55 protein-coding genes and 1 riboswitch (2 of these 56 running past the window's edge) are annotated in these 57671 nt (G+C 43.8%); of the genes, 43 read left to right on the top strand and 12 right to left on the bottom strand.

Features of this window, described 5'->3' with window-relative positions; translation table 11 throughout:
- The 22 genes from GC098_RS15875 to GC098_RS15770 form a co-directional block, all read left to right on the top strand.
- On the top strand, nt 1-595 hold the 3' portion of the coding sequence (locus tag GC098_RS15875) for a uroporphyrinogen-III synthase (RefSeq protein WP_171644099.1). Its footprint begins 212 nt before the window's first position; 595 of the gene's 807 nt are visible here — the last part of the coding sequence; the start codon falls outside the window, past its left edge; its stop codon occupies nt 593-595.
- Between the two features lie 434 nt (nt 596-1029).
- A complete protein-coding gene (locus GC098_RS15870) occupies nt 1030-1716 on the top strand; it encodes a class I SAM-dependent methyltransferase (RefSeq protein WP_171644098.1) in 687 nt (228 codons plus the stop codon).
- A gap of 117 nt (nt 1717-1833) precedes the next feature.
- Nucleotides 1834-2211 (top strand): Rid family detoxifying hydrolase, encoded by a 378-nt coding sequence (locus tag GC098_RS15865; protein ID WP_171644097.1) that lies wholly within the window; start codon nt 1834-1836, stop codon nt 2209-2211.
- Nucleotides 2212-2771: 560 nt separating this feature from the next.
- A complete protein-coding gene (locus GC098_RS15860; RefSeq protein ID WP_171644096.1) occupies nt 2772-4247 on the top strand; it encodes a phospholipase D-like domain-containing protein in 1476 nt (491 codons plus the stop codon).
- 132 nt (nt 4248-4379) lie between these two features.
- A complete protein-coding gene (locus GC098_RS15855) occupies nt 4380-4937 on the top strand; it encodes a MarR family winged helix-turn-helix transcriptional regulator (RefSeq protein ID WP_246358628.1) in 558 nt (185 codons plus the stop codon).
- 47 nt (nt 4938-4984) lie between these two features.
- Nucleotides 4985-6160, top strand: coding sequence for an ArsA family ATPase (locus GC098_RS15850; protein WP_171644095.1), 1176 nt, complete (start codon nt 4985-4987; stop codon nt 6158-6160).
- A gap of 21 nt (nt 6161-6181) precedes the next feature.
- The gene (locus tag GC098_RS15845; RefSeq protein WP_171644094.1) at nt 6182-6427 is read left to right on the top strand and encodes a hypothetical protein; all 246 of its coding nucleotides are present in this window, start codon (nt 6182-6184) and stop codon (nt 6425-6427) included.
- 54 nt (nt 6428-6481) lie between these two features.
- Nucleotides 6482-6835, top strand: coding sequence for a DUF6463 family protein (locus GC098_RS15840; protein ID WP_171644093.1), 354 nt, complete (start codon nt 6482-6484; stop codon nt 6833-6835).
- Nucleotides 6836-6917: 82 nt separating this feature from the next.
- On the top strand, nt 6918-7463 hold the full coding sequence (locus GC098_RS15835; protein WP_171644141.1) for a DinB family protein: 546 nt from the start codon (nt 6918-6920) through the stop codon (nt 7461-7463).
- 167 nt (nt 7464-7630) lie between these two features.
- Nucleotides 7631-7912, top strand: coding sequence for a late competence development ComFB family protein (locus tag GC098_RS15830; RefSeq protein WP_171644092.1), 282 nt, complete (start codon nt 7631-7633; stop codon nt 7910-7912).
- Between the two features lie 141 nt (nt 7913-8053).
- Nucleotides 8054-9424 (top strand): ABC transporter substrate-binding protein, encoded by a 1371-nt coding sequence (locus GC098_RS15825; RefSeq protein ID WP_171644091.1) that lies wholly within the window; start codon nt 8054-8056, stop codon nt 9422-9424.
- 65 nt (nt 9425-9489) lie between these two features.
- Nucleotides 9490-10371: a carbohydrate ABC transporter permease gene (locus GC098_RS15820; protein WP_171644090.1), complete on the top strand. Its 882-nt coding sequence runs from the start codon at nt 9490-9492 to the stop codon at nt 10369-10371.
- Complete coding sequence (locus GC098_RS15815; RefSeq protein WP_171644089.1) at nt 10372-11202, top strand: carbohydrate ABC transporter permease; 831 nt, start codon at nt 10372-10374, stop codon at nt 11200-11202.
- Nucleotides 11202-12410: a trans-sulfuration enzyme family protein gene (locus GC098_RS15810; RefSeq protein WP_171644088.1), complete on the top strand. Its 1209-nt coding sequence runs from the start codon at nt 11202-11204 to the stop codon at nt 12408-12410. Before GC098_RS15815 ends, GC098_RS15810 begins: the two co-directional genes overlap by 1 nt.
- Nucleotides 12376-13563: a GntR family transcriptional regulator gene (locus GC098_RS15805; RefSeq protein WP_246358627.1), complete on the top strand. Its 1188-nt coding sequence runs from the start codon at nt 12376-12378 to the stop codon at nt 13561-13563. The genes GC098_RS15810 and GC098_RS15805 overlap by 35 nt, the downstream gene beginning before the upstream one ends.
- Before the next feature lie 30 nt (nt 13564-13593).
- Nucleotides 13594-14376 (top strand): phytanoyl-CoA dioxygenase family protein, encoded by a 783-nt coding sequence (locus tag GC098_RS15800; RefSeq protein ID WP_171644087.1) that lies wholly within the window; start codon nt 13594-13596, stop codon nt 14374-14376.
- Between the two features lie 219 nt (nt 14377-14595).
- Nucleotides 14596-15354, top strand: a complete 759-nt coding sequence (locus GC098_RS15795; RefSeq protein ID WP_171644086.1) for a class I SAM-dependent methyltransferase — start codon at nt 14596-14598, stop codon at nt 15352-15354.
- A 72-nt stretch (nt 15355-15426) separates the two neighbouring features.
- On the top strand, nt 15427-16617 hold the full coding sequence (locus GC098_RS15790; protein ID WP_171644085.1) for an alanyl-tRNA editing protein: 1191 nt from the start codon (nt 15427-15429) through the stop codon (nt 16615-16617).
- Nucleotides 16618-16787: 170 nt separating this feature from the next.
- A riboswitch (cyclic di-GMP riboswitch) is annotated at nt 16788-16868 on the top strand.
- A 123-nt stretch (nt 16869-16991) separates the two neighbouring features.
- Nucleotides 16992-17075 carry a putative holin-like toxin gene (locus GC098_RS41605; RefSeq protein ID WP_367618672.1) on the top strand — a complete coding sequence of 28 codons (84 nt, stop codon included), beginning with the start codon at nt 16992-16994 and terminating at the stop codon, nt 17073-17075.
- Nucleotides 17076-17320: 245 nt separating this feature from the next.
- On the top strand, nt 17321-18283 hold the full coding sequence (locus GC098_RS15780) for a S8 family peptidase (protein ID WP_171644084.1): 963 nt from the start codon (nt 17321-17323) through the stop codon (nt 18281-18283).
- Between the two features lie 95 nt (nt 18284-18378).
- A complete protein-coding gene (locus GC098_RS15775) occupies nt 18379-18543 on the top strand; it encodes a YozQ family protein (RefSeq protein ID WP_171644083.1) in 165 nt (54 codons plus the stop codon).
- A gap of 90 nt (nt 18544-18633) precedes the next feature.
- Nucleotides 18634-19320 (top strand): DUF7002 family protein, encoded by a 687-nt coding sequence (locus GC098_RS15770; protein ID WP_171644082.1) that lies wholly within the window; start codon nt 18634-18636, stop codon nt 19318-19320.
- A gap of 22 nt (nt 19321-19342) precedes the next feature.
- On the opposite strand, the gene GC098_RS15765 is transcribed toward GC098_RS15770, so the two are convergent.
- Nucleotides 19343-19909 carry a CGNR zinc finger domain-containing protein gene (locus GC098_RS15765; RefSeq protein ID WP_171644081.1) on the bottom strand — a complete coding sequence of 189 codons (567 nt, stop codon included), beginning with the start codon at nt 19907-19909 and terminating at the stop codon, nt 19343-19345.
- A 156-nt stretch (nt 19910-20065) separates the two neighbouring features.
- Here GC098_RS15765 and GC098_RS15760 point away from each other — a divergent pair, with 156 nt between their 5' ends.
- Nucleotides 20066-20563: a DinB family protein gene (locus GC098_RS15760; protein WP_171644080.1), complete on the top strand. Its 498-nt coding sequence runs from the start codon at nt 20066-20068 to the stop codon at nt 20561-20563.
- A 131-nt stretch (nt 20564-20694) separates the two neighbouring features.
- Here the strand turns inward: GC098_RS15760 and GC098_RS15755 are convergent, their stop codons facing one another.
- A complete protein-coding gene (locus tag GC098_RS15755; RefSeq protein ID WP_171644079.1) occupies nt 20695-21951 on the bottom strand; it encodes an ATP-binding protein in 1257 nt (418 codons plus the stop codon).
- A gap of 225 nt (nt 21952-22176) precedes the next feature.
- Between GC098_RS15755 and GC098_RS15750 the strand changes: the two genes are divergently transcribed.
- Genes GC098_RS15750 through GC098_RS41600 form a run of 4 tightly spaced genes read left to right on the top strand, consistent with a single transcriptional unit; the run spans nt 22177 to nt 26420 of the window.
- Entirely contained in the window at nt 22177-23889 is a 1713-nt protein-coding gene (locus GC098_RS15750; protein ID WP_376773886.1) for a spore germination protein, read from the top strand.
- Nucleotides 23837-24958 carry a GerAB/ArcD/ProY family transporter gene (locus GC098_RS15745; protein WP_171644078.1) on the top strand — a complete coding sequence of 374 codons (1122 nt, stop codon included), beginning with the start codon at nt 23837-23839 and terminating at the stop codon, nt 24956-24958. The genes GC098_RS15750 and GC098_RS15745 overlap by 53 nt, the downstream gene beginning before the upstream one ends.
- Nucleotides 24930-26153, top strand: a complete 1224-nt coding sequence (locus GC098_RS15740; RefSeq protein WP_312880149.1) for a Ger(x)C family spore germination protein — start codon at nt 24930-24932, stop codon at nt 26151-26153. The genes GC098_RS15745 and GC098_RS15740 overlap by 29 nt, the downstream gene beginning before the upstream one ends.
- 24 nt (nt 26154-26177) lie before the next feature.
- A complete protein-coding gene (locus GC098_RS41600; RefSeq protein WP_376773885.1) occupies nt 26178-26420 on the top strand; it encodes a CLC_0170 family protein in 243 nt (80 codons plus the stop codon).
- A gap of 93 nt (nt 26421-26513) precedes the next feature.
- On the opposite strand, the gene fabF is transcribed toward GC098_RS41600, so the two are convergent.
- The gene (fabF, locus tag GC098_RS15735) at nt 26514-27749 is read right to left on the bottom strand and encodes a beta-ketoacyl-ACP synthase II (RefSeq protein ID WP_171644077.1); all 1236 of its coding nucleotides are present in this window, start codon (nt 27747-27749) and stop codon (nt 26514-26516) included.
- A gap of 118 nt (nt 27750-27867) precedes the next feature.
- On the opposite strand from fabF, the gene GC098_RS15730 reads away from it, so the two are divergent.
- The 4 genes from GC098_RS15730 to GC098_RS15715 all read left to right on the top strand — a co-directional run bounded on the left by GC098_RS15730 (nt 27868) and on the right by GC098_RS15715 (nt 31904).
- Complete coding sequence (locus GC098_RS15730) at nt 27868-28722, top strand: helix-turn-helix transcriptional regulator (RefSeq protein ID WP_171644076.1); 855 nt, start codon at nt 27868-27870, stop codon at nt 28720-28722.
- Between the two features lie 316 nt (nt 28723-29038).
- Nucleotides 29039-30094: a Delta(5) desaturase DesA gene (gene desA / locus GC098_RS15725; protein WP_171644075.1), complete on the top strand. Its 1056-nt coding sequence runs from the start codon at nt 29039-29041 to the stop codon at nt 30092-30094.
- Nucleotides 30095-30171: 77 nt separating this feature from the next.
- Entirely contained in the window at nt 30172-31308 is a 1137-nt protein-coding gene (locus GC098_RS15720) for a sensor histidine kinase (RefSeq protein WP_171644074.1), read from the top strand.
- Nucleotides 31305-31904 (top strand): response regulator transcription factor, encoded by a 600-nt coding sequence (locus GC098_RS15715; RefSeq protein WP_029197103.1) that lies wholly within the window; start codon nt 31305-31307, stop codon nt 31902-31904. The genes GC098_RS15720 and GC098_RS15715 overlap by 4 nt, the downstream gene beginning before the upstream one ends.
- Before the next feature lie 81 nt (nt 31905-31985).
- On the opposite strand, the gene GC098_RS15710 is transcribed toward GC098_RS15715, so the two are convergent.
- Together GC098_RS15710 and GC098_RS15705 are read right to left on the bottom strand one after the other, a co-directional pair.
- Nucleotides 31986-32528: an NADPH-dependent FMN reductase gene (locus tag GC098_RS15710; RefSeq protein WP_171644073.1), complete on the bottom strand. Its 543-nt coding sequence runs from the start codon at nt 32526-32528 to the stop codon at nt 31986-31988.
- 136 nt (nt 32529-32664) lie between these two features.
- Entirely contained in the window at nt 32665-33045 is a 381-nt protein-coding gene (locus GC098_RS15705) for a hypothetical protein (protein WP_216625289.1), read from the bottom strand.
- A 153-nt stretch (nt 33046-33198) separates the two neighbouring features.
- On the opposite strand from GC098_RS15705, the gene GC098_RS15700 reads away from it, so the two are divergent.
- Both GC098_RS15700 and GC098_RS15695 read left to right on the top strand, forming a co-directional pair.
- Complete coding sequence (locus GC098_RS15700) at nt 33199-33540, top strand: zinc ribbon domain-containing protein YjdM (protein ID WP_171644136.1); 342 nt, start codon at nt 33199-33201, stop codon at nt 33538-33540.
- A 234-nt stretch (nt 33541-33774) separates the two neighbouring features.
- On the top strand, nt 33775-34755 hold the full coding sequence (locus tag GC098_RS15695) for an aldo/keto reductase (protein WP_171644072.1): 981 nt from the start codon (nt 33775-33777) through the stop codon (nt 34753-34755).
- Between the two features lie 68 nt (nt 34756-34823).
- On the opposite strand, the gene GC098_RS15690 is transcribed toward GC098_RS15695, so the two are convergent.
- Both GC098_RS15690 and GC098_RS15685 read right to left on the bottom strand, forming a co-directional pair.
- Nucleotides 34824-36341: a response regulator transcription factor gene (locus tag GC098_RS15690; RefSeq protein WP_171644071.1), complete on the bottom strand. Its 1518-nt coding sequence runs from the start codon at nt 36339-36341 to the stop codon at nt 34824-34826.
- Nucleotides 36338-38065: a sensor histidine kinase gene (locus tag GC098_RS15685; protein ID WP_246358636.1), complete on the bottom strand. Its 1728-nt coding sequence runs from the start codon at nt 38063-38065 to the stop codon at nt 36338-36340. Before GC098_RS15685 ends, GC098_RS15690 begins: the two co-directional genes overlap by 4 nt.
- A 183-nt stretch (nt 38066-38248) precedes the next feature.
- Here GC098_RS15685 and GC098_RS15680 point away from each other — a divergent pair, with 183 nt between their 5' ends.
- The 4 genes from GC098_RS15680 to GC098_RS15665 all read left to right on the top strand — a co-directional run bounded on the left by GC098_RS15680 (nt 38249) and on the right by GC098_RS15665 (nt 42875).
- Entirely contained in the window at nt 38249-39154 is a 906-nt protein-coding gene (locus GC098_RS15680) for an ABC transporter permease (protein WP_171644069.1), read from the top strand.
- Between the two features lie 12 nt (nt 39155-39166).
- Nucleotides 39167-40102: a carbohydrate ABC transporter permease gene (locus tag GC098_RS15675; protein WP_171644068.1), complete on the top strand. Its 936-nt coding sequence runs from the start codon at nt 39167-39169 to the stop codon at nt 40100-40102.
- Between the two features lie 97 nt (nt 40103-40199).
- A complete protein-coding gene (locus GC098_RS15670) occupies nt 40200-41906 on the top strand; it encodes an ABC transporter substrate-binding protein (RefSeq protein WP_171644067.1) in 1707 nt (568 codons plus the stop codon).
- 102 nt (nt 41907-42008) lie between these two features.
- Entirely contained in the window at nt 42009-42875 is an 867-nt protein-coding gene (locus tag GC098_RS15665) for a phytanoyl-CoA dioxygenase family protein (protein WP_171644066.1), read from the top strand.
- Between the two features lie 67 nt (nt 42876-42942).
- On the opposite strand, the gene GC098_RS15660 is transcribed toward GC098_RS15665, so the two are convergent.
- Both GC098_RS15660 and GC098_RS15655 read right to left on the bottom strand, forming a co-directional pair.
- On the bottom strand, nt 42943-43332 hold the full coding sequence (locus tag GC098_RS15660) for a PaaI family thioesterase (protein ID WP_246358635.1): 390 nt from the start codon (nt 43330-43332) through the stop codon (nt 42943-42945).
- A 256-nt stretch (nt 43333-43588) separates the two neighbouring features.
- A complete protein-coding gene (locus tag GC098_RS15655) occupies nt 43589-44629 on the bottom strand; it encodes an LLM class flavin-dependent oxidoreductase (protein ID WP_171644134.1) in 1041 nt (346 codons plus the stop codon).
- Nucleotides 44630-44822: 193 nt separating this feature from the next.
- Here GC098_RS15655 and GC098_RS15650 point away from each other — a divergent pair, with 193 nt between their 5' ends.
- Nucleotides 44823-45197, top strand: a complete 375-nt coding sequence (locus GC098_RS15650; protein WP_171644133.1) for a winged helix-turn-helix transcriptional regulator — start codon at nt 44823-44825, stop codon at nt 45195-45197.
- Nucleotides 45198-45254: 57 nt separating this feature from the next.
- On the opposite strand, the gene GC098_RS15645 is transcribed toward GC098_RS15650, so the two are convergent.
- Both GC098_RS15645 and GC098_RS15640 read right to left on the bottom strand, forming a co-directional pair.
- Nucleotides 45255-46325 (bottom strand): SDR family oxidoreductase, encoded by a 1071-nt coding sequence (locus GC098_RS15645; RefSeq protein WP_171644065.1) that lies wholly within the window; start codon nt 46323-46325, stop codon nt 45255-45257.
- Nucleotides 46326-46589: 264 nt separating this feature from the next.
- Complete coding sequence (locus GC098_RS15640; protein ID WP_171644064.1) at nt 46590-47147, bottom strand: NADPH-dependent FMN reductase; 558 nt, start codon at nt 47145-47147, stop codon at nt 46590-46592.
- Between the two features lie 757 nt (nt 47148-47904).
- Between GC098_RS15640 and GC098_RS15635 the strand changes: the two genes are divergently transcribed.
- Nucleotides 47905-51603 carry an FIMAH domain-containing protein gene (locus tag GC098_RS15635; protein ID WP_171644063.1) on the top strand — a complete coding sequence of 1233 codons (3699 nt, stop codon included), beginning with the start codon at nt 47905-47907 and terminating at the stop codon, nt 51601-51603.
- A 276-nt stretch (nt 51604-51879) separates the two neighbouring features.
- Here the strand turns inward: GC098_RS15635 and GC098_RS15630 are convergent, their stop codons facing one another.
- On the bottom strand, nt 51880-52899 hold the full coding sequence (locus tag GC098_RS15630; protein ID WP_171644132.1) for a LacI family DNA-binding transcriptional regulator: 1020 nt from the start codon (nt 52897-52899) through the stop codon (nt 51880-51882).
- 203 nt (nt 52900-53102) lie between these two features.
- On the opposite strand from GC098_RS15630, the gene GC098_RS15625 reads away from it, so the two are divergent.
- The 4 genes from GC098_RS15625 to GC098_RS15610 form a co-directional block, all read left to right on the top strand.
- Complete coding sequence (locus tag GC098_RS15625; protein ID WP_171644062.1) at nt 53103-55418, top strand: helix-turn-helix domain-containing protein; 2316 nt, start codon at nt 53103-53105, stop codon at nt 55416-55418.
- 166 nt (nt 55419-55584) lie between these two features.
- The gene (locus GC098_RS15620; protein ID WP_171644061.1) at nt 55585-56508 is read left to right on the top strand and encodes an ABC transporter permease; all 924 of its coding nucleotides are present in this window, start codon (nt 55585-55587) and stop codon (nt 56506-56508) included.
- 54 nt (nt 56509-56562) lie between these two features.
- On the top strand, nt 56563-57453 hold the full coding sequence (locus GC098_RS15615) for a carbohydrate ABC transporter permease (RefSeq protein WP_171644060.1): 891 nt from the start codon (nt 56563-56565) through the stop codon (nt 57451-57453).
- A gap of 57 nt (nt 57454-57510) precedes the next feature.
- Nucleotides 57511-57671 carry the start of an extracellular solute-binding protein gene (locus GC098_RS15610; RefSeq protein WP_171644059.1) on the top strand. It continues 1417 nt past the right edge of the window, so 161 of the gene's 1578 nt are visible here — the first part of the coding sequence; it begins with the start codon at nt 57511-57513; its stop codon lies off the right edge, out of view.

The raw sequence follows: 57671 nt of genomic DNA, 5'->3' as shown, positions 1-57671 counted from the left end.
TACGCTGCTGGGTGCTGCGGAACGGTTAGAAATTCATACAACTCTGATTCAAAAAATGAAAGAAGCGAACGTAGCGGCACGCGGATATAAAACGTATGCTTTGCTTAAGAAATTGGACATAAAACCTGAAATTGTCGATGAGGATGGAACGACTCAAGGTTTAATTCGAAGTATGGACCTTTGCGATTTCTCGGGCAAAAAAGTAGTTGTCCAGTTACATGGTGAACCTCAGCCTGATTTGATCCAATTCTTAGAGAATCGAGGGGCGAATGTTATTCAACTGCTGCCATATCGACATGTAGAACCGGAATCATCCACTTTGGAGACGTTGTGTCATGAGTTTTCAACGAAATCGATAGACGCTGTTTGTTTTACTACCGCGGTACAGGTGCGATATCTGTTTGAATATGCTAAACGTCAAGGGATCGTGGATACAGTTCGAGAATCGTTCAAGACACAAGTAAAAGCAGTAGCGGTCGGCAAAGTAACGGAAGAAGCTTTGAGAGCAGAAGGGTTGGACCACGTCATTGTACCTGAAAGCGAACGGATGGGGGCTATGGTTATTGAATTAGTCAAGTATTATGAAAATCAATAGTTACTTTGATTCGGTCCACCCGTAACGACCAAACCAAGGCCTGACCAAACGGAAATTATTAACATTAGGTAAGCCGGCATGAGCTGCTATTTTGTGGCGCTCATGCTGGCTTATTGTTTTATAGTGTTTGTGACGTAGGTCTCACAATCAATTCATTGAGAGATACATATGCTGGCTGTTATATGGCAAATAGCACTGAGTTCGCAATATCTATCAAACCAAGCAGTTGGTTGCACGCCGCCCGGGGAGATTAAAGTTGTATGAATGTTTTGCTATGGTTTTAATTCCATCCACATTCCTACAGTAAGAGCGTAGTGTGTTAATTAAGCACAAATTACGAGAAGATGCAGGAAATTTTTGGAATTTATCGAATTAATCAACGGGTGGCTAAATGATTAAAGTAATTATTCAGTCTTGAGGATGGAGGTAAATGTTTGGGGATTGAGTGGTATGACATGATCGCCAGAAAAAATGGTGGGTATAAAAGCACTGCCATTTATACAATTGAAGGAATTTCAGCTGAAGAGATTTTTGAACAGAGATTAACAAGCATGCTGCCAATGTTTAATTCTGTCTTAGATGCAGGCTGCGGTCATGGGGAATTTACTAGGAAGATGGGGAGAATTGGAGCGGCTATTACTGGTTTTGATAACTCATTAGAAATGATAAACATTGCTAAATCAAGTTTAGAGGAAGCTCTCTGCGATAACGTTAAATTTGTTTATTGTTCTACCAAGGGGGAACTGGAACTGCCTTTTAATAATGATCAATTTAATTTGATCTACAATCGAAGAGGCCCAACTTCAATATTAAATCATAGCAGAATCCTAAAAAGCGGAGGTACGATATTCGGTATTCATTCTGGTGCGCTTGAGAAAGTAAAGGAACGATTACTCTTTAATGGATTTATAAATATTGAGATAGAAGAATTTCAGAACGCTATCTATTATTTTCCCAACGAGAGGGAATTCGCTAAGTTTTTAACGGATACACCCGGTAACCCAGATTATACAACGCCAACAATGAGTAACGAGCTTCAACAAAAGGTCAAAGAACATATCTTTAATGGAAATATAGGTTTTAGAGAATATAAATACATAAGGAGAGCTACTAAACCATAAATGTTTGGGTTAAATCGAGAAGATGGCAGCTGTACCCAAAATCTTTCAACAATGCGCTCCGCGGCGAATCACATGAGAAAAGATCCTTGGTCTGAATTATGAAACTGGAGGTTTACGATGAAAGAAGTTATTTTTACAGAGAAGGCACAAAACCCAGAGGGAATGCCCTATTCGCAGGCAATTAAAGTAGGTAATACGGTATATGTAGCTGGACAAGGACCTTTTGATCCTGAAACTGGTAGGGTAGTAGGAAATACTTTGGAAGAACAAGCGAGAAGGGCATTAGAAAACCTCAAAGCAATTTTAGAAGCATCAGGCGCAGCTTTGAAAGATGTTGTTAAAGTAACTGTCTTCCTTGGAGAAGGAGCAAGCTTCGATGAATTTAATTTGATTTACAAAGAATACTTCTCAAAACCATATCCAGCTCGTACAATAGGGCCGGCAAATATGGGTTTTATGGTTCAGATTGATGCAATAGCTGTGGTTGAATATTAGAGCAAGGAAAGAATGTGTCCATGAACAAAAAGTTACTACAGACTTTAGCATGCTTGTGTTGTTCGCCGTTGATATTTGGAGCCATGTATTATGATTATTATTATAAAATTACATATTTCTATTTCATAGCTATAGTAGTTCCATTCATATTTATTAGAAATTATAAACACCTAATAATAGTTTTCATTTTATCATGCGTAGTTTCTATTTTACTGGTAAATATGTATATCCCAAAAACAGAAACCTTCTTTAAACCATTTGATCAAACCCTAGAGTTGTTGGTAGTTCTAGAAGCAATTATTTTCGGAATCATACAGTTATTGTTATTATTGTTGATTAACTTTCTTAGAAAAGCTAGAAAACAAAGATTTTGATACGGATACCGCTTAATTCCTTAAACAGGAAATGAGCGGTTTTTTATTCTTCAGTAAAACTACTTTCCAATAGTTAGTATGCAATTCGTTGCCTTTGTGAATCATAAGAAAAAGCTTTGTTGTGAAAGTTTTTGGATGTTTATTACTATATGTTGTGGCTTGAATATAACTTTGGGGGGCTATTTCATGGGGTTTATTGGACTTTATGTTTTGAATACAATCTTTATGTTAATCGTAGCGATCCGTGAAGTACGTCGTCCGGAAAAAGCTTTGAACTGGCTAGCTATAGGTCTGATATTTCCTGTTCTTGGATTCGTCATATATCGCATCATTGCCAACCCAATTCATTTTCGTAAAGAGAGACTCACTTCTCCGAACAATGTGTCAGATCCATTGCCTGATTCGTTCAGTCCTGCTTCCTCCATCATCGCTCAATCTGTAAGTCAGCTGACGGTGCATGGACTTAGGAGTGGCCGAGTTCAATTGCTTACGAACGGCATAGAAACCTATTATAAACTTATCGCATCCCTACAGAATGCGCAAAGCACCGTGGAAGTGGAGTATTACACATATCGGGATGACCAGATTGGCAAACGAATTACGGATATCCTGATTGAACGAGCCGAAGCAGGGGTGAAGATCCGTTTCATTAGAGACGGATGGGGGAGTAAACAATTTCCAAAACATGTGATCAATCGGATGATGGATGCCGGAATTGATTGCCGGACGATATTTCCATTGAGTTTTCCTTGGATACCCACTTTGACTTATCGGGATCATTGTAAGATTGTCGTCATCGATGGAATCGAAGCTTTCACAGGAGGTATCAATGTAGGGGATGAGTATACAGGATTAAAGCCGGACGTAGGCTTTTGGCGTGATACTCATATGCGATTAGTCGGAGAAGTTGCAAATGATCTGCGGAAAATATTCGATGTCCATTGGCATATTGCTTCGAAGGAAAAGATTCCGCAAAAGGCTAAACAGGGTATAAGAAATAGGTCAAAGCAAATCATTCCAACTGCCAAAGTTTCACTTTCCGGATGGTCGGAAGAATGGGGTGCGGAATTGGATGCGGGCGTTGATCCCGTTTCTGGCACAGAGTCGCTGCACTATGCATACATGCAAACGTTAGAGAGTAATCCTGGAATTCCTACTGAAGTCATCCGGCAGGCTTACTTCATTTGTCTGACACAAGCGACTAAGTCCATAGATATTACCACGCCTTACTTTGTGCCCGAATCAGATATCATTATGGCGTTGAAGACAGCCGTGGCACGCGGTGTGCGTGTACGATTGCTGGTTCCACGTCATGTTACTCCCAAAATCGTGGGACCTGCGAGCCGTACATATTATGGTGAATTGATTGAAGCAGGAGTTCAAATTTATATGTATGAGAAAGACATTCTTCACGCAAAGGTAATGATCATTGATGAAGAAATGGCTGGCGTAGGTTCGGCGAATTACGATATGCGAAGTTTTCGTTTAAATTTCGAGGTCATTGAACTCTTATACAGTGCCGATGTGGGACGCGAACTCACTGAGCAATTCGAGCGTGATCTACTTGATTCCGTACCATTGCAAATGGAAGAATTGCTACAGCGTTCCTATCCTCAGCGCATAATCGAGCAGACAGCACGCCTATTTTCCCCATTGTTATAAAACGTATTTTCGAAAACACACCAACGAGCAGGACGCCATGGCGATCTGCTTTTTTGATCTGTTCAATGTATTTGTTCTATGTGTAACGCAATGAAGGTTCCAATTGATCAAAAATAATTTTAACAAGAACAGTTGACATTACTACGATTACGTAGTAATTTAACGATAGGAATTAATTACGATATCGTAGTTTATTGTAAGAAGAAAGGAATGTTCATGCAGCAGCTGTTTGAGCTTATTTTCAAAAATGGACTTCGTCCACTTAGTATGTTTCCTGATACGACCTACCTGGAACTGCAGCTCACGAGTTCTGATTTTTCAACATTGTTGTTGCTGAAATTTCATGGGCAGCTGACAATGTCCCAAATGGCAGATCACTTGGGTGCGCCTCTTAGCACAGTGACCAGTATTGCCAAGCGGCTTGTTCGAAAAGGCTACATCTATAGAGAGAAATCGCAGCAAGACCAGCGAATTATTGTTAATCGATTGACGGAAGATGGGGAACTGATAGCCGAAGAGGCTCTAGGTACGATGAATGTCATGTTTGGGCGTATTGAAAATGCCTTGACAGCTGAGGAGCTTCAGCAATTTATTCATCTGTCGTTGAAAGTGGCTAAAGCTTTACAACAAAACGCAGAGTCTGCCGGACCTTCGAAATCGACGCAGACGAGAACGATTGAAATCGATTAATTTTTTTATGCAATTAGTACGAAATCGTACTAATGGAGGTGCTAAGCTTGCGCATTATTATTTACACAGGTAAAGGCGGAGTGGGAAAAACCAGTATCGCCGCAGCAACAGCTTACCGAATGGCAGCCGAAGGTAAGCGAACAATCGTTATAAGTACGGATGCTGCCCACAGCTTATCGGATTCGCTCGGTATTCCGCTGCAGCATGAACCCATATTAATTCAAGAGCGATTGTGGGCGCAAGAAATCGATAGCTTAAGGGAAACACAGCGGTATTGGGGGAGTGTTCGCAATTGGTTCTCGAACTTTATGCAGTGGGCCAACCTGGATGATATCGGATCTGAAGAGCTGATGGTGTTTCCAGGGTTTGAAGAATTATTTAGTCTCCTGAGAATTAAAGAGCATGCCGAAAGTGGACTGTATGATGCAATCATTGTGGATTGTGCACCGACTGGAGAAACACTTCGCTTGCTTAGCTATCCCCAGCTACTTCGTTGGTGGGTGAGAAATATATTTCCTTTCGAGCGTAAAATTCTCAAGGTAGCACGCCCGATTTTGAAAGTGACCAAGGGTTTGGAACTGCCCAACGACGATGTCATGGACAGCTTCAGTCAAGTTGTCGATCAATTGGAAAAGCTGCAGCAGGTAATCGCCGATCCCGAAATTACTAGTATTCGCCTTGTTGTTAATCCGGAGAAAATGGTTATTTCCGAAGCGCGAAGAGCCTTTACAAACCTCAACTTATACGGGTTTCACACCGATGCGGTCATTGTTAATAAAGTGCTTTCCGAGGAAGCATCTGAAGGGTACTTCGCGCAGTGGAAACAAATTCAAAACAAGTACGAAGAAGAAATTGTCCAATGCTTTAGTCCTCTGCCGATCTTGAAAGTACCTCTAATGCCTCTTGAGGTTGTTGGTAAGGAGATGCTTGAGCGCGTAGCAGCAGCGGCTTTCCACGAACGGGAATGCGGAGCAATTCTACACAGAGGAATTATAGAGGAAGTGAAGAAAACAGAAGCAGGATATGAACTCCGCATCTCGCTGCCTTTTACCGAAAAGAAACAACTCCAATTAAATCAAAAAGGCGATGAATTGACACTGCAGGTTGGCAGCTATCGACGGATCGTTGCACTGCCGAGGGTCTTGCTGGGGCGAAGGGTGGAAGCGGCACGTCTTGCGGACGGCATACTGACCATACATTTCGGTCTGAACGAAGAAGCGTAAATTGGAAGGAGGAGATGGTTCATGAGCATCCGTACAAACCTACAGGATTTAGAAAACATTGCGCTCCTCTTCGAGGATATTAAAAACATCGCTGTGGCAAGACTCGTTCCAGAGGCAGCAAGAGCACATTTTCGTCAAGCGGAAAAAGAAGCCTTATTAGGAGTCAAATCTCTGCTTGATGCGGCTATTGTCCGGTTGGAAGAAGATGATTCCATGAAACAAGAGAACGAAAGTAATCATTTGAAACAGATTCCTGTTGAGGATTAAAGCTATGTCTACGTTAGATAGTTTTACTACAACGGAACTCTAAGGAGGTGCGGCATGGCCATACAGAAGCACAGCGGATGGATGATGGAGTGGACTTCTTATATTCATAATGCTGTCGGTTTGATATTATGTTGGAAACCGCTCAGCGAGATGGTGAAAGCGGGTGTGTGGAATTCCGTTGATCAGTCTTTCGACAGGATGACAGCTATCTGGTTTTTATTTTTTGGTGTTTTGTTGTGGATTATTGGACGAATGATGCGTTGGATTACCAAAGAGAAAGGCCTTGCGATACCTCGCTTTGTAGGCTGGCATATACTCATTTTGTCTATCATAGGGGCAATAATAATGCCTATATCGGGTTTCTGGCTCGTCATTCCGCAAGGGCTTTATCTCATACGAAATTCTTAAACGCATAAACGCTACTGACATACAGCTGTCAGTAGCGTTATGTATACTTAAGGTACAAGATTCGAGAGGAGCTAATAATATGATGAAAACAGCCGAAACTTTGAAACGAATTGAGGAACTTACCCACCAATACTTAGATGAATTAAATCCTCTGAGCATAGAGCAACTGAAACTTCAGTCAAATGAGAATGAATGGTCGCTTGGACAATTGTACCTCCATCTCATCAAAACAGCTCTCTACATGCAGATTGGCAATATTGAGAAATGTCGAAGTCAGAGTGCAGATGCAGTCGATCCTGTTGGAGAAAAAACGGAAGCGGGAGCAGCAGTCTTTGCGCTAGGCGGTTTTCCACCTGAACGTATTAGGGTTCCAGCATCTCCTCAATATACGCCCGAGCAGCCAGCTAGTAAGCAGCAGATCATCGATGGCATGCATGCCGTGCTCCAAAAAATGAAAGAAATCGAGCCTTTGCTTGAGGGCATATCTCCGAGATGTACCTCGTTGCATCCAAGATTAGGCGCACTTAACGCGAAAGAATGGTTTGCACTCATTGAGATGCATTATCGCCATCATCTTCTTCAGTTAGAGCGTTTGAAAGCATTCTTAAACAGCACGGAAACCGTATAATATCAGCAAAACGAGGGAGTTCCTTATAAGACTCTCTTATTTTTTTATTTTGAGAAAAGATGAAGTGCAATAAGGGTTCCATTTATGTCAGCCTAACACTTACTAAACATATTCATGATTGAATAGGAACGTGAGATAAATGCTGGTATAGAGGAGTCTGATCAAGTATGGGATTAGTTAATGCAGTAGAAGCAATCGTTAGCAATTTGTATGAAGAGTTTCAAAAAAGCTATGATATCAAATGCGGTTGTCAACATTGCAAAGAGGATATTCTTGCTCTAGTTTTAAATCGTATACCTCCCAAATACACATCGAGTGAAAAAGGTCAGCTGTACATCAAAACCCTCTATTTAAATCCGCAACTGCAATCCGATGTCATGAGAGAGCTCATGCGAGCTGCTCTTGTCGTTGAGCATAAACAAAACCATGTTGCTATTGAAGGGGTATAAAATAAAAGAAAATAAAACGCTGATGACATATAAGTGTCATTAGCGTTTTTTTATTTATTAAACAAAGCGGCAGCATTAAGACATATCTATTTAATTAAGACAATATAGTTGAATATGACTAAATTGAGGAGGGCGTTAGATATGGGGGCAGCTGTGGTCAAAGGATGGACAACTTTGTTTGCAGGCGTTATGTTATTGAGTTCCTTAGCAGGGTGTAGTGGGAGTGGAAGCTCCGAGAATACGGCAACTCCAAGCGGAAATACGGCAGCGCCCAGTGAGAGCGTGAAGAGCACTGAGCCTCCAGCCAAGCAAGTAACGCTTCATATGATTGAAAGTTTAACGAGTCCGGAACGCACCAAACTGCTTCAAGATGCCATAGCTCGGTTTCAAAAAGACAATCCGAATATTAAAGTGGAGCTCATATCACCGCCATTTGATCAAGCGGACAATAAAATCAGAACAATGCTAGCCGCTAAGCAGGAACTCGATATTCTCGAGGTACGGGATCTGAACATTGCCGAGTATGTGAATAATGGTTATTTGGAACCATTGGATACCTACGCATCGAGTTGGGCGGATAGTAAAACTCTCTCCGGTACATCCAAAGTTGTTGGCTCGAATAATGGCAAACTCTATTTTATCGCGAACGCTCTATATCAAAGACAAGTTTTTTACCGGAAAGATTGGTTCGACGCCAAGGGGCTTAGTGCACCGAAGACATGGGAAGAGCTGGTCGATTCTGCCAAAAAGCTTACCGATCCGAAACAAAATCGGTACGGTTTCTCGTTCCGCGGAGGTCCGGGAGCTAACGGCAACTTTGACCATATGATTTATGATTATAACGATAAAGTGATGAATCTCGACGATGCACCGTTTACGAAGGACGGTAAGACGGTGTACAGCACACCTGAAGCTAAGCAGGCATTGGAGCTGTATAAGAAGCTTTATAAAGAGGCATCGCCGCCGGACTCGATCAACTGGGGATTCCAGGATCAGGTTCAAGCTTTTACATCTGGGGTAACCGGCATTTTACTCCAGGATCCAGACGTTATCAAGGTGCTTCAGGATAAAATGGACCCCAAAACATTAGAAACGGCAGCGATGCCACTCGGTCCTAACGGCAAATCACTGGTCAGTACAGGAGCTGCAGGATGGGGCGTAACAGCGAATTCCAAAAGTAAGAACGAAGCTTGGAAATTAATTTCTTATCTCTCGAGCCCGAAAGAAAATACGGAATTTTCTAAGCAAATTGGCACGATACCGATTCATACTTCGGCGACTGCCGATACGTTCTTCCAAACAGGTCCTTACAAGACACTGCTAGATATGACTGCAAAAGCAGATGTTTTCGTCAACTTTACACCGCCGTTTAAATATCCTGGCAACGGAAGCTGGGGAGAGCTGAGCATGAAAGGGCAGCAATCTTATTTACTCGATAAGAAATCGACTGACGATACCCTTAAGGAATGGGATAAATTTTGGTTAGATCAGAAAGCGGGAATGAAAAAATAAAGGAAGTAGTTGGAAGCGGCGGGCGGTCATCGCTTGCCGCTTTTTTCTTACCGGGGGGTGTTCATGTGAGTTCTCGGCAAAAATTCATTCTCTCCAGCTTGCTGCCCGCACTGCTGCTTGTATTGATTTTTACATACTATCCCTTCTTCAAGGGAGTGGTGATGGCTTTTCAAAATTACAAGCTGTTCAATCTGAAACAGGTGCATTTTGTCGGTATACAAAACTTCGTTGATGCGTTTCGAGACCATCAATTTCTTGCAGCACTGAAAAACAGTGCCTACTGGGTGTTTTTCTCCTTAATTTTGCAATTTCTATTAGGGTTTATCCTGGCGCTGTTTTTGAACAAGAAATTCTGGGGACGAGGATTGTACCAAGCCTTTATTTTTTATCCATGGGCATTATCGGGATTTCTGATCGGCCTTATTTGGAAGTGGCTGTTTAACTCACAAATCGGCGTCATCAACGATCTCTTATTGCGTCTTGGTATTATTGAAGATCGCATCGGGTTCTTGTCGGATCCCAAATGGGCGATGTCATCCGTTATCGTCGCCAACGTATGGTACGGGATAGCCTTTTTTACCATTATGCTGCTGGCTGCACTGCAATCTATACCTTCGGAGCTGTACGAAGCAGCGAGTATCGACGGAGCGAACGGTTATCGAAAGCTGCTTTATGTGACGATTCCGTACATCATGCCGACCATCATCGCCACAACGCTGCTGCGGGTCATATGGATCTTCAACGATCCTACGCTCATTTACGGTATGACGAATGGCGGACCGGGAGGGGCGACACACATTTTGTCCTCTTTGATGCTCAATAAAATTATTTATGACGGCGATTATGGGGCTGCATCAGCAATCGGGGTCATTATGATCGTCATGTTGTTTTTGTACACTTTGTTTTATTTGATGGTTACTAGGTCGGAGAAAGTAGGTGACTTCTAAATGAAACGAAATTACGGGTATCGGATCATAAAAGTTGCCTTTCTTTTCGTGTACTTAGTCATTATGGTGTTTCCATTATACTGGATCGTCATCACCTCGTTAAAGCCGCAAAAGGAAATATTCAGTTATCCCGTCCATTACTGGCCAGAGCAATTCACACTTCAAAATTACGTCAACATCTTCAAAGTATCTAAGTTTAACGTATATATTGCCAACAGCCTTCTCGTTTCAATTTCTTCTGCTCTGATCGTAATCGTGATCGCCATATGCAGTGCTTATGTACTCGCTCGATTTCGGTTTCGCGGCCACAAGCAAATCATGCTCGCTTTCTTCGTAACTCAGATGCTCCCAGGCTTCATTGCTCTGGCTCCGCTTTACATGATGATGTCAAACTTGCATCTGCTTAATCAGCGAATCTCATTGATCCTCATGTATACGGTCATCTTGATCCCGTTCTCCACGATTATGCTGCGAGGCTTTTTCCAGCGAATTCCTGCCAATCTGGAGGAAGCAGCGATGATCGACGGCTGTTCCCAGCTGTCTGCCCTCATGCGAGTCATTATCCCGATCATGATGCCAGGCATTTCCTCGATGTTCATCTTTGCTTTCGTTCAGAACTGGAACGAGCTTTTCTTGGCCGTCATGTTTATCGATAACGAATCGTTAAAGACACTGCCGGTAGCGATGAATTCTTTTATCCTTAAATTTAATGTGGATTGGGGTTCTATGTCCGCCGGAACTGTGCTGTCTGTACTCCCGACGATACTTTTGTTTGCCCTAGCACAGCGATTTATTGTAGAAGGATTAACCCAAGGGGCGGTGAAAGGGTAGTGAGCGCAAAGGAGAAGCTTTATTCTATTGTGGCGCATGATGCGCACGATGATCGTCATCATGGCGCCATCAGTGTTCCCATTTATCAGACGAGTTTATTTTCGTTCGATAAGTACGAGCAATTCAACTTGGCAAGACTCGATGAGCAAGAAAACTTCGTGTATTCCAGAGGCAATAATCCTACAGTGAGGTACCTGGAGGACAAGCTCGCCCAGTTAGAGCAAGGGGAAAGAGCCAAGTGCTTTGCGTCCGGAATGGCGGCGATTTCGGCAGCGATTATGTCTATAATCAAGCAAGGTGATCACGTCATTTGCACTCATCAGGCGTACGGACCGACACGAGAATTTCTAGGCGTCTACTTGCAAAAGTTTGGAATCGAAACGACCTTTGTCGATGGCAGCTCATTGGAAAACTGGAAACGTGCGGTTCGACCGAATACCAAATTGCTGTATTTGGAGAGTCCGACTAGTATGATGTTCCAGCTCCAAGATATACGAAGTTGTGCGGCGTTGGCACAAAGTATAGGAGCAGAAACGATTCTCGATAATTCGTGGGCGACGCCTTGTCATCAAAATCCGCTCACGAAGGGGGTTAGCCTCGTCGTCCATTCGATCACGAAGTACATTTCCGGGCATAGCGATTGCGTGGGGGGCGTTGTGGTTGGCTCCCATAGATTAATGGACCCACTGATGTCGACGGAATATATGTTGTTCGGCGGCATCATGACGCCACAGACAGCGGGTTTGGTTACGCGGGGGCTTCGCACACTGCCAATGCGGATGCAGCGTCATGAAACGAGTGGGCTGAAGGTCGCCGAATATTTAGGCAGGCAAAATTATGTGAGGAAAGTAAACCATCCGGGGTTAACAAACCATCCTCAGTATGAGCTGGCTCGTACGCAAATGTCAGGGTACAGCAGTTTATTTTCGTTCGAATCCCTTGAGTCGGTTGCCAAATTAAGGGCTTGGGCGGACCGTCTTCAGTATTTCCGGATTGGAGCCAGCTGGGGTGGATTCGAAAGTTTAATCAACGTAAATGCCTTAAATAACAATGATCAGCAAACAGGTTCGCTTGTTCGACTCTATATAGGTTCCGAGGATCCGGACGATTTAATTCGGGATATGGAAGAAGCATGGCGATGTGTCACACAAAGCCCTTCTGAGGGGGAGATATATGAGCAGAATGCGGGTATCAGCCAGGACGGATGAACGACAACCGCTATACTTGCAGATCCAAGAGCATTTTAAACAGTTGATCCAATTAGGCGCTATGGAGGAAAATGACAAATTTCCAACGGAAAAGCAGTTGATGGAGCAATTCGGAGTCAGTCGGATGACGGTTTCAAATGCGCTTACGCAGCTGGCGAAAGACGGATGGATTTACCGGATTCCAGGGAGAGGAAGCTTCGTTAGTCCAGAGTCCCGCTCGGAAGTAGCTGAGAGCCTAGAGAACATTCAGCTTGACGCTACGGATGTGAAAGAGCATGATGAGCGTGCTTCCTCCCGCAAAATGATCGGCTTCGTTCTACCCTTACTTGAGGATTTCTTTGCTATTCGACTTTTAAAAGGAATCAATTCCGTGTTAGAGAACACCGATTATTATGTGTCGATTGTGCTAACTCACAATAACAAGGAGCGGGAGAAGGAAGCCATTCAGGAACTGATTAAGAATGGGGCCGTCGGACTTATTATTTTTCCGATTGATGCGGAAACGTACAACGAAGAAATCTTGGTACTGAAACTGCGGAAATTTCCTTTCGTGCTCATTGATCGCTACTTGCCAGGCTTTGATACCCATTGTGTCTGTTCGGATAATTGGATGAGCGCTCAGTTGGCGGTTAACCATCTGTGGGAGTTAGGACATCGGGACATCGCTATTTGCTCCGATATTCCGATCAGCACGGTGACAGTCGACGAACGGATTCGCGGCTATATGGAAGCACTGAAACAAAAAGGTTCGATGATTAACCCAGCTTTAATTGTGACAGATTTTCAAGTGACGGATACGATCCCAACTGAAAAGCACCCGTTATATCATTATCTCAAATATCGCACAGCAACCGCGTTCATTACATTGAATTTGAAGTTGGGCTTGAATATAGCTAGTATGGTTAAAAAACTGGGAATGAATGTACCGAGCGACCTCTCTATTATAATGTACGATAATCCCTCATCCGAGCTAGATGGAAACCCTACATTCACTCATATAGACCAGCATGAGCAGGAAATTGGTGCTAAATCGGCTGAACTTCTGCTTAAACTACTGAATAGCCAGGAGAGTGTGACAGAGTCCACTAAAGTGATCGTAAAATCGACCTTAGTGTTAGGAGAATCCACTAGAGAACTATGGGTTAAGAAATAATCATTTGTTTAAAAAAGGAGGAGCTTTACTATGAATCCTATTTCTAATCTAGGAGAATTTACGGAGCTCGATCAGTTTATGTTTGAATCATGGGGCTATCTGATTATTCCTAACGTACTCTCCGAAGATGAGGTGAAGGAATGCCTGGAAGCATCCATCCGCTTACACGAGTCAGAGGGCGCAAAAGGTTGGGCACAGGTGGGAAAAGGCTATGAAACGGAATCCGCTTTGGAGCGATTGATTGATCATCCCGCTGTATTGCCTAAAGTTAGGGCGCTTTACGGAGATCGCTTCATTTTACAGTCAGCATGGTGTACCAAACAGCCAGCTTTCGGCGGAGTGGGGGGTTGGCATCAGGATGGGTCAGGGGCTTATGAATTTAGTAAACTCGGATATCCGATTCCGCTGATTCAGCTTCGAGCTTCTTTCTTATTGACGGACCAATCCATTCCTAGAACGGGGAATATGGAGATGATCCCAGGCAGCCATAGAAGCCAAGTGCAGCTTCCGGGTGCGATTAGAACTGCTAAGGATGATGTTCCGATCGGTCATGTCATCTGTGCACCGGCGGGATCGGTACTATTTTTTCATAATGCCGTCTGGCATCGGACTTTCGCTCATGATGGTGATTACGACCGATATACGATGCACTATATTTATAGTCCGCCTTGGGTTCGATGCTCAGATCGTTTCGAGAATAATCAAGAGTTCTTAGACCGCACAACTTCGACACGTCGTTATTTAATGGGACAATTTGCAAGACCGGATGCACCCTTTGGAGCTAGCTATCCTGCCGAATTCGAGAAGGGTTGAAGTTGTGGAAAATGTTGAATGGCCGCGAATGTAGCGGTCGTTTTTTTGTGTTTTAGTGCTGTGTATTTGTTATGGACTTTTGTCAAATAATTGAATATGATATAGATGTATATTATGAAACGTTGTTTCATCAAGTGAAACAAAAGTAGTTTCTTAACACATCAACAGTTGGCCGCTTTGTTAGTAGAAGGATATTTTATCTGATGGGAGAGGTATGAGATGAATAATCATAAAGAACGTTTTTCAAATCGAGTTGATACCTATGTGAAATTCCGCCCGAGTTATCCGAAAGAGGCTATTGATTATTTGTATGACGTCGTTGGTCTGCATGCAAATGCAGTAATTGCAGACATCGGCGCAGGGACAGGTATTTTTTCAAAGCTGCTCTTACAAAGAGGGAGCCAAGTAACCGCTGTTGAACCGAATCAAGCGATGCGGGAAGCCGCTGAGCAAATGTTAAGCGGAGATGCAAATTTTCGTATTGTAACGGGATCTGCTGAAGCGACTGGTCTACCGAATGAGTCTGTCGATTATATCGTTTGTGCCCAAGCGTTTCACTGGTTTGATCGCACGGCCGCGCAAGCCGAATTCCATCGGATTCTGAAGCCTGGCGGGAAGGTGTTATTGATCTGGAACTCGCGTCTGGAACATGGCAATGCATTTAGAGAAGAGTACGACTTATTGCTTCGTACATTTGGAAGCGATTATGAAAAAGTTACTCATAAAAATATTTCGCAGGAAACGCTGGCGTCATTCTTCAAGAACGATAGTATGCAGCTAGAACGATTCGCTATTACTCAGGTTTTCGATTTTGAAGGTTTGAAGGGGAGGTTGATGTCATCTTCCTACATTCCCGTACCTGAGCACGCCAATTTTGCGCCGATGATGACAGAACTGCACCATATATTTGAACGGCATGAGCAAGATGGAAATGTGTTTTTCGACTATGAAACCGAGGTATATTGGGGAGAGGTTTAGTAAAATCGAATAGAGGAATATAAAGATACGCTGCGCGAAAAGCCGGTGCTAGCAAGCAGAAAGGAAATCATCATGTCCATAAAACTATATTACAATTCCGCTAACGTAACCGAATGGCAAACAGACATACACCAAACTCTTGAAAGAGAAGATGGGTATTATGTCATCCTGAAGGAGACGGCTTTCTACCCACATGGGGGCGGACAGCCCTGCGATTTTGGGCATATTAACGGAATTCCTGTGCTTGATGTGATCAATGAAGAAGATGAAGTGCTGCACAAGCTGGCACGACTGCCGGATGAGAGCAAGGTGACTTGCCAGATCGATTGGAATAGAAGATTTGACCATATGCAGCAGCATAGTGGGCAGCATCTGCTCTCTGCGGTTTGCCGCGATCTCTATCAGGCCATGACGGTAAGCTTTCATCTGGGTAACGATTATGCCACCATCGACGTGGAGCAGCCAGAACTGACATTGAACCAGCTTGCTGCTATTGAGAACGAAGTAAACCGGCAAATTTACCTGAACAACAGTATTGTTAGTTATTTTATTACCGAAGAAGAATTAGCTCATCTGCAGCTAGTTAAACAGCCCAAAGTGACGGATCATATTCGAATTGTCGAGATAAAAGGTGTTGAATACAACGCTTGCGGTGGGACACATGTCTCATCAACGGGCGAAATTGGCATGATTAAGCTACTGAAAGCAGAAAAACAAAAGGGAAACATTCGGATTTACTTCTTGTGCGGGTACCGCGCCTTGAAGGAATTTAATGAAAACCAGCGGATTTTGGGTGTCTTGTCCTCCAAATTCAACACCGGTAAAGACGAGATTATCGACCGGATTGAGAAGTGGGAAAATGAACAGAAGCAGCTGCAAGCTGAACTGGTTGCTCTCAAAGAGAGAAACAATGCTTATGTTACGCGGGAGCTATTATCAAGCAGCGATGACAAACTGATAACAAGTGTTTTTGATGACAAGACGCTTAAAGATTTGCAAAGTCTGGCGGTGAAGCTAGCTTCAGAAAGTGATACTCCAGTATTACTTGCTACTTCTGCGGAAAACAAAGTTATTCTTGCTAACAACAGTAGTTCTCCACTTTCTTGCGGAGCCTTCTTCAAAGAATATGTAGGAAAATACAATGGGAAAGGCGGAGGTAGCGATATCATCGCGCAGGCGGGATTCCAGACCTGGGAGGAAGCCTTTGCTTTCTTTGAGTTCACAAGACAGCAAGTTAATGAGAACTTAAGGGCGGAGATATAGCATACATTGCTTTCGAACTAGTCGAATGACGATTTTCTATGATCCGGTGTATTTCTTGATTAAGTTCGACAAATTAGTTGTATGCACTTACAATCCATAATGTGTCTAACTCCCTATATTCTTATATAATAATTAGGCATATAATAGATTTACAGTATATAGAAGTCTACCCACGATAATGGCAAAACCGTTTAAAGGCGGTGACGCAAAGCTAGAGGGGCTAAGGGAAACTATGCCAGCCAGCTATTAAATGAGGGTAGGCTTTTTCTGTCCAAAATGACTCTTTATTGATTATTGACACTTTTGTTAGATACTAGGCCACCCGGATCTCCCTTTCGTAAGGAAGGAGGAGGGTAAAGGTGAAACCAGATGAAATGATAAAGTTGATTCTACAATTTGGGAGTTTCCTCTTGGCATTGTTAACTTTTATAGCCTTAATTATTGTTAGAATACACTAAAAAACCTACCCCTTCGCCGCTAAACGATCAGGTAGGTGTGTATGAACCATTAGCCCCAGGAGGTCCCAAAAGCCAATGTATCTAAAAAACAGGAGTGTTGGTAGCACTCTTGTTTTTTTTAACAAAATACAACGATAAGTTAAAAATGTTCCCCCAAATAATAGCATAGAGATAACCCGTCGATCAACATCAAATTTGAATGAATCAAGCATTATTATTTTAATCCTAATTAGGAGGGAATAAAAATGGAGCGACAAGTTCATGTGATTCCGTTTCGAGTTCTTGAGAAGATTGAACAGGTCAATGAAATTCCAACTGGAGTGGAAATGATTCAGGCCCCCAAAATCTGGGATCAAACGAAAGGGAAGGGGATAACAGTTGCCATACTGGATACCGGCTGTGATATCACTCACCCTGATCTAAAAGAACGTATCGTCGGTGGCATTAATTTTACGAATGATGATGGCGGCAAGACGGATGCGTACATGGATTACAATGGTCATGGAACACATGTTGCCGGGACAATCGCTGCGACCAAAAACAATAATGGTGTTGTCGGTGTAGCTCCTGAGGCTAATCTGCTTATTATTAAAGTTCTGGATAAACATGGTTCTGGTCAATATGATTGGATAATTAATGGCATTAACTATGCGGTCGAACAAAAAGCGGATATCATCTCCATGTCCCTTGGCGGTCCAGAAAATCTGCCTGCATTACACGAAGCCATTCAAAAAGCCGTAGCCGCTAACATTTTGGTGATTTGTGCGGCAGGTAATGAAGGCGATGGTGTTGATTCGACAGATGAGTTTGACTATCCAGGTTGTTATAACGAAGTCATTAGTGTAGGTGCGATTGACTTAGAGAGACACTCTTCCAATTTTTCGAATTCGAACAATGAAGTCGATCTAGTGGGCCCTGGAGAGAAAATTTTATCAACCTATTTAAACGGAACCTATGCGACATTAAGCGGAACTTCTATGGCAACACCACATGTCGCCGGAGCAATGGCGTTAATAAAAGTACTTGTGAATGCAAGCTTCGAGCGAAATCTCACAGAGCGTGAGCTGTATGCTCAATTAATAAAAAGAACCGTACCCTTAGGGAATTCTCCAAAACTTGAAGGAAATGGGCTTGTCTATTTAAATGTAATGGACGAGCTATCCGAAGTATTTAATCCCAAATTCGTCGCTAAATTACTGAGCCTATGATGAATAGCCTAGAATTATTGACAGCAGAACTTGAATAGATTCAGCCTGAAAGTACAAACTATATTGGATATAGCAGGCAAATGGAGGTGAGTGCGGTGAAAAATGAGAAGGAATCTCGTGACAAACAATTAGAAGGCAGTTCACTTACGCATGAACAACTATCGGATGTGTATGCAGCTGGAACGAGTGACGGTATACACCAGCTTGCAGAGGGGAAGGTCAAAATAACGGACGAGCCTTTTGATTCCGGGCAAAAATAACAAGAAGCCTTAACCGCTTGCCGGTTAAGGCTTTTTAAAATGAAAAAAAGTAGGGGCGAACAACATGGTGAATGTTAGAGGAGCAAAACGATGAGTGATGATGTTGTAAGTACAATAACAAAATCAAAAAGCAGAAAGCACTTATTCCATTTTACAAGAGTAAGGAATTTACCGGCTATTGCTCATCTCGACCAGCTATTGTCCAGTAATCAAATAAATCCCATCTCCACAGGTGACCGCCGATTAAAGCCTGAGAAAGTGAGTTATCATGAATATTCGATCACCCTAAATGCTCATCTGAGGATAGCTAACAGCATGATTGATGCGGCAATCACACAGGAACAATTTCGGGCTTGTTTGGATAGGCATGTGTTTTTTTGGCCCACCTTAAGGGACTGTATGAACATGATGGACACCTATGCACGAAGAGAACCGGATGAAGAGTTTGCTGTTTTGGAATTTGACGCGTACGCTTTGCTATCCGAGCATTATTCAACAGTGAAGCTATCTAAATACGATTCAGGGAGCTCGCCGCGATTTCCAACTCGTTGTTCCTACAAGAAAAGCTTGGATATGTTTTTACCTTTAGATGAATTCAAGATCGTATTGAATAACTTAGTGCCAACAAAGGCATCCGAAATACGAGAGATATTAATTGAAGGCCAAGTTACTAGTGTATCTAAGTATTTGCAATCCGTTTACGTCAATAAAAGTGAAGATGTACCTGAGAGCTGGAGGAGTTTGACGCAGCCTCAGACAGATTTAAGTGCAAGATGATACCTCAAAAAAGCAGAAGTCGTTAGTGCTCATGCTTGGGCAAGTTGGCAGCTGCTTTTTGTCGTGCGCGGAATCGACGTACTTTCATTAAATTACCGCACAGCTTATCGTCACAGTATCTTTTGGAGCGGTTGCGAGTATCGTCGTAATAAACCCATAAGCAGTTCGGATTATCGCAGATGCGTATCCGAGATGGTTCACCCTCAGCGATCAATTGTGCCAAAGATGCTGCAATCTCGGCCTGAGTATGGGACCACTGATGACCGATTGCGTACAAATTTAATTGATAACGTTCACTGTTTCTTGCAAGTTGACGAATAACAGCCCCGTCAGCCATGACTTTGTTGAGGGCTTCTATATCTTCCTCACTAGGCGAGGAATTGGCTGCGAAATCTGTCACTAACCGATGTAGAAGTGTTCTTAACTGCTTCAGGGCAATGAATTCTTTAGGGGAAGGACGATGATCAACGGAAAGTTGGTGTTTCTCAACCCACTGATCCAACCATTCCGGTTGATCTAGGCGATCATCGATGGCTCCGTCTCCTCGCCAATCATGATGTAAGCTATTCAGGAAATCGTCCCAAAGCATAGATGGTAACCCCGTTCTTTTTTTAAAACATTGTAACATCTTAAACTCGATTTTGCTAGTTACTTGACCTCCATAATATTCCATGGTACATTACAATTGTAACGCATTAATCGAATTTAGGTAGTTACAAAAAGTGTGATCTAAGGAGGATATGAAATGAATAAAGTCGAGTTGTTGCTTCACGGATGGGATAGTTGCTATGAGAAGGAAGACTGGTATCCACCACTAATTGATGCGCTTAAAGAGTTAACTGCAGAGCAAGCCAATTGGCGGCCTGAGGGCGAACATGTCAACACGATCTGGGAAAATGTCCATCATCTGATTTTTTATAAAGAACGATTATTGAAAAGAATGACGGGTGAAGAATCCGATTATCCTGAGGAACTAACCAATGACGATACTTTTGCCGTGCTGTCAATGTCGACTAAGGATTGGCAAGAAACCTTGGATCGTTTGCAATCCGTTCATCAGGGAATTCGTGATCGGATCGCAAGCTGGCAAGAGGAAGAATTCGAGCACATTTTCCCGAATCGAACTCTACCTGTTGGCCGGTGGGTGAATAGCCTGATCATGCATGACGCTTATCACACGGGTCAGATCATGTTCATTCGCAAACTGCAGGGGTCTTGGCCATCTCGCCGTTCTTTTGATTAGAGGGATACGAATATCTCTAAAGTTGGGAAATTGATTAAGTAGAGGAAGCCATATTGTGGAATGAAAAAAAGACACCCCAGGTGTCTTTTTTATTATTTATCTCGAACTTTTAAAACGAATAAAAAGAATAGTCAGTTGGTTAAAGGTAAAGAGATAATGAATTCTGTTCCTTTTCCTAATGTACTTCGAACATTGACAGCACCGTTCATCGAACGGATTAATTGATACGAAAATGTTAGGCCTACTCCTGTCCCTTTGCTTTTAGTTGAAAAATAAATGGTGCCAAGCCGCTCCAGCTGTTCGCGGCTCATGCCGACCCCATTATCATGTATGGTGATCTTTGCATAGAGTTGGGGTTCGGGGGCCATACGAATGATGACTTTTCCTCTTGAGATATAAGAGCAAGCCTCAATGGCATTTTTTATAAAATTAATGAGTAGTTGTTTAATTTCATTTGGATTCGCAGAGATATAAAGTTCATGCCCCTCATTGTGTACCTCTAATGCGACGTTATTCATGTTAGCGTATGGTGTTATGACATCTATAACGGAGTTTAACTGCGGCACAAGATCCATTTGTTCATAAATTGGAATGCTAGGTTTAGCTATGGATAGATATTCGGAAAGAATGACTTCCGTCCGCTTCATCTCTTCAACACAAATATCAATATAATAGTGGGTCTTTTCTTTGGAGAGAGAATCATTACGGATTAATTTCAAGAATCCCATTACGGCTGTAAGTGGATTACGCACTTCATGGGCAAGGGAGGCGGCGACGTGAGCGATGGTTTCAACTTTTTCGTTTTGAAGATATTTCTGGAATAGCTGCTTATCTGAAACAGCCTTATTGAAAAGGGAAATCAATAACCAAATACCCAGGGAATTTTGTACGGGCATAACTAGGATATTAAACGTCAAGTTCTCGACTATATACTTGCGTTCAGTTACAAGCATTACACAAATAGGTATAAAGGAAAAGCTTAACCCAGCTATGAAAGTTATTAGGTTACGGTACTCGGAGCGTCGGCGATATAAGATGGCTAACAGGATAGATAGGTTGAATGTAATCACAAGAATAATCATCGCTGAGAACAGTCCTTGTCCGCCAATTAGTACTCGGTACAATACAAACTCAACAAGCAATAGAAGTCCAGTAGTCATGCCGCCGTACACCATTCCGAAAAACATGATCACGTAACGGATGTCAAAAATGATTCCGTTATGCACGCTAGAATGAAAGGTCATGGACATAAATAGGCAAATCATAGACGTAAAATTGATAAACCGTTTTGAATAGTTTGCGGTTTTATCACGGTAGTAGATGTTATATAGAACAAAGGGAGTTAGGGCGAATAGTAACTGCAGCAATACATCTTTTATATAAAGCATAATGGCCCCCTCGCCAGTTCGGAAATAATTTACCATACAGTTATTCGATATATAAGTGGAAACTTCCTCTTTGGGATTACGGTAGAAAAGGCTCTTCAGGATAGATTACCTATTCTCATGTATATTATTGGGAAAATGGATAAAAATACGGAGAAGGAAATGAAAGGGAATCAGGAAGAATAGAACATCTTGGGACTGTTTTCAGGAGGCGGTGTTAGCGTGGCTATGTGGCAATGGTATAAACGTAGGGCTATAAAAGTATCTCAAAGCCAGCAACCTCGCATGATTCCGCCAAAAGAGCCGCCTGCCCATCAGGTTTTGGAAGAGAATGAAGAAGGGAAAATCACTCCAATTCTCGAGGAGACGATTTCATACGTTGATAAGATACTTGGTGAAAATGACGATTTTGTTATGCACCAGTTTCGTATATTTGATCAGTACCCGGCTGTGCTCATGTATTTCTCAGACTTAATTGAGAAGCAGTATTTGAATGAGCATATTTTAAAACCATTGATGTTCTCGGTGACTAACAAGCAGGGGAAAGCGAAAAACAGCCGCCCCTTAAAGGATGTATTATTTGCAGATACGCTGTATGCCTGTGAAGGGAGATCGGAAAGACACTTAGCTGAGTTGATCCAAGCCGTTGTACAAGGTGAAACGGTTCTCGTAGTGGAAGGGTTGGAGGAAGCGCTGCTATTCAGTACACGAAATGTGGACAAGCGCTCGATCACGCAACCTGAAACGGAGCAGGTCATCCGCGGAGCACGAGAAGGATTCATCGAAATGTTGGGTACTAACCTTTCGCTGCTTCGCTATCGCCTTCCGACACCGGATCTACGGGTAAAATCGATTCGGATAGGGCGTGTAACCAAATCTAAAGTGGCTGTCTGTTACTTGGATGGGATTGTTAATCCCCAACTTGTTGAAGAGGTTTTCAGACGATTAGCGTTGATCGACATAGATGGCATTCTTGATGTTGGATACTTGGAACAGTTCATTGAAGATAACCATCTATCCCCGTTCCCGCAGATTCAAAATACGGAACGCCCGGATAAAGCTGTTGCCAATCTACTGGAGGGCAGGGTTATTCTGCTGGTCGACGGTTCCCCCTTTGCCCTCATATTGCCAACTGTGTTCAGTCAGTTTTACCAAACGGTTGAAGATTACTCGGAACGATTTCTACTGGTCAGCTTTATTCGGTTAGCGCGACTCGTAGCTCTTGTTTTCTCTTTGATATTCCCATCGTTATATGTAGCCTTGATTTCTTTTAATCCGGAGCTCATCCCGACAGAGTTTGCCGTGGCCGTTGCGGGAGGGAGAGCCGGAGTGCCTTTTCCATCTCTTATTGAAGTTCTGATTATGGAGATTTCCATGGAGGTGCTGAGGGAAGCGACTCTGCGTCTGCCGCAGCAGGTTGGGGGAGCGCTATCCATTGTTGGTGTGCTAGTCGTCGGACAGGCCGCGGTTGCTGCTGGATTCATCAGTCCGATTACGGTCGTCATCATCGCCTTAACAACGATCGGTTCTTTTGCCACACCGGCGTACAACGCGGCGCTGGCGTTAAGGATGCTGCGCTTTCCGCTTGTGATTTTGGCTGGTATGTTTGGCTTGTACGGCGTGATGATCGGGCTTATCCTGATCGCCAACCATATGCTCTCATTAAAATCGTTCGGGGTGCCTTACTTGAGTCCGATTGTACCAGGGAATTTCCAAGGGATGAAGGATACATTGGCCCGGCTGCCACTCTGGTCCATGCCAAAGAGACCGGCACTCTTGCATACGCCGAATGATAGCCGTCTGGGTATGAAAACGAAGGAATTGAAGCATCCACCAAGCAATACCTTAGATCCATTGAAAGTAGGGAATACAAGGAGGGACATAGAAGATGGAGTATCCTCGTCAAGTAACAATGATTCAAGCAGCGATAATTCTAATTAGCACGATTATTGGTGTTGGTGTATTAGCACTCTCGCTTTTTGCTGTTAGAGCTGCCGATTCGGGGGCGCCGCTCGTAACCTTAATAGGTATCATAATCGGCTCCTTTGGGCTTTGGCTAGTTACCGTACTCGGCATGCGCTTTCCAACTCAAACGATTATTGAATACAGTGAAGTTTTGATCGGTAAATGGACGGCTCGGGTATTCAGCGTCTTAATCATCGTTTTCTTTTCCCTAATCACAGCACTCGCTTCGCGCGAATTCGGTGAAGTTGTAGTGACTTCCGTATTAACGAAAACGCCGCTGGAAGTGACTGTTATTGTGATGCTGTTGTTAGCTGCGGTTTCCTCGCGTGCTGATATGACAACCTTTACCTATTTCCATCATTTTTATTTCCCACTTATTGTATTCCCGCTTGTATTGATCGTCGTTCTATCGCTAAAAAATGCGCAAGGGGTCAATTTATTGCCAATATGGGGGAATGAACCGAGCGGCATGTCAAAAGGAATCCTTACCATGGCTGCCTTGTTTCAAGGATCTTTCGTCATGACCATCGTAATTCCTGCTATGCGTAAGCCGGATAGAGCGATGTTGGCGAGCTTAGTCGGCATGTTGATTTCGGGGGGACTCTACTTACTCATTGTAATTGCTACAGTTGGCGTATTTGGAGCAGAGGAAATTAAAAATTTAGTTTGGCCTACCTTGGAATTAGCCAAAACCACATCATTGCCGGCTAACATCCTGGAGAGGTTAGATGGCGCATTTCTTGCCGTTTGGGTCACAGCGGTATTTACAACATTGTTGTCGACCTATTACTTGGCTATTCACTTTCTAAGCCAACTGTTACATTTGCGCGATCACAAGCTTTTCTCATTTTTTCTCATTCCTTTCATCTATGTCATTGCCATGTTTCCCCAAAACCTGCTGCAGATGTATGGCATTATTCAAATTGTTGGTCGTTGGGGACTGGTTATCACAGTCTTCTATCCATTGGTTCTACTGATCGTTGCCCTCATTCGCAAGAAAAAGAAGGGGAGTCGGGGTGATCAGCGTGTGGCGAAAACGGATTAACCGTGTTCTTGTTTTTCTATTACTTTTACCAATGCTTACGGGATGCTGGGATCGTTTAGAAATCGAAGATCGAGCCGTTGTTTTAGCCATTGCCATCGATGAGGCCAAACCGCAAGAAGCGAACGAAAGCAGTAATGCAACACAAATCCTTAAAAATCCTAAGTTAAATAAAGGATTAATACGTATCACCGTACAAATTGCCGTTCCGGGACGCATTCCCTTAGGGACGGGAGGTACTGGAGGCGTTCCAGCCGGGCAGAAACCAGTCTGGGTGCTGAGTAGCGTTGGGAGTACCATCCATGATTCTTTGATGAATCTGCAGCAGCAATTGGCGGATCGCTTGTTTTTTGGTCATTTGCGTGTAATCGTAGTGTCAGAAGCGTTGGCAAGGAAAGGGATCGAAAATGAGAAAGATTTCTTCCGTCGTCAGCCTCAGGTAAGAAGAACAGTTTGGATGGTTGTGTCCAAAGGGAAAGCTTCAGATATCATGAGAGCCACTCCCCAATTGGAACGTGTTCCCACCTTATATCTAGTGGCCACTCTAGATCGTGCCAAGGAAATGGGTAAACTTCCAAATAATTTCCTAGGCGTTTTCTATAGTGCTAGTTCAGCTAAAGGACAGGAAGGGTCTCTCCCGTATCTGGATTTGAAGAAAGAATCTAACATTGAAATCGCCGGATTGGCTTATTTTAAAGGTGATAAAATGGAGGGAATCACTACGCCACTGCAAATTGGTCACTTTATGGCAATGAAGCAAATCAATCCTGGAGGATACAGCGTCATCACACAGATACCCGGTTCAGAAACAACTGTCATGTTTCAATCTACGAATCGTAAAGGGAAAATTAGTACGGAGATCATAAACGGTAAAATTCATGCCAAAGTTGTGAGTCAAATCGAAGGAGATTTACGGGAAAAATCAGATGAAAATTTGACGTTAACGAAGGAAACGATTAAAAAATTAGAGCAATCCATAGAAAAGGACGGGAAAATAGGGTTTGAAAAACTAATTCACCAGACCCAAAAGGACGGTTGCGACATTTTCGGTTTCGGGGAAGACGTGCGTGCTTTCCATCCTTCCTATTGGAATAGGGAAATTAAAACGAAGCAGAAGTGGGAAGAAATGTATCGAGATATGTCCGTTGAGGTAAGTATACGTATAAATATCCGACGAATTGGCACGAAAACCAAATAATCCGTTAAAGCTTGGTTCCATGCTATGAGTTTTACGACCGCGGCTCGGGTGAGAAGGGGTTCGAGAATGATTACCTTTAACTATTACACGGTTTTGTTGTTACTAATTTCTGGGATCCTCATTTTATGTTTCGATGTTAGAATCTATGCGAAGACGGGTATGATCAAAGAAAAAAAAGGTGCCCTTATTACAGGGTGGCTTAGTATAGCTCTCGCTTTCCTTTCATTTTGCATCTACTATATTTATGAGAAATGGTTCTGGCATTAGACTTCCTGAATCATTCATGGAATAAACCTAATCCATTTAGCTATGCTGAACGGATTAGGTTTATTTTGTATGAGAGTAGATGGTAGGGATTACTTATTCATGTTTTTTGAAAATGAGGACGGCGTTATGCCCACCAAATCCAAATGAGCTGGACAAGCCATAACGAAGATCAGCTCGTCTTGCAACAAGTGGTACATAATCGAGATCACACTCGGGATCTGGATTTTCTAGATTAATTGTCGGAGGGATGAGGCCGTCCTGTAAGGTTTTGATCAGCGCGACCGCTTCTACACCGCCAGCTGCGCCAAGCATATGGCCAATCATGGACTTGTTTGCGCTGATAGGCACGTCATACGCACCGCGACCAAGCAGCCGCTTAATGGCGAGCGTCTCGGAGAGATCGCCAGCGATCGTGCTCGTCGCGTGCGCGTTGATCGTGTCGATCTCCGCCGCGGCGATCCCGGCGTCGGCGATCGCTTCGCGCATGGCTCGGTAGGCCCCCGAGCCTTCAGGATCGGGCGCCACGATGTGGAAGGCGTCCGAGGTCGATCCATAGCCGATGAGCTCGGCATGGATCCGCGCCCCCCGACGCTCGGCATGCTCGAGCGACTCCAACACGAGTACGCCGGCGCCTTCGGCGGCGGCGAAGCCGTCCCGCTCCGCGTCGAACGGGCGGCTAGCCTGCTCCGGCGCGTCACAGCGCGTCGACAGCGACGTCGCATTGCCGAAGCCCGCCAGCGCGAGGTCGGTGACCGTCGCCTCGGCGCCACCGGCAATGACGGCGTCTGCGCCTCCGCGCTGGATAAGCTTAAAAGCTTCGCCAATGGCGTTGTTGCCCGTGGCGCAAGCGGTCACTGGAGCTAGCGAGGGGCCCTTGGCTCCGAACAGGATACTGACTTGTGCCGCCGCCATATTGGCGATCATCATGGGTACAACTGTCGGACTCACGCGGCCAGGTCCGCGGGTCAGTAAAGTACGATAATTGTCCAGAATCGTCTGAATACCGCCAATACCAGAGCCAATATAGACTCCGATACGTTCCTCATTCGTGGAATCAATGACCAATGCTGCATCATCAAGTGCCTGCTTGGCCGCGGCAACTGCAAATTGGCAGTATCGATCCATCCGGCGTACATCTCGCCGACCAACCGCTGCTTCTGCATCGAAATTCCGAACCACACCAGCGAAGTTGGTTTTATAATCCGTTACATCCATATGATCTATTAAGGTAATACCTGATTTACCATCCGTAAGATTCCCCCAGAACGTATCCACCTGATTCCCAATGGGTGTAATGACGCCCATTCCTGTCACAACTACACGCTTCATTTGTTATTCCTCCTAATGTTTATCCTTCCATTAGATTGTCACACTCTTTATCCTATTACAAGTTACGGTTTATACTGGTATAATAGCTTCTATGATAAATGCGTAGGAGGATTATGGCGTGGATACAAAGGAACGGTTACAGGCACTATCAGAGTTTTTAACTACTCATCGTGCTAGAATCCAACCCAGTGAAGCTGGGGTGCTGGGCGGGAGTCGTAGACGAACACCTGGCTTACGCAGAGAAGAAGTGGCGTCAATTGCAGGTGTCAGTACGACTTGGTATACCTGGTTAGAGCAGGGAAGAGATATCAAGATGTCCGTGCAAGTACTTGACCGTATCGCATTAGCTTTGCAGCTTAATGAGGATGAGCGCCAGTATCTCTTCATGCTGGCTCTCGAGCAGCCGGCACCGACTACATTTGTAGATCATATTCCTACGGTCAGCCCAGCGTTAAGTAGAATCCTAACAGAGCTTCACGATTGCCCCACGATAATTTCAGATCGTAGATGTAATATTGTTGGATGGAATCAAGCAGCCGCGGCTATATTCCTAGATTTTGCGATTATCCCTGTAGAGCAAAGAAATATGATATGGCTGCTTTTTACACGTAAAGAATTGAAGGCTCTGGCTGTAAACTGGCATGATTTTGTAAAGGGATTCTTGGCGATGTTTCGATCTTATTATGGGCAATATGTGGGAGATAACTGGTACAGTGAGTTTATCGAGCAGATCAGTGAGCAGAGCCAGGATTTTAGAGCTTTTTGGAACCAAAGTGATGTGAGTTCAGCTCCCGAAGTGTTCATTGAATTCAGGCATGCCAAAGTGGGAAAGTTGCTGTTCGATTTGACCACGCTTCAAGTACAAGGGCGTACCGATTTAAGATGCAGTGTGTATACACCTTCTCCTGGTTCGGATACCGATTCGAAAGTCAGGCTTTTGATGAGCAAATTAGAAGATCAGGACCATGACTAATGCGTTATAACAATTTGCAAGGAGTCTGAAACAAGAACCGCTCGCATTGAGTAAGCAGTAGAGAAGATATCCGTAGGACTGCGTCTAAAGGGATGATGATGTTGTACATCAATTCCATGTGAAAAAGTGCTGCTATTTCGTTATTTACGAAGTAGCGGCACTTTTTTTTGATAATAGGACATGACATTTGTCATACCCGCTACTTGACGTTTATGACTACAACGAAATGAAAGCGATATCTATAATGAAGATAGGATATTGCGACTTACGTTCGACAACATGACTCGCTTACCATACCCGAGGAGGAACAATAACGATGACCCAATCTACGCTATCCAATTTAAAAAAACAGGTTGCCCCCTATGAAAAATCAAATACGAAGGCGAGTGTTAAACAGCTGCTCAACACTATAGGACCTTTATTGCTGCTGTGGTATGCTGCGTATCTAAGCCTGTCGGTATCATATTGGATAACATTGCCGATTACGTTCATTGCTTCCGGGTTTGTTATACGGACATTTATCATTTTCCATGATTGCTGTCACCAATCGTTCTTCAAAAGCCGCCGAGCAAACGAAATCATCGGTACGATAACGGGTATTCTTACGCTCTTTCCGTATCAACAATGGAAGAACAGTCATTCCATTCATCATGCAACGAGCAGTAACCTTGAGAAACGCGGCACAGGTGATATGTGGGTTCTTACGGTCGACGAATATGCGGCTTCTTCCTTATTACGCCGAATTGCTTATCGATTATATCGGAATCCATTTATTATGTTTGGACTTGGCCCTATCTTTTTATTCCTATTTACTAACCGTTTTAATACAAAAGGTGCAAAACGTAAAGAAAGAATCAGTACTTACTTGACTAATGTTTCCATCATCGGTTTATATGCATTTATGTGCTCAGCAATTGGATGGCAAGCGTTTGTTATGATTCAAGCTCCGCTCGTTTTCGTAGCCGGCTTGCTAGGTATTTGGCTGTTCTATGTACAGCATCAGTTTGAGGACTCCTACTTTGAGAACGAAGATGAGTGGAGTTATGTGAAAGCCGCGGTAGATGGAAGCTCTTATTACAAGCTGCCCAAGCTTTTGCAATGGATAACCGGAAATATTGGGTTTCATCATGTGCATCATTTGAGTCCGAAAGTGCCAAATTATAACTTGGAGAAGGCTCATAACGCAACTCCACCGCTTCAAAAAGCAACGACGATTACAATTAGCACGAGTCTGCAATCGTTACGTTTTCGTCTTTGGGACGAGCAGAACAAAACGTTTGTCGGTTATAAAAATAAAAAACAGGTGCTCCCTAACCAAGATAAGCAAGATTCTTTGGGGAACAACTTAAAAGTCCGTAAATCGGTCATATAGGAAAATAATCCTGTCCATTCATGATTATGTTAAAATAGAATGAAATCAATGGCGAAGAAAAAGAGGGTAAAGGGACCATGCAAAAGTGGCATCAAATTTTTCACAAAAAAACAGGTCTTAGTCCGTATGTATGGGTTGTCTTTTACATCCTCCCTTTTTACTTCATATTTCGTTCTTCTGCTACTTACCAAATTGTATTAGGCACCAGTATGATTATTGTATTCTTTATCTGCTACGTGCTTTCTTTTGTCTCTAAAGGCTGGCTCATGTACTTCTGGTCAAGTGTACAAATACTGATTTCAATTACGATGACCTTATTGTTTAGCTATGTATATTTCTCGCTGTTTTTAGCCTTTTTTATTGGCAATATTCAAAATCGAGCCGGATTTATTACGTTGTACACCATTCATCTAGTAAGCACAATTGTCACGATTAACTATGGATTTGTATCCCAAAACCCTGTATATATTACGCAGCTGCCGTTTGTCATTATTAACGTGATTGGCGTAATTCTCCTTCCAGTCACAACGTACAACCGAAACAGGAGTGATAAATTGCAGGGTCAGCTAGAGGATGCAAATAAGCGAATTTCCGAGCTGGTAAAGTTGGAAGAACGCCAAAGAATCGCTCGCGACTTACATGATACACTTGGTCAAAAGCTCTCATTAATTGGCTTAAAGAGTGATTTGGCGGGGAAATTAATTAGCAAAAACCCGACGCAAGCACAAATTGAAATCAATGATGTTCGGCAGACGGCTAGAAGTGCATTGAAGGAAGTTCGAGAGATGGTTACATCAATGCGAGGTACTAGACTCGAGGATGAGATGTTTCGCGTTAAGCAGATTTTGAAGGCTGCTGAGATCGACCTCATTTTGGAAGGGGACCCTCAGTTAACGAACACCTCCCTGATGAACGAGAATGTGGTGAGTATGTGCTTAAAAGAAGCCATTACCAATATTATTAAACATAGCAGCGCTTCTACCTGTTCGATCGCCATTGAGCCGACACAAACTGATTTGGTTATCAAAGTGGGGGACAATGGGGTCGGCATGGGCAAGGAATCTGTAGCTTTACTTGGAAATGGACTGCGAGGCATGAAAGAGCGGCTTGAGTTTGTGAACGGATGCATGGAAATTGTTTCAAACCATGGAACGACGATCGTTATTAAAGTGCCGAATGCCTTCAAACCACCGGAAAGGGAGGCGGGGATATGATTCGAATTGTAATTGCCGAGGACCAACGAATGCTGCTTGGCGCACTTGCTTCTTTGCTGGATTTGGAAGAAGATATGCAGGTCGTTGGTACAGCAAGCAATGGCGAGGATGCCGTGCGATTGGTTCATCTTCATAAGCCAGATATTTGTATCATGGATATTGAGATGCCAGTGAAGAGCGGATTAGACGCGGCTGAGGAACTTAAGGGGTTTGGCTGCAAGGTGATGATACTGACTACGTTTGCCCGTTCCGGATATTTTGAAAGGGCTGTGAAGGCAGGTGCCAACGGGTATTTGTTGAAAGATAGCCCCAGTGAGGAACTCGCTACTTCGATTCGCAGTATCATGGCCGGCCGGCGCATCTATGCCTCAGAGTTAGTAGATGACGCATATGGGGAAGAAAATCCTTTGACCGAGCGGGAGAAGGAAGTGCTGATCCTTATCGCCGACGGTAAAAATACGAAGGAAATCGCCGATCAAATGTATATAACAACGGGAACCGTCCGCAACTACATTTCTGTAATTCTTGATAAACTCAATGTAAGCAATCGTATTGAGGCTATTATGCGTTTTAAAGAAAAGGGATGGTTCAAGTGACCAAAGAGAGCTTCGAGAAATCGGAGCTCTTTTTATTTTCATGAAAACAAAATATAAATTATAGTGAAGGTCAAATCTTAATTATGAACAAGCCTCTACAAGACTTTCAAGCAGGGAACTTAATCCTTTCTCGGTTATAGCATCAGTAATGACGCCTTCTTTATTAAGTTTTAAGTTAATGTGGGGGATCATCATGGTTCCTCCCTCAACAATTGTGGCATTGATCATGTTCAGCGTTAGCAGAATGGAATCATGCGCCTTGTCACCGCCCATAGGAGTGGGAGACGCGGTGACTACCGCTGTCGGTTTATTCATAAACTGACCTGAAGATACTAACCAGTCTAGTGCATTTTTCAAAACCCCAGGTACTCCGTTCCCATACTCTGGTGTGCATATTAGAACGGCATCCGCTTCGTTAAGTCGTGTGCGCAGATCTAGTACTGATTCTGGTCCGTCATCGACATCAAGATCAGGGTTAAAATGTGGTAGATCACCTAAACCGTTATATACACTAAAGATCATATTTTCTCTGGCTAGTCCTATTATAGCGTGCATAAGGGCAGTATTAGATGACTTTTCGCGAAGACTTCCCGAAATAGCTAATACTTTTATTGTTTTCTCCATGCGAAATCATCTCATTTCCTAAGTTATTTCCTTTATATTACATTGTACGATAGTCAAAAGTAAAACAACTCAAAACATAAAAAGAGCAGATGCTGCGGCAGCCTGCTCGTTTAAGAATTTCGTTAAAATAGGTGAGCTATTTTATTCTAATTAAGCTGCGTTGAAGCACCGTATCCCCTTCTTGTGGCGTAAAGGATGCATTCGTAACACCAGTTACATTCGTTACTAACTTGCGATCATGATGCTGTGTAATGCGAACCTCATATTTAAACCTTACCTTTGACACGTCTGCAAAAAAGAAAATCGATTTATTAGATGCAACCGTTATCGTACACTTTTTTGTGTTGCAAGGACTTACCTTCAAGGGAATCGGTGAACCAGTGGACCAGTCAAAAACTTGTACAGTTACCCTACGGGAACACTTTTTATTGAAGTTAACGACATCGACAAGGGCAAACTTGGTTTTCTTTGGCCTCCGCAAAATACCAGTTGATAAAGTAACTCGCTTTGCATTCATCTTAGCAATTCACCTTCCTTAATTAATACAGTAAATGCAAAAGCTGCAAGTCTGTTTGTACATTTGTACGTTACGAAGGAAGGAGAAAGGGTTGTTAAAATGAGAAGACTATGGCAGTATATAAACATATAACGAATGGGGGAAATGAGATTAATGCTAGAATTACCAAATTGTCCAAAATGTCAATCGGCGTACACGTATGAAGATGGGAATCTATTGATTTGCCCAGAATGCGCGCATGAGTGGACTTTAGAATTGGAAACGGAAGATCGTGCCGATAACAAAATTGTTAAAGATGCCAATGGAAATGTCTTAAATGACGGTGATACGGTTACAGTGATCAAGGACCTTAAAGTAAAAGGAAGTTCATCCGTCATCAAAATAGGTACAAAAGTTAAAAATATACGTTTGGTTGATGGAGATCATGATATTGATTGCAAAATTGATGATTTCGGAGCAATGAAATTAAAATCCGAATTTGTTAAAAAGGTTTAAGCTTGAAAGTCGCGCTAGTCGCGGCTTTTTTTATTTTGTTCAGGCTATTTTTTCAGCAAAATAGTACTAACTTCTAGGTAAGTAGATTACCCTAAGCCAACTATGTTAAGGAAAAGTGCGTACTTCTGAATCTTCCCAGATTCAGGTATGATAATGATGGAGATATGAATAAAGTAGATATCACTTCACGCTGGAAACGAGCTTTGCTCTATAAAACTACTGGAGGAGATAAAGATGAAATATAGTTACTTAGGTCGTTCGGGCTTAAAAGTCAGTAAATTGTGCCTTGGAACCATGAATTTCGGTGTAGATACAGAGGAAAAAGAAGCTTTTCGAATCATGGATGCTGCATTGGATGCTGGAATCAATTTTTTTGATACGGCAAATATTTATGGTTGGGGAGAGAATGCTGGGCGTACCGAGGAAATTATAGGTCGTTGGTTCGCACAAGGCGGCGGACGTAGAGAGAAAACGATCCTAGCTACGAAGTTCTATGGAGACATGCATGATGTGAACGACGGACCTAACAGGGAAGGCGGGCTTTCCGCCTACAAGCTTCGCCGACACTTGGACGCGTCATTACGCCGCCTACAAACGGATCATATTGAGCTTTATCAAATGCACCATGTGGATCGCAACGTTTCTTGGGATGAGCTGTGGGAAGCTTTTCAAGTTCCTGTGTACCAAGGGAAGATCGGCTATGTAGGCTCTAGTAACTTTGCAGGTCGTGATTTGGTGAAAGCGCAATATGAAGCCAAAGCTCGTCATCTTATTGGTCTTGTATCCGAGCAGCACAAATACAGCTTGCTATGCAGGCTGCCTGAACTTGAAGTTCTGCCAGCGGCTCAGGAGCTTGGCATTGGTGTAATAGCATGGAGCCCGCTAGATGGCGGACTGTTAGGCGGCAATGCCTTGAAGCCGATTGAGGGTTCAAAACGAGCGAGTAACCCTGAGAGGGTAGAGAAGTTTCGTACACAGTTGGAGGCTTTCTCGACTTTAAGCAAGGAACTTGGTGAGAGTGAAGCGAATGTGGCATTGGCATGGACGCTGGTTCACCCAGCTATGACAGCACCGATTATTGGGCCGCGTACGTTAGAACAATTTCAAAATACACTGCGTGTTGTTGATATTATACTGGATGAATCAACGTTGAAGAGACTAGATGAAATCTTCCCGGGTCCAGGGGGAGCAGCTCCTCAGGCTTATGCTTGGTAAAAAGGAAAAAAGCCGCGTTATATTCGCGGCTTTTTAATTTCGAAAGGGAAGAAGTATAAGGAAATTCATCACGAAGAAATTCCAAGACGGTATTGCCCTGGGGTGATGTTTTCGAATTTTTTAAACACTTTGAAAAAATGCCGCGGATTTTCGTAACCTACAAGCTCTGCAATGGTGTTGATCGGCCACTCAGGATTCTCTTGCATGATTTGCTTGGCTTTGGCAAGTCGAAACGTATGCAAATAGTGAAGAAAGGTTAGTCCCATCTCTTTCCGAAACAACATGCTGATGTAATTGGGATGCATTTGCACATGATCCGCAACAGCATCGAGTGATAAATCCAGCTTGTAATTTTGTTCCACGAAAGCGACGATTTTATCGATTGCCTGTGTGTGCGGCTGGTGGCGATCGGTGCTGCGTGCATATCGAACTAGCTGTGCGATAATCTCCGATACACTGATATTCTCAAGCGGGGTACTGCTGGGCGAAAAGAGTTTGGTTGCCGCGTGTTCACCCCAAATGGATTCAGGCGTTAGGCCAAGACTTTGCAAGTAGACACCAACACAGATAAGAAACTGCTCACGCAGCTTGTTATTGCAATCCGCATGGCCTGAGAAATGAGGCAGTATGGACTGGATGTCCTTCTCAATCTGCTCGATTGGAATCTGTTGGGCTAGCGAATGTTCAATATATTGAACAAGATTATCATAATCACTATGTATGTTCTCTGACTCTGGTCTATATATCGTCAAACTGCTATTGGAAAAGTACCGGTTGAATAACATCGCAGCCATCGCTTCAATATACAGATCACGCAAGTTATCGTTAACGTTCTTCCTCACACTGACCCCAATGCAATATCCGCTGCCCAATATCCTCTTCGTATCGAACAACCCGCCACATGCTCGCTGAAACTCTTCGTCTGTCGGTACATGCACACCGTTCGCAATGAGGACCGTTTGCCGTAAGAAACGGGAGTGGACGGTGTACATTTTCTCGCAAACGTGCGACAGAAGGGCACAAACACATTCCAGACGTTCGGCCGTCAAAAGGGGAACACTCTCGTATGCCTGGAATACGATGATCGTCGTATATGGATAGGGAAGCAGGGTGTGCAGCTGTTCAGGTTTGAGCGGCATGTCCTCAATTGGTGTATTATAAAGGATATGTTCCTTGAGAAGCAGTAGGTCATGCTCAATGGTTTGCTGCTGTTCCTCCCGAATCGTTTGCTCAACTTTCGTGAGTACAGTGACTAGTTCTTCCTTATTAATGGGCTTCAACAAATAATCGATGACTTGATAGCGCAGAGCTTGTCTCGCATAGGCGAAATCGCCATAACCGGTTAAAATAACGAAACGATTGCAAAGGTTCAGGGTTTGAATTTCTTTAATAAGAGCGAGTCCGTCCATTTCCGGCATATGAATATCCGTAAGGATCAAGTCGGGTTGAAAATTGGCTAGCTTTTGCAGCGCATCAACTCCGTCGGCTGCGCCGACGATCTCGATAAACGATGTATTTGCTTTCTGGATCATGCGGATAATCCCATTTAAAATGATAGGCTCATCATCGACAACCATCAGTTTCATTGTGTTGCCCCCTTAGCTAACCTGAGTATACATGTCGTCCCCTCGTTAAGCTTACTCTCCATTTGAATACCCGAACGTTCACCAAAAAACATTTTCACTCTTTCGTTCACATTGAAAATACCGAGACCCCCGCCATCCGTCTGCAAGTGATGGACATCCATTTTACCGTTTAAGACGCCTTGAATGAGCACAAGCCTTTCTTCTTCAATGCCTGCACCAGAATCCTTAACGGCAATGAACATAAACGCGGAATCTTCCCAAATGCGGATCGAAAGCGAGCCTTGTTTTCTTACATTCGCTATCCCGTGAACAATGCTGTTTTCAATAATTGGCTGCAGCATATAGTGGGGACAAATAAAGTTATCGATAGCAGCGTCTATATCGAAAGATACTTGCAGCCGGTCAGCCAGCCGAATTTGCTGGATTTTGATATAGTCTTTTACATTTTCTACTTCTTCTCCCAGCGAAGTCTCGCTTTTCGTTCCCGACAGGCTGTAGCGAAATAGTTTGCCAAGCGTATAGGACATCTCAGCTGCTTCTGGGTCATCGTTCGCTTCTGCTATCATGCGAATTGATTCGAGGGTATTGTATAGGAAATGAGGCTTGATTTGCGCCTGCATCATGAGATAGGCCGATTCTTTCCGCAGCATTTCCGAGCGGTGTACGGTATTTACCAACTCGTCCATCCTCCTGATCATCGCATTATAAGCGGAGGTCAGATGCCCTACCTCATCTTTATTAATTTCCCCGTGATAGAGCGGGAAATGGTTTTCGTCAACCTGACGCATATGTTTGGAAAGCTTTAAAATGCGTTTCGTAATTGAACTGGCGATCAGGTAGTAGATGCCGGATAGTAGTAATAAAAGGATGGATACCGTTAATACGAGTACGTATTTGTTTTTTTTGATGCCAATAAAGACGTCATCAACTTGCTCAATCATGACAAACTGCAGCTTAAGGCTTTCGGCATAAAACGATTCAATTAGCATTTTATTTCCGTTAACCTGTTGATACGAGTATTTTGCGTTCGATTGGAAGACATCGGCAAATAAGGCTTGTTCTGAATCCTGAGATAAGTGGATTTTTTCCACAAGAGAAATGACTTGGTGATCCTGATCAAGCACATATAAATTGCTTCTGTTGTTTAAATTTAGCGATTCTAACAAAGGTTTAATTAATTTCGAAGTAACTTTGATATCAAGGAGGCCGATATCCTGTTCAAAATTCCGGTTTCCGATTTTATGGACAAAATGTAGGTTGATGTCTGGATTCGACCCGTTTTTTATCGTAATCCATTTTCCAACACCAAGCGGGAGTTTCTTGATGCTCTCGTCCAACTTGGATTCGTCCATTTTGGCCATTTCGGGCCGAAATACCATACCGTTCTGCTGCTCCATATAGATGGTCATTCCGTCGATCAGTCGATTGGATGACAAAATATAAGAGAATAGGGGTCTGATATAGGTCAAAAAATTAGATACCTGATCGAAATCTGTCCGGTAGTTGCCACTCAAATAGGCAATGGTATTCGAATTATTTTGAAACAATTGATAAGCGGATTCGATCTGCACCGTGCTTACATTTAAGTTGTTAAGCACCTGATTAACAATTTTCTGCCTACCTTGCGCGTACTCTTCGAGAAAACTGTTGTAGTTCTGGTTATACAGATACAGGCCGAACGAAATAATCGGAATGAAGATGATGACAATATAGCCAATCGCCATTTTTTTCACAATCGACAAGTTTTGAAAGGTAATCGTTGGCTTCGTTATGACTCATCACACCACCTTATGAACGGACACTACTGCTTAAGAATGATCCCTATAAATTTAATTCTAGCTCCTTTATCATAGATCCTGTAAGCGCTTAATATTAACTTTTACGTAAATGCAGTGAGGGGGAGTATCATGAGTATAGCACTTAGAATGGTAAAGAAAAACTGGCAACTCTATCTGATTATCTTGCCATCACTCGTATATTTGATTATTTTTAAATACGTACCTATGGCTGGCGTGCAAATTGCTTTTAAAAATTATATGGTTACCAAAGGGATATGGGGAAGTGATTGGATTGGTTTTAAGCACTTTGTAGACTTTTTCCATTTGCCTATTTTTTGGAGGGTTATCAAGAACACGTCGCTGCTTAGCCTTTACTCGCTTCTTATCGGGTTTCCGGCGCCGATTATACTTGCACTTGCATTGAACGAACTGAAAAACGGGGTTTTTAAGCGGGCCGTACAACTGGTCACATTCGCGCCGTACTTCATTTCAACAGTCATCATGGTTTCGATTATTATGCTGTTCCTTTCCCCGCAGCTTGGCTTCATCCATCTCTTGGCGGATAAGTTTGGGTTTCCAGCGGAAAATATTATGTCAAAGCCGGAGTATTTCAAAACCGTGTATGTACTTTCCGACGTTTGGCAGTTTACGGGATATGCCTCGGTCATTTACATTGCCGCTCTAGCAGGGGTGGATCCTCATTTGTATGAAGCGGCCAAGGTGGATGGTGCGTCCCGTTTTCAACGGATGATTCATATCGATTTGCCAAGCTTAATGCCGACAGCCGTCATCTTGCTCATTCTGAATGCAGGGCAAATCATGAACGTTGGATTCGAGAAGGTGTACCTGATGCAAAATGCGATTAATGTTGGGGCGTCTGAGGTTATTTCCACCTATGTTTACAAAATGGGCTTGGTAGGAGCGAATTTTAGTTTCTCCGCAGCAGTCGGACTGTTTAATTCAATCGTTAATTTGCTGCTGCTCATTGTGGTCAACTATGTGGCGAGAAAAAATTCTGAGACGAGTTTGTGGTAGGAGGTAGAAAATATGGTAAATCCCGATCAGACTTTGACGCTAGAAGTGCGAAAGGCACCTACCCGCATTCTTGAAAACAGTGTGGACAGAATTTATTTGTTCTTTGTCTATTTGTTTTTGATCATATGCTTGATTATCGTAGCTTATCCTCTCATCTATATTGTTAGTTCATCATTCAGCTCGTCATCAGCCGTCATCTCAGGTAAGGTTTGGTTGTTCCCAGTTGAACCAACACTTCGTGGCTATCAGGCCGTGTTTCAAAATCCGCAAATCTTGACGGGGTACGGCAACTCTTTGTTCTATCTCTTCTTCGGGACATTGCTTAGCGTTTCATTGACGATAACGGCTGCTTACCCACTATCTCGCAAAAACTTTTATGGACGCAACGTCATTACGGCATTATTCGTTTTTACGATGCTGTTCAGTGGGGGATTAATTCCCTATTATTTGACCGTGAAGGGGATGGGCTTGCTCGATACGAGGTGGGCGATGATTATTCCAGGTGCGATTTCGGTTTGGCAAGTTATTCTGGCGAGGACGTTTTTCCAGACATCGATTCCTTCGGAACTAACGGAGGCCGCACATTTGGATGGATGCAGCGACTTCAAGTTTTTATTTCGAATCGTGATTCCACTTTCCAAACCTATCATTGCCGTTTTAGTACTCATGTACGCCATCGGCTATTGGAATTCCTATTTTGAAGCCTTAATTTTCTTGAAATCGGCTAATCTGTATCCGCTGCAGCTTATTTTAAGGAACATTCTGATCCTGAACTCGATCGATCCTACGATGATTAAAGATGTCAGAGAACTTGCGGAAAGGCAAGGCTTGAAGGAGCTGCTTAAATATTCGTTGATCGTAGTCGCAAGCGCACCCGTACTTATTCTGTATCCTTTTGTACAAAGACATTTTGTTAAGGGGTTATTGATTGGTTCTCTGAAAGGTTGAATTTAGTTAGATATTGAAAGGAGGAATGCGAGGCACGAACAGATCAGGTTTGCCCCCAAGGATTGATGATGTATAAAAAACAAGGAGGGTTTTGAATATGGTAAGTAAAGGAACCAGAAAAACATGGTTATCGGTGGTCCTGATTTTATTCATCACTTTGCTTGTAATCGGCTGTACGTCGAATAGCGATGAGCCGAAGGATAGCGCTAGCCCTAATGGGGGTGGAAGCGCAAACGGGGGAGCGAACGTTAATGCAACAGGCTTTCCTATCGCCAAAAATAAAATTACGATGAGTGCTTTCGCGCCGCAATCGGCTAATATTGCAGATTTGAATACGAATTGGTTTACCAAGTATTTGGAAGAAAAGTCGAATATTCATTTGAACTGGCAGCTTGTACCGGGAGAAACAGCGGCATTGAATGAGAAGAAGCAGCTGCTGCTAGCCAGCGGCGACTATCCCGATATTTTCATGCAAGGGAATCTAACGAAAGAGGAGCAGCTGCTGTACGGTCAACAAGGCGTCTTGATACCGTTAAACAAGTTAATCGATCAATACGCTCCGAACATTAAGAAAGCGTTTAAAGACATTTCGTATTTGGAGAAGGCGATCACTGCACCAGATGGCAATATTTATGCGATCCCTTCCGTAAACGAATGTTATCACTGCCAATTCTCGGCCAAAATGTGGGTGAACACGAAATGGCTGCAAAAGCTCGGTCTTAGCGCGCCGAAGACGACTGACGATTTCTATAACATGCTCAAAGCGTTTAAGGAGAAGGATCCAAATGGCAATGGCAAGGCAGACGAAATTGCGTTCACGGGTTCACCGACAGGTTGGCATACGGATGTTGAGACGTTCGTGATGAACGCGTTCGTCTATTACAATGCGGATAACAACTATTTCATGATGAGCGGCGGCAAGCTGGCAACATCGGTCGACCAACCAGGCTTCAAAAAAGGTTTGCAATTTTTGAACAAACTGTATGCAGAAGGTTTGATTGATAAGGAAGCATTTACGCAAAAATCGGATGCGCTTACCCAAAAAGGGAATAGCCCGGATACGGCGATTGCCGGCGCTATCCCGGCAGGCTGGTTCGGCGAATTCACGGATGCATCGCCAACAGCAACACGTCACAAAGACTATGATCCGATCGCGCCGCTTACAGGACCGGACGGAGCCTCATTCACAGCACACTACATCGGCATCGGCAACTCTGTGTTTGCAATAACGAATAAAAATAAAAATCCGGAAGCGGCAATTCGTCTAGCCGATTATCTGTACTCCGAAGAGGGGACAACAACGTCCAACTCTGGGGAAGAAGGCCGTAACTGGGTGAAGGCGGATGCGAACGATAAAAACACGCGCGGAACTGCTGCCAAGTTCAAGGTTAAGGAAACGTCTTACGGGGTAGGTCAGGTGCAGAACGATCATTGGAATCAAATGGGACCGAACCTTCGTTCTGCTGAATATCGCGAAACTTCGTATGCAGCCAGCCAGGAAATCTATACGATGGATGGCTTGGAAACCCGCTTGTATAAGGCCACCAAGGAATTGTATGAAGGACATCAACCGAAGGAAGAGTTCCCGACGGATATTTTCTTGACGAACGATCAAGCCAATCAAGTAAAACAGTTGAAGCCGATTATTACGGATTACGTCAAACAGTCTATGCTTCAGTTCATCATGGGGGCTAAAAGCATCGACAAAGATTGGGACGCTTACGTGAAAGGCCTTAAAGATTCCGGCATGGATCAATTTATCAAAATCTATCAGGATGCCTACGACAAAGTGTATAAAAAATAAGTAATTGCGTCTGATCGTACGAGTTAGTAAAGAACCTTCAAACCTATAGCAGGGTCTGAAGGTTCTTTATCCTTTGAGACTTAATAATGGAAGGTGATAGAGATGAAGGAAGAAAATAATAGCGGATATTTAACTAAACAACAAATTGAATTTTATAATGAGGAAGGTTACATCGTACTTGATCGTTTATTATCAAATGAGGAATTAGCGCCAGTGCAAGAAGCGATGACGTACAAGGTTTCAATGATTGCCGATGAATTGTTTCGTGACGGATTAATTGAGGATAAATTGGTTGACCGCCCGTTTAAATATCGGTTAGCGGAACTTTTTGAGCATTTAACCGCTGAAGAATTTTTGAAATACGGACGAAGTTGGCGTGACCGGATACCTGGTTATTTTCATTTAATGAGCAACGATAAAATTCTTAATGCTGTCGAATCTTTGATTGGGGGTGAGCTCTTCTCGAATCCAGTTTATAATGTTAGGCCGAAGATTCCGAAAGTCGCTGCTGGAGCAGTGCCTTGGCATCAAGATAAATCATACTGGCCGGACGCTAATTCTAATCCTGTCATTACAGTGTGGATTCCTTTAGTTGATGCTAATGAAGTGAATGGCTGTTTGCATATTAAACCGAAGACACACCGAAAACCACTTTTGAAATGGCACCAAGAATCTGATACTGGAACCGGTTACACGGCATTGAAGGAAAATCAATTAGGGAACACAAAGACGGTTGTATTGCCCGTTTCCGCTGGCAGCGCAATATTATTCAACGATCGCTGTCTCCATATGTCAACGCCGAATCAGTCTGATGAAGTAAGGTGGAGTGTGGATTTGCGTTACCAACCGACAGACCAAGATCCCATGTTAGCACACGGTGCTGGCTTCTTGGCTAGAAGCTACAAATATCCGGATCGAGTTGCAACTCTTGAAGACTGGTTAGAGGGACGACCTGAGCATGGCATGTAGTGTGCGTAGATGTTGAAATAAAAATGAACTCCTGAGAAGGAGTTCATTTCATTTTTATTAAGAAAAATTATTTTTTGTCAATGATAGCGACCGTACAGCGAGAAATACATATGAGTTGATTATTCTCATCGGAAATTTTAATTTCCCAAACCATTGTTTTTCTACCTTTGTGTAAAGGAGTTGCAACAGCAGTTACGATACCATCTTTCTTACTTTTGAGGTGATTGGCGTTAATTTCAAGTCCTACAGCTGCATGTTTTTCTTTATTGATATTTATTTCAGAAGCGATAGAAGCTGCGGTCTCAGCCAAAAGGACAGAAGCCCCTCCATGTAAAATCCCTGCTGGTTGGTGGGTAGCCGGTCCGACTGGCATCGTCATTACAACGCGATCAGGAGTTAGCTCTACAATTTCAATGCCTAGCGTGCGGATAGCGGTGTTCTGACTTCTTTCTTTCATAAACGCAATAAAGGAATCTTTATCCATGCCGTAGGACTGATAAATTTCTTCGGATACGATCATAACCATAACCTCCCTAGGTCTAGAAAATTTCACGAATCCTTCCGTCAGCAACAAACAACTTCGGACAAATCGACTATGATCACACAAAGTAGGAACTGTATTTATTTTATGTCCAACGATACAAACATAGGCTCATATTCTCTGACTGAATAGGTGAGGGAGGGGTTCTCCACAGCTCATCTGATTACTTTGTCTAGCTTCGGGCAAGCTCCTGTCGTACAATTGGCGCAACCCTAGTGCCAAGCAGTTCGATGGACCGCATGACCTCACGGTGCGGCATTGTGCCGACATTTACATGCAGGAAGAAACGCGTTATCCCCAAATTTTTGCGCAGTAGAATGATCTTTTCTGCGACGTATTCAGGATCGCCGACATAAAGAGCACCCCGAATACTGCGTGCGGCATCAAAAGTTCCGCGATTGTAATTCTGCCCCCAACCCCGCTCACGCCCAATAACGTTCATCTGGGCCTGCGTTGAGGGGAAGAATAAATCGGCAGCCTGTTCGGTAGTTTCTCCGACAAATCCGTGCGAGTGCGTCGCAATTGACAGCTTGTCTGGATCATGCCCAGCTTTCATGGCAGCTTCTTTGTAGAGTGCGACTAAGGGAGCAAAACTCTCGGGCATTCCGCCGATAATGGCGAATACTATAGGTAGGCCAAGCATTCCTGCCCGAACAGCGGATTGTGCACTCCCGCCGCTTGCGATCCACACAGGTAATGGGCTCTGAACGGACCGGGGATAGACACCGAGGTTATGGATGGCGGGACGATGACCGCCGCGCCAAGTTACCTTTTCGGAAGCTCTGATTTTAAGCAGTAGTTCCAGTTTTTCGTCGAACAATTCGTCATAATGGTCCAGACTATATCCGAAAAGCGGAAAGGATTCAACGAACGAACCCCGGCCCGCCATAATTTCGGCTCGACCATTAGAGATGCCGTCAAGGGTAGAGAAAGCTTGATAAACGCGAACCGGGTCGTCTGAGGACAGCACGGTTACGGCGCTCGTGAGCCTTATCCGCTTAGTCATGGCAGCCGCTGCTGCAAGGACGACAGCAGGCGAGGTTCCTGCGTAATCGGCACGATGGTGCTCTCCAATGCCATAGACATCCAGCCCGACCTGATCAGCTAGTACGATTTCTTCAACCGCATTGCGTAATCGCTCGGCATGGCTGATGACCTCTCCTGTCACTGGGTCTGGTGTAGTCTCCAAGAAAGTACTTATTCCTATTTCTATGTTGGTTGCCATATCGGCCATACTTTTTCGCCTCCTTCGTTATCTATATTAACTCATTTATTGTTGGTTTCTCAAATTTAGTAAGAGAAGTGAGGGAGCAACGAAGACATTAGAACGAACGTTAAAATACTTAGGGCTTGCAGCCGCGAGCTTGAGACGGTATCGTAAAGGTCAGGGAGGCGATGCAAATCCTATGCTGGAACTGGGGAAAACATATAATACGGCAGTGGAAGTAACGCTCGAAGTGATCGGAGGCAAGTGGAAGCCAGTCATTTTGTTCCATCTCACGTTCGGTACGAAACGCAACGGTGAGCTGATGAGCTTGATGCCAACGGTTACACAAAAAGTGCTAACCCAGCAGCTGCGAGAACTGGAGGAGGATGGGGTTGTTACCCGGATTTCATATAACCAGGTACCCCCAAAAGTCGAGTATGAGCTGACCGAGTATGGCTGGAGTTTGAAGGAACTTCTTCATATCATGTGCAGGTGGGGAGATAGGCATGTTGAACGTGTTTACGGTGATAAGGTCAAGATTTTAGAACGGGTACCAGACGTGAATGAAACATGATCAGTGATACGACAGAAACCGGTCTCTGGATTTCAGAGGCCGGTTTCTTGTGTTAGGTCATGGAATAACCTTGCGTTGACGCAAATCCTCGAAGATGTTCAGGAACATTGCTTCTGTATCAATGAACTCGTGAAAACCGAAACGACGCGCTTTCGTGCCGTCAGCAAAAAAGTCGTAATCCCAAGAAAACACAAAGTCACCGAACCGCCAGGAGGAAACATCACTATAGCTGTTATCCACTAATCCATGCTTCTTCACCATGGTGTTCCATAGCGACTCTTTGTCGGCCATGACTACATCCAAGGACACCTGCAGCGGAGGTGCAGTCTCTAGACCGAAATAGGTAGCAATCTTAGGCCAAAGCTCGTTCCACCGGAAGAGATCTCCGTTCGTAATGTTGAACGCCTGATTCGCGCAACGTTCATCTGTCGCTGCCCAGACGGTGGCCTTGGCCAACAAGCTCGCGTCGGTCATCTCCAGCAGGCTATTGTAGGCTCCCGGCTTACCGGGAAAACGGAGCGGCAACCCGAGTTCCTTCGACATGGAAGCATAGATTGCGATAACCATCGCTAGGTTCATAGGATTGCCTAATGCGAATCCGCATACAACGGAAGGGCGAAGCGCCGACCAGGTCCAACTGCTCCCTTTCTGTCGATTTTCGAGGAATTGCTGTTGGTCGACATTAAACTCAGGTGGCATGTGATAGGCATCTGTTTCACGAGCTGGTGTCTTGAAGGGACCGAGGTGCGCGCCATATACTTTGTAGCCCTGCATGAGACTGATATGCTGGAGGGATGGAGAGATTGGCTCCATCGCATTGACGATATTGACGAGCATGGCTAAGTTTGGGGGGACCAATTCGGCCCAGGTAGGACGGTCTTGATAAGCAGCATAGAAGATATGGGTGACTTCCGTTAGACTTCCAAGTTTCTCACGGATATCATTTTCATTAAGTAAGTCGACGGCTATATATCGGACTCGGTTGTTGGATTCCCCGCCTCGTCGTGACACACCAATGATATCCCAGTCGTGAAGCTGCTCCAGATATGCGATAAGATTTCTTCCAATAACGCCGTTAGCTCCGACAACAAGAGCGGTTTTGTGTGGTGTGGTTTCATTTGTTTTCATAAAGTATCCTCTCCTACTCCTTGGTGGTTTCATGATTATTGTGCACTTTGAAGTGTTGAATGAAAAGTACGCACTTTCAGGTCATATAGTTACTTTGAAGTAATAAAAGGCAGTGGAGAGGGGGGAGTAGGGAACAGCTAGTATTTCTATTTAAGCTGTGATCGAAGAGTATAAGCGTAACTCGAAATACTGATTTAACAATAAAAAAACTGGAGTAGGCGAAACCCTATCCAGCTTTTTTTTCATATTCGGTTGGATGGAGTCTTAACGCAACGTTTTTAAAGCGCCGCTCCATGCGACGACTTGATCGAACATCGTGTTGGCGGCTGCTTCCTGGTGTGGTGCAGGCTTAACAACGCTATAGTTTTCAAAATCCGTAAAGAGCGAAAGGGTGACCTGAGCACGTACATCAGCCACATGCAGCTCACCTAAGATGAGTCTCAGGTTTTCTGCAGCACGAGCCCCGCCAGTGCCACCGCCATAACTAACGATACCTGCGGCCTTATCTTTCCATTCATTGAAAAGAAAATCAATGGCGTTTTTGAGCGCTCCAGAGATAGCATGATTATACTCAGGCGTTACGAAAACAAAGCCATCATACGAATGGATTGCTTTCGACCAAGCCACTGTATGAGGCTTCGTATATTGAGCCAACATAGGCGGCTTTGGTTCATCATATAGCGGTAAATTGAAATCGGCAATATCCACGATTTCGTATTCAGCATCACTGCGTTTTTCTGCGATCTCGTGAACCCATCGAGCGACTGCTTCACCTCTGCGCCCTGGACGCGTGCTGCCAATTATAATTGCGATTTTTAGCATTGTTATTTCCTCCGTTATGTTGATTGTATTTTTGAATGCAATATGAAATTCAGTTCCAATAACCTCCTTCCGTTTATACCCATGGAAAATGGTAACAGATACCCTCATTACATTTCAAACGAAACAACCGTTATAACCAAAGTTTCCTTTGGTATAGGAGGGGATATTTTTCAAATGGTTCTAGAAGCAAGAGTTTTGGGTGAAGACACGAGGGGGAGGAGTAACGAAAAGTAGGTTCTCTGATACCTCTCAATGTGAAATTAATAGAGTGAGAATAAGATAAGGAAGCATGAAACGTTCAACTTAAGCCGATAAATTACAGTCGGGGAGGTTGAGCGTTTTTGCTTTGCTTGCTGCTTACGAGATCAGCGCAAGTAAAATCGTAAAAAATTCCATGTGTATCATAAATTAACTAATACAGAAATCTCAATGATTCATTATGATGGTAATTGAAAGCGTTTACTAGTCTCGCAAAAATGAGGAAAGAAGGGGTTCATAATGAGAAGAAGTTAAGTCGGATTTTATCTCTTGTAAGCAGAATTGTTTTTTTATAGGCGCGGAAACCGCGCTTTCAGCGAGAGGTCGGCGATCCGAAGCTCTTCAGTTGAGTCTGAGAAGCCGAAAATTGACTTCTCAGCAGACCGTCCCATGCGCCAGTGAAAGTTAAGCTCGGAAAACGCGCTTAATCAGGTACCTCCGAACAAATAGGCGCGGAAACCGTAAACATTTAATATTACGAAAATAGGGAGGCTTTCAAATGTTTAAGCAACAAGTTCAAAAGAAGATAGTAAGCTCAGTTCTTTCATTTGCACTTGCATTTTCGTTTATTAATCTGTCCGTTCTTCCAGTATCAACGGTTCATGCCAATACGCCAGATATCAACAAACTCAACTCTTCAGTAACGGATGCTGTTTATAACCCCTTAGCAACTGGTTCCGTCAATCTGTTGGCTCCATCTCGTTTTACACCACAAGCAGGCGTGAATCTCAAGGTAAGTTCAGAAGCTGCAGATCATCCAGGAGTAGACGCTTTGCGATCGGGAGGCAGTGGTTACTGGCGTAATTCTAGCTCAAATGTCTATAAGAGTAACTATTCGCCATCCCTACTAGCTTTAACCCTCGACTTAGGCGCTCCAAAAACGATTGATAAACTTTACCTTGAAATCCCCAACACAATTGCAAATATCCAAAGCAATGCGACAAGATTTGAGGTTTATTACACAAATGACCCCAATTCTTGGGCAAGTGCTCCCACGGCCTCCGACACAGCGAACAATTACAATTGGAAGGCAAACGGCTGGACGTTGGCTGGCGGGACGGAAACAGAAGGTTTATGGTCTTATGTCACTTATAACGGACAACAATGGGGTTATGATACCAAGACATTCTTGTATCCGTTTACAGCACGTTATGTGATGATCAACACAGTACTGGTTGGTCCTAGTGATAAGCGTGCAAATGATACAAGTTCAATGATGGGTATATCCGGCTTGGCTATCTACGGCAAAGATGCGGTTTCTAACGCAACCGCACTGGTACCGACTAAGGATACCTACAGTACATGGGATCAGGTTGCACCTAAATCTACACAAATAAATCTTGCTAGCGGACAGACTCTTACGAGCATAACCAAAGGCGAAACTACGCTTAGTCCGAATATCGATTACTCGTTAACTGGCAGCATGGTGACATTCTCGCTTCCATACCTAGCCAAACTGCCACTCGGCACGAATGAATTCACCTTTCATTTTAACAGCGGCAACCCATCCATATTTGCATTGGACGTAACAGCCCGCGGGTATGGAGCGAATGACAAGACGATCAAGATGAACGCAATTGAAGGCGTATCTCCTTATAACATTTTAGGCGGCGCCATGGGGACGGACGAGCCGGTAGAAGGCGTGACCAAAAGGATAAGAGACGCTTACCACGAATTTTACGGTGATCAACCTCAGGCGACTGCAGCCGATGACCATATTAAGAGCATTTGGGACAGTACCTTGCAAAAAAATGTGTTTAAGGTCATTGCGAACGGCAGAGGTTTGAATAATGAATTCCTCGATAAGGTCCGCGACGGCGAGTATGGCCACAAAGGTGTTTTTGATCGGAATTTAGGCTATGTGGTTGACGGAGCGGCAGTCACGGACAGGCAACGAATTGAAATTCGCCCCAGCGAAGATTCAAATGGCGATTTTGTAGCCTATGAAGGTGACTTGGTATCCTATGAATGGCTTTGGAATATTCCGGACGGCAACCAGTGGAATCAGTCAAACTTCCGACATATCTTCCAGTTGAAGGCTGTGAATCGCCAAGCGCCTGATACTTTACCGGGCGGGAACAACGGCGGAGAAAACGGCGCCTATATCCTCGCGATGTCGATTTCTGGAACGAACAGCAGGGATCTGGTCGTGAATCATAACCGATATGACGGCGATAAGACTATGATGCGAATTCCGTTAAAAGAAATCGATGGCCACTGGATTAAGGTTGAACTTAACGCGCTTATTTCGGATAGCGGCTGGTTCACAATTAAGATTACGGATAGGGTAACCGGTAAGGTATACACTTTTGACAGCCCGGATGTTTATCAAGTGTTTACAAACAAAGGTGCAAGCGACGGTACGAAAGACATTTGGAGAAGACCAGAAAGAGTCGGCGGATTCGAGACGGAGTATCCAGCTGCATTTGATCAATATTTGCGTCCAAAATGGGGCATTTACCGCAGCTCCGCTAACGGAACCAACTCTGCCTATGACGCTTCGCTTCAACTTGCCGATATCACCATAAGCAAGGTGGCATCAGGTTTGTCTTCAGTAAACCTAGCCCTTAATAAAAAAGCGTATAACGTAGGCCGTGCAGAAGGTGCCAACCCGATTCAGATACAATCTGCTATGGCTAACGAATACGGCAATGCAAACAAACTGGTGAGCGGTGTTTTGGAAGACCCGACAAAATGGAATGTTACCAACGTCACCAGTCAGAATCAAATCGGAAATTATTCATGGCTGGGTACCGACGGAGAGAAAAAAGGCAGTTTCGTCATTGACCTTGGCCAGGCCATGGATTTTAGCCAATTAAGACTATTTGCAAAATCCACAAGGTTAAAAGGCGCAACCGTTTATGTATCTGATGATTTTGGAAGCCATACATCGGCTACTGAATTTGACGCAATGACGTTTAAACAAGTGGATAGACAGTCTGCCCAAGGTTATACGTATGAAACAGGCAACAATAATGGAGGTACTGACTCGGAGGATGGTTCCTATCCAATTAATCTTGGTAAGACCTATCATTCCAGATATATCAAGGTAACGGTAGAGAACGCATCCGGGGGCAATTCAGGGACGGATCTAACAGGACCTCCACGCCTTACACAGGTTCAAGTGATTAATGCGCCAACTCCTCCACAGAATCTGACAATTGAAACTAACGGCTCAGCTAAAATACTGAAGTGGGACTCCAATAACTTAAGCGAAGGTTACACAGTTTATAATGGCACAATAGTACTTGCTGACTTACCGGCAGGCGCAACAAGCTATACTTTACCAAGTAGCATAACCGATGTATCCAAAGTCGCTGTAAGGTCAAAGGGAACAGACCTGAATTCCCGCAAGTTTATGATATCGGCGCCGGCCTTAGTGGTAGATCCGCAAGATGTGAATTCTCCTAAGACGGAAGCACTGATTGAACCGGCGCTGCGGAACGGCTGGCTGAACACGGAGGGGTCCGTTGCACTGACGGCACATGACGATCTCTCCGCTGTATCGAAAACGGAATTCAAGGTGGGGGACAACTCGGAATGGCAAACCTATGTCGGGTCAATCGTTTTCAAGAACGAAGGCGTGTATCGGCTGCAGTTCCGCTCGGTCGACGCTGCAGGCAACATCGAGCAAACGAAGGAGCTAATCGTCCAGATTGACAAAACGAAGCCGGCCTTTGTGCTGACAGCAAACGGGGAACCGCTTGTGGAAGGTGCAGTTTTCTCCGACGATCGTCCGATTACGCTGCTCTTGAATGCGAGTGATACCCTGTCTGGCATAGCGAGCCAGGAACTCGTCCTGGACGGAAAGCGTTTGGACAACGGCAGTTCCGTTGATTTGGCCGGCAAGCCAGGCCTCCATACGCTGAAGATCGTCATCACCGATCAGGCCGGCAATAAGACGGATGAATCTGTCCGCTTTACCATTGCAGCCACCCCTGAAGGGTTGTTCAGCTTGATTGACCGCTATGCCAAAGCCGGTGAATTGAAGGGACCGCTGGTTAACCAATTGAACAACAGCCTAGATCAGGCACGGCATCAGTTGGGCAAAGGCGACATAGACAAAGCGGCTAAGCATATGCAGGATTTTCTGAAGCATCTGAATAACAAGTCGATGACGGATAATGTCTCCGATACAGTGAAGTCCATTCTCACAACTGACGCCAACGCTTTGATCGAGGCATGGTCCGCGAAGTAACGAACATTAACATATAAACATATTGTAGATCCAAAAGCATCCGGCCATTGTTGAAGGCCGGATGTTTTTTTAGGCTCAAATGATTTAGAAATTCGTGTTGAAATATTTCACTGAAATCGATTTCATTTTCGCATATACGTAACAGCGGATCTCAACCAAGGCGGCAGATTGATTGGGAAAGCGAAAGGCATTGCGGGTTGGGAGAAGTTTTTGAAATCATTTGTTATAACCGCCGCACCTTTGAAAGAATAAATAATGCAAAAAATGGGCAGGGGCTCATTCCTGTCCATTTTTTGCATAGTCGGAAGAGCCACGGATCAGCAGTTCAGAATCCACTTTAAAAACACGATTCTCCGCATATTCGTTCTCATTCATCATGTCGATTAATTTCTCGACGAGAAGAGCACCCATGGTGTACTTCGGCTGATTTACTGTGCTTAACGGAGGGGTGATGTATTTACTGATTCGATTATTATCTACACCGACAACAGCTAGCTGCATCGGGATTTGGATGCCAAGTTCCGAGCATGCCCGATATACGCCAAGTGCCATCTCGTCATTTGCTGAATAGACGGCAGTAAAGGGTATCTTTTTAGCAAAAAGTCTATTAATAGCTTCATATCCGCCTGTTTCATTAAAGTTGCCGTTTTCAATTAATTCAGGACGAAACGGAATGTGGTGTTCTCTTAAAGCTTTCAAATAGCCTTCTAAACGATCATAACTGTCAACAGCATGGGCAGAACCGTTAATAAATGCAATTTCTTGATGGCCAAGTTCCACTAGATGAGTTATAACCTTCATTGAAAATTTCACATTATCGGTTACAATGCAGGGAATTCGGTCATGATCAATCTGCTTTCCAACAATGCCAATGGAATACCCATTATCTGCAATTTGCAAGATGACTTCGTTTGATAGCATGGGTGCAACCATAATGACGCCGTCGATGGTACGCGTGGTTAACAAATTCAAGAATTCAAGTTCTTTTTCTTCATTATTTTCGGTATCACAAATCACCACTTTATACTTCTTGGAATAAGCAATGTTCTCAATACCTTTAATGATTTCGGAAAAGTAGGAGTTGCTGATATCCGGAACAATGACCCCTATTGTCATTGTTTTTTGCGAACGAAGATTTTTTGCGGCGGCATTGGGTTGATAACCGAGCTCGTTAATGATTTTCATGACTTTGTCTCTTGTTTTAGGCGTAACCTTACTGCTATCATTGAGAACGCGTGAAACCGTAGCGGGAGCAACTCCTGCTCTGGTGGCAACGTCGACAATTTTGAATTTCATATCCATGAGTATCAACCTTCTATCCATAGTAAACACATTGTGTGATCTGTACACCAAGTATAAATTAGATTGAAATCGATTTCAACAAAGAAGGCATCTAACCTATCATATACATCATGACCAGCGGTTAGAAAACAGATGTTGAGAGGAAAAAACAAATATAAAAACAAATTGAATACGGTTTCATGCTAGTTTATAATTAAATGAAATCGATTTCAAATAACGAGGTGACGATGTTGAAAATAAAAACGTCCAATTCCAACGTGAAATTCTCCGCTTCTATTTTTCGGTCTTTTACGTTGACCATCGCTTTAACGATTGTGATGCTGTCGGGAATTCTACATGTTTATTTCGAAGATATTTCCCTCAACCAGACGTACAGATCCACATTGAATAATCTAGCCCAAACAAGCCAAGAAGCTTCCATCATGGCGGTTAACGCCAGCACGTTTGCCAAACAAATATATAACGACATGAATGTGTCCAAATTGCTTTACTTTTCGTCAGGAGATCCTCTTGATACAAGTACGGCGATGGCTCAACTGAACTCCTACCGGGCTACATCCCTTTTTATTGATTCCATCTACATATATAACTACCAGACAGATACGTTTTATACGAGCGCAGAAATCAGTGCCAATTCGGTTTGGAAATCGAATGAGTTTTACGATACGAAAGCCGTAGAAATGGTTAAGCATATTTCGGATTACAAGACGTTAATGCCGATCCCGCGTAAAATCCCGTTTGAGAGCCTCATGCTGAACAATCAAGAGAAGGAACGGGATTGTTATACCTTCCTGTTGTACGACACTCTTTCCCATAAAGATGAAAAGAACGTCATTATCGTTAATATATCCGAAACACAAATGCACAAAAATATCGACGGCATGATCGCCACTTCGGACAAAAATACGTTTATCATCAACGATCGCGGAGTCCTCATCACGAACAGCTGGAAGAATGCCATGCTGACGGACCTTACCCATAAACCGTACATCCAAGTGGTGCTCGGTAGCGGCGAATCAGAAGGATATTTCGTCTCCGATGTGGATGGGGTTAAATCCTTAGTGACGTATACGGCTCCTGATGTTCTGGGCTGGCGTTATATTAGAATTGCACCGTACAGTGTCATTACAAGCGGCATTAATCATATGAGGCTCTATACGATCGCAATCGCAGTCGCCATTCTACTTCTTGGACTTCTGACTTCCTACCTGATTTCGCGAAAATTGTCCTTGAATGTAAACCGCAAGTTAGTGAAGTTGACAACACTTGAGACGGAACGAAGAAACCATTCCATGGCGCTGCGGCAAGATCTGGTTCGCAATCTGCTTCTGGGATCGGGCAGCAGTAATCCTCATTGCCTGGACGAGAAGTTCAGGTTGTATGATATTCATTTGGATGCCAAGAATCATTTTGCCGTGACGGTGCTGAAGATTGACGGATATCTGGAGCTAGTGGAGAGATACAGCGTCGGCGACAGGAGCCTGCTCAAGATTGGGATTATGAACATCGCTCAAGAGTTATTGAATGCCTACTGTCCTTCCTTTGCTGTTGATATGGGGGATGATCGTATTGCGATTCTACTCAATATAGGGGAACCCGCTCCGGATAGTCATTCTGTCCTGCCAGCGAGTCTATGGCGTCAAATTCAATCCTTTGTGGGGGATTACATTAAAGTATCCGTTTCAATAGCGGTGAGTACGACCGGTGATGATGCTCGAAGCATCAGCCGTTTGTATACTCAGGCGACGGAAGCCTTATTCCATCGGCTTTTCTTTGGACATGAGTGTCTTATTTACGCGGAGCAAATCGAGTCGTTGAAGGCCAAATCCTATGTGTACCCGATCTCCAAAGAGAAGGTGCTGATCGAGGAGCTGATGCTGGGTCGAATTACCGAAGCATCGCGCATATTCCGCGAGATCGTCGAAGAAACTGCCGGCTATTCCTATATGTCGTATCATCTTGCTGTGTCGCACTTGGCTTTTGCTGTGAACAACGCAGTTTCCACGATTCAAAAGAATAACGATATCTCCTGGGATTTGAGTATCAATGCGCTACTTTCCGGTTTAAACGATGCGGAACTAGTCGAGGACATGTACCGTCCGTTCTTCGATGTATTCGTGCGTGTATCAACCAGCCTGGAAGAGAAGAAGAACACAAGACATGACGAAGTGGTGGGTAAAATCATCGCGATTGTGCAGCAGAAATATATGTTTCAAGAGCTCTCCTTGGAATCCATTGCCGAGGAGATGGGGTTGTCCGCAACCTATATCGGACGGTTATTTAAGAAGCATACGTTAAACACGATTCTGAATTACATCATTGAAGTAAGAATGGACCAAGCGAGAACGTTATTGCTTACAACTGAGCTTCCCATAGGGGATATTGCGGAAAAATCAGGCTTTTCAAACAGTCCGTATTTCTACAAAGCATTTAAAAAAATCAACGGTGTAACACCGGCTGACTTCCGCAAAAACGGACGATTGCAGGAAGAAGGGGTTCGAGAGATCAGTTGAGTTCCCAAACAACGGAAAAAGTGATCTGAAGCGGAGAAAAGCTCTTCGTAATGAAGCAAAAAATGATAATGATCGCATATTTATAGTTGCTCCAGCCTTGGTTGAAGGCCTAAGATTGGCCTTGTAAACAACAAACACAATCCAAGAGTTCGGAGGTGAGTAAGTGATGACAGCTTTAAAAGGCTTCTGGGCGGAATTGTCCAGGAACAAAATCATGTTTCTGATGGTAGCTCCTGCGATCCTTTTTTTCATCGTATTCAGCTATATTCCTATGGCGGGAATTTATCTGGCCTTCACGAAGTTCAGCTTCGACGGCGGGATATTTGGAAGCGAATTCATCGGTATGATGAACTTTAAGTTTTTGTATCAATCAGGTACGCTATGGAACTTGACGAAAAATACGGTCGTGTACAATTTGGCCTTTATTTTTATCGGTAACTTCCTGCAGTTGGTCTGTGCGATCTTCTTAAGCCAGATTGCCAACAAATATTTTAAGAAAGCAACGCAATCCATTATGTTTTTGCCGTTTTTCATTTCGTGGGTTCTTGTAGGTGCTTTCGTTTTCAACTTGTTCAACTCCGATACCGGCGTTATCAATACATTGTTGAAACAGCTAGGGGCGCAGCCGTATGACTTCTATTTGAATACGGAACCGTGGAAGTACATCATTGTCTTTTTCAATGTTTGGAAAGGGCTCGGGTACGGTACGGTTATTTACTTGGCCGCCATTATGAGCATTAGTGATGAGTATTACGAAGCAGCGGAAATCGACGGAGCTCATATTTTTCAACAAATTCGTCATATCACGATTCCGCTTTTAACCCCAACCTTTATTTTGCTCGTCATTTTCAGTCTCGGCGGCATCCTCAAAGGGCAGTTTGACCTGTTCTATCAGATCATCGGCAACAACGGCATGTTGTATGATGCGACGGACATTATCGATACGTATGTGTATCGGGCGTTGGCGGTCAATTTTGACATTGGAATGGGATCGGCTGCAGGCTTGTACCAATCGTTCTTTGGCTTCCTCTTAGTTATGACGGTCAACTTTATTGTGAAAAAAGTCCGCGAAGATTACGCATTGTTCTAATGAAATGCTTACGAAGCCAGTTTTGCTAAAGCAAAACTCTTAGGAGGGACTACCGTGAGACGCAAAAAAGACTCGGCGACGATGGCTTTTATGGTCATCGCTTATGGAACGGTAGCGTTCTTGACCATACTTTGCCTGCTGCCGTTCTGGTTAATTATTTCGGGTTCATTCACGTCGGAGAATGAAATCATCGGGGAAGGGTTTAAGCTTTGGCCGAACGAGTTGTCTATCGATGCCTACAAGGCGGTCTTCACTAACCCTGAGCAAATTTTCCGCGCCTATTGGGTGACAATTTGCCTTACCGTCATTGGAACTTGCGTAGGCTTGTTCCTTACGTCCATGGCGGGATACGTGCTCGCTCGTAAAGATTTCAAATACCGTAATTCTGTCGCATTCTTCATGTACTTCACGACATTGTTCAGCGGGGGCTTGATCCCATGGTACATTCTCATCGTTAAGTATCTGGATTGGAAAGACAGCTACTTGGCCATGTTGATTCCCGCACTCATTAGTGCTTGGAATATTATTCTTATGAAAAACTTTATGAAATCGATTCCTGACTCTATCGTTGAGTCGGCTCGAATTGACGGCGCAAATGATTTTACGATCTACAGCCGCTTGATCCTTCCCTTATCAACGCCAGGGCTAGCTACGATCGGATTGTTCCTTGCTCTTGGTTATTGGAACGATTGGTTTACCGCCAACATCTTCATCACGACGGAAAGCAAGTTTCCGCTGCAATTCTTCTTATACAAGATTCTAGCGAATGCCGCTGTACTGCGTACGGACATCGCCGCAAATTTGGCTGCCGTCAATTTCAAAGCCCCAGCAGAGACGCTGAAGATGGCTGTTGCCGTCGTCGTTACAGGGCCGATCGTACTTCTGTATCCATTTGTGCAAAAGTATTTCGTCAAAGGACTGACAATAGGTGCAGTCAAAGGTTAGAACCGGTTTCACGGCTAACAAAGATATCGATTGTCCACTATTAAGGAGGAGTCATAAATGAAAAGAAAGATCGGAACTATTCTAGCAGGCGTCATGCTGGCTGCTACCGCTTTGTCGGGTTGCAGCAGCAGTACCGGAACTAAGCCTGAAACAACCGCACCTGCGAAGACTGAAGGAAACCAAAGCGCAGCGCCTGCAGCGACTGGACCGGACACTTC

The sequence above is a fragment of the Paenibacillus phytorum genome, assembly GCF_013141715.1.
Lineage (GTDB): Bacteria > Bacillota > Bacilli > Paenibacillales > NBRC-103111 > Paenibacillus_E > Paenibacillus_E phytorum.
The sequence above is the reverse complement of the archived record's forward strand: the minus strand, read 5'-3'. Positions and strand labels throughout refer to the sequence as shown.

Bases quoted from the DNA above. Each gene is read 5' to 3' on its own strand.
- GC098_RS15670 (WP_171644067.1), top strand. From the start codon at position 40,200: ATGGTAAGTAAAGGAACCAGAAAAACATGGTTATCGGTGGTCCTGATT.
- GC098_RS15760 (WP_171644080.1), top strand. From the start codon at position 20,066: ATGAATAAAGTCGAGTTGTTGCTTCACGGATGGGATAGTTGCTATGAG.
- GC098_RS15825 (WP_171644091.1), top strand. From the start codon at position 8,054: ATGGGGGCAGCTGTGGTCAAAGGATGGACAACTTTGTTTGCAGGCGTT.
- GC098_RS15790 (WP_171644085.1), top strand. From the start codon at position 15,427: ATGTCCATAAAACTATATTACAATTCCGCTAACGTAACCGAATGGCAA.
- GC098_RS41600 (WP_376773885.1), top strand. From the start codon at position 26,178: ATGAGTTTTACGACCGCGGCTCGGGTGAGAAGGGGTTCGAGAATGATT.
- GC098_RS15640 (WP_171644064.1), bottom strand. From the start codon at position 47,147: ATGCTAAAAATCGCAATTATAATTGGCAGCACGCGTCCAGGGCGCAGA.
- GC098_RS15755 (WP_171644079.1), bottom strand. From the start codon at position 21,951: ATGCTTTATATAAAAGATGTATTGCTGCAGTTACTATTCGCCCTAACT.
- GC098_RS15645 (WP_171644065.1), bottom strand. From the start codon at position 46,325: ATGAAAACAAATGAAACCACACCACACAAAACCGCTCTTGTTGTCGGA.
- GC098_RS15680 (WP_171644069.1), top strand. From the start codon at position 38,249: ATGAGTATAGCACTTAGAATGGTAAAGAAAAACTGGCAACTCTATCTG.
- GC098_RS15690 (WP_171644071.1), bottom strand. From the start codon at position 36,341: ATGAAACTGATGGTTGTCGATGATGAGCCTATCATTTTAAATGGGATT.
- GC098_RS15750 (WP_376773886.1), top strand. From the start codon at position 22,177: ATGTGGCAATGGTATAAACGTAGGGCTATAAAAGTATCTCAAAGCCAG.
- fabF (WP_171644077.1), bottom strand. From the start codon at position 27,749: ATGAAGCGTGTAGTTGTGACAGGAATGGGCGTCATTACACCCATTGGG.
- GC098_RS15835 (WP_171644141.1), top strand. From the start codon at position 6,918: ATGAAAACAGCCGAAACTTTGAAACGAATTGAGGAACTTACCCACCAA.
- GC098_RS15800 (WP_171644087.1), top strand. From the start codon at position 13,594: ATGAATCCTATTTCTAATCTAGGAGAATTTACGGAGCTCGATCAGTTT.
- GC098_RS15675 (WP_171644068.1), top strand. From the start codon at position 39,167: ATGGTAAATCCCGATCAGACTTTGACGCTAGAAGTGCGAAAGGCACCT.
- GC098_RS41605 (WP_367618672.1), top strand. From the start codon at position 16,992: ATGATAAAGTTGATTCTACAATTTGGGAGTTTCCTCTTGGCATTGTTA.
- GC098_RS15705 (WP_216625289.1), bottom strand. From the start codon at position 33,045: ATGAATGCAAAGCGAGTTACTTTATCAACTGGTATTTTGCGGAGGCCA.
- GC098_RS15695 (WP_171644072.1), top strand. From the start codon at position 33,775: ATGAAATATAGTTACTTAGGTCGTTCGGGCTTAAAAGTCAGTAAATTG.
- GC098_RS15840 (WP_171644093.1), top strand. From the start codon at position 6,482: ATGGCCATACAGAAGCACAGCGGATGGATGATGGAGTGGACTTCTTAT.
- GC098_RS15795 (WP_171644086.1), top strand. From the start codon at position 14,596: ATGAATAATCATAAAGAACGTTTTTCAAATCGAGTTGATACCTATGTG.
- GC098_RS15665 (WP_171644066.1), top strand. From the start codon at position 42,009: ATGAAGGAAGAAAATAATAGCGGATATTTAACTAAACAACAAATTGAA.
- GC098_RS15780 (WP_171644084.1), top strand. From the start codon at position 17,321: ATGGAGCGACAAGTTCATGTGATTCCGTTTCGAGTTCTTGAGAAGATT.
- GC098_RS15805 (WP_246358627.1), top strand. From the start codon at position 12,376: ATGAGCAGAATGCGGGTATCAGCCAGGACGGATGAACGACAACCGCTA.
- GC098_RS15770 (WP_171644082.1), top strand. From the start codon at position 18,634: ATGAGTGATGATGTTGTAAGTACAATAACAAAATCAAAAAGCAGAAAG.
- GC098_RS15865 (WP_171644097.1), top strand. From the start codon at position 1,834: ATGAAAGAAGTTATTTTTACAGAGAAGGCACAAAACCCAGAGGGAATG.
- GC098_RS15745 (WP_171644078.1), top strand. From the start codon at position 23,837: ATGGAGTATCCTCGTCAAGTAACAATGATTCAAGCAGCGATAATTCTA.
- GC098_RS15620 (WP_171644061.1), top strand. From the start codon at position 55,585: ATGACAGCTTTAAAAGGCTTCTGGGCGGAATTGTCCAGGAACAAAATC.
- GC098_RS15650 (WP_171644133.1), top strand. From the start codon at position 44,823: ATGCTGGAACTGGGGAAAACATATAATACGGCAGTGGAAGTAACGCTC.
- GC098_RS15635 (WP_171644063.1), top strand. From the start codon at position 47,905: ATGTTTAAGCAACAAGTTCAAAAGAAGATAGTAAGCTCAGTTCTTTCA.
- GC098_RS15660 (WP_246358635.1), bottom strand. From the start codon at position 43,332: ATGAAAGAAAGAAGTCAGAACACCGCTATCCGCACGCTAGGCATTGAA.
- GC098_RS15830 (WP_171644092.1), top strand. From the start codon at position 7,631: ATGGGATTAGTTAATGCAGTAGAAGCAATCGTTAGCAATTTGTATGAA.
- GC098_RS15625 (WP_171644062.1), top strand. From the start codon at position 53,103: ATGAAATCGATTTCAAATAACGAGGTGACGATGTTGAAAATAAAAACG.
- GC098_RS15710 (WP_171644073.1), bottom strand. From the start codon at position 32,528: ATGGAGAAAACAATAAAAGTATTAGCTATTTCGGGAAGTCTTCGCGAA.
- GC098_RS15715 (WP_029197103.1), top strand. From the start codon at position 31,305: ATGATTCGAATTGTAATTGCCGAGGACCAACGAATGCTGCTTGGCGCA.
- GC098_RS15765 (WP_171644081.1), bottom strand. From the start codon at position 19,909: ATGCTTTGGGACGATTTCCTGAATAGCTTACATCATGATTGGCGAGGA.
- GC098_RS15815 (WP_171644089.1), top strand. From the start codon at position 10,372: ATGAAACGAAATTACGGGTATCGGATCATAAAAGTTGCCTTTCTTTTC.
- GC098_RS15685 (WP_246358636.1), bottom strand. From the start codon at position 38,065: ATGGCGATTGGCTATATTGTCATCATCTTCATTCCGATTATTTCGTTC.
- desA (WP_171644075.1), top strand. From the start codon at position 29,039: ATGACCCAATCTACGCTATCCAATTTAAAAAAACAGGTTGCCCCCTAT.
- GC098_RS15860 (WP_171644096.1), top strand. From the start codon at position 2,772: ATGGGGTTTATTGGACTTTATGTTTTGAATACAATCTTTATGTTAATC.
- GC098_RS15700 (WP_171644136.1), top strand. From the start codon at position 33,199: ATGCTAGAATTACCAAATTGTCCAAAATGTCAATCGGCGTACACGTAT.
- GC098_RS15845 (WP_171644094.1), top strand. From the start codon at position 6,182: ATGAGCATCCGTACAAACCTACAGGATTTAGAAAACATTGCGCTCCTC.
- GC098_RS15630 (WP_171644132.1), bottom strand. From the start codon at position 52,899: ATGAAATTCAAAATTGTCGACGTTGCCACCAGAGCAGGAGTTGCTCCC.
- GC098_RS15720 (WP_171644074.1), top strand. From the start codon at position 30,172: ATGCAAAAGTGGCATCAAATTTTTCACAAAAAAACAGGTCTTAGTCCG.